This window comes from Rufibacter sediminis, from assembly GCF_014269285.1.
Lineage (GTDB): Bacteria > Bacteroidota > Bacteroidia > Cytophagales > Hymenobacteraceae > Nibribacter > Nibribacter sediminis.
This window is the reverse complement of the sequence record NZ_JACOAF010000023.1, coordinates 1-57671: the sequence shown is the minus strand read 5'-3', so window position 1 is coordinate 57671 and position 57671 is coordinate 1. Positions and strand designations below refer to the sequence as shown.

The 57671-nt window shown below is 53.0% G+C and carries 47 protein-coding genes and 1 pseudogene (1 of these 48 running past the window's edge); 25 read left to right on the top strand and 23 right to left on the bottom strand.

Annotated elements, in window-relative coordinates; translation table 11 throughout:
• The 5 genes from H7U12_RS10555 to H7U12_RS10535 form a co-directional block, all read left to right on the top strand.
• Positions 1-3013 carry the 3' portion of a glycoside hydrolase family 2 TIM barrel-domain containing protein gene (locus H7U12_RS10555; RefSeq protein ID WP_186637166.1) on the top strand. 173 nt of this gene lie to the left of the window's left edge, so 3013 of the gene's 3186 nt are visible here — the last part of the coding sequence; its start codon lies off the left edge, out of view; its stop codon occupies positions 3011-3013.
• Positions 3014-3184: 171 nt separating this feature from the next.
• The gene (locus tag H7U12_RS10550) at positions 3185-4570 is read left to right on the top strand and encodes an aminopeptidase P family protein (protein ID WP_186637217.1); all 1386 of its coding nucleotides are present in this window, start codon (positions 3185-3187) and stop codon (positions 4568-4570) included.
• A 634-nt stretch (positions 4571-5204) separates the two neighbouring features.
• Complete coding sequence (locus H7U12_RS10545) at positions 5205-7610, top strand: glycoside hydrolase family 127 protein (protein WP_186637154.1); 2406 nt, start codon at positions 5205-5207, stop codon at positions 7608-7610.
• 84 nt (positions 7611-7694) lie between these two features.
• Positions 7695-7946 (top strand): hypothetical protein, encoded by a 252-nt coding sequence (locus tag H7U12_RS10540; RefSeq protein ID WP_186637151.1) that lies wholly within the window; start codon positions 7695-7697, stop codon positions 7944-7946.
• A 34-nt stretch (positions 7947-7980) separates the two neighbouring features.
• Entirely contained in the window at positions 7981-8532 is a 552-nt protein-coding gene (locus tag H7U12_RS10535) for a hypothetical protein (protein ID WP_186637148.1), read from the top strand.
• A 175-nt stretch (positions 8533-8707) separates the two neighbouring features.
• On the opposite strand, the pseudogene tyrS reads toward H7U12_RS10535, so the two are convergent.
• A pseudogene (gene tyrS, locus H7U12_RS10530) lies at positions 8708-9931 on the bottom strand (tyrosine--tRNA ligase).
• 25 nt (positions 9932-9956) lie between these two features.
• On the opposite strand from tyrS, the gene H7U12_RS10525 reads away from it, so the two are divergent.
• Positions 9957-10214, top strand: coding sequence for a hypothetical protein (locus H7U12_RS10525; protein WP_206683911.1), 258 nt, complete (start codon positions 9957-9959; stop codon positions 10212-10214).
• A gap of 131 nt (positions 10215-10345) precedes the next feature.
• Here H7U12_RS10525 and H7U12_RS10520 read toward each other — a convergent pair whose 3' ends face one another.
• Positions 10346-10597, bottom strand: a complete 252-nt coding sequence (locus tag H7U12_RS10520; protein WP_186637143.1) for a CBU_0592 family membrane protein — start codon at positions 10595-10597, stop codon at positions 10346-10348.
• A 40-nt stretch (positions 10598-10637) separates the two neighbouring features.
• Here H7U12_RS10520 and H7U12_RS10515 point away from each other — a divergent pair, with 40 nt between their 5' ends.
• Positions 10638-11597, top strand: a complete 960-nt coding sequence (locus H7U12_RS10515; protein WP_194362530.1) for a LysR family transcriptional regulator — start codon at positions 10638-10640, stop codon at positions 11595-11597.
• Positions 11598-11921: 324 nt separating this feature from the next.
• Here H7U12_RS10515 and lepB read toward each other — a convergent pair whose 3' ends face one another.
• The 6 genes from lepB to H7U12_RS10490 all read right to left on the bottom strand — a co-directional run bounded on the left by lepB (position 11922) and on the right by H7U12_RS10490 (position 16461).
• Positions 11922-12641 carry a signal peptidase I gene (lepB, locus tag H7U12_RS10510; protein WP_317170762.1) on the bottom strand — a complete coding sequence of 240 codons (720 nt, stop codon included), beginning with the start codon at positions 12639-12641 and terminating at the stop codon, positions 11922-11924.
• Entirely contained in the window at positions 12642-13022 is a 381-nt protein-coding gene (locus tag H7U12_RS22875; protein ID WP_317170761.1) for a S26 family signal peptidase, read from the bottom strand. It lies immediately after the preceding gene.
• Positions 13023-13257: 235 nt separating this feature from the next.
• Positions 13258-13650, bottom strand: coding sequence for a YybH family protein (locus H7U12_RS10505; protein WP_186637140.1), 393 nt, complete (start codon positions 13648-13650; stop codon positions 13258-13260).
• A 977-nt stretch (positions 13651-14627) separates the two neighbouring features.
• Positions 14628-15485: an SDR family oxidoreductase gene (locus H7U12_RS10500; RefSeq protein ID WP_186637138.1), complete on the bottom strand. Its 858-nt coding sequence runs from the start codon at positions 15483-15485 to the stop codon at positions 14628-14630.
• A gap of 158 nt (positions 15486-15643) precedes the next feature.
• A complete protein-coding gene (locus H7U12_RS10495) occupies positions 15644-16075 on the bottom strand; it encodes a DUF5655 domain-containing protein (protein WP_186637137.1) in 432 nt (143 codons plus the stop codon).
• 149 nt (positions 16076-16224) lie between these two features.
• Complete coding sequence (locus tag H7U12_RS10490; protein ID WP_186637135.1) at positions 16225-16461, bottom strand: hypothetical protein; 237 nt, start codon at positions 16459-16461, stop codon at positions 16225-16227.
• A gap of 486 nt (positions 16462-16947) precedes the next feature.
• Here H7U12_RS10490 and H7U12_RS10485 point away from each other — a divergent pair, with 486 nt between their 5' ends.
• Positions 16948-18045, top strand: a complete 1098-nt coding sequence (locus tag H7U12_RS10485) for a type I restriction endonuclease (RefSeq protein WP_186637133.1) — start codon at positions 16948-16950, stop codon at positions 18043-18045.
• Between the two features lie 109 nt (positions 18046-18154).
• Here H7U12_RS10485 and H7U12_RS10480 read toward each other — a convergent pair whose 3' ends face one another.
• Positions 18155-18706: an REP-associated tyrosine transposase gene (locus H7U12_RS10480; protein ID WP_186637131.1), complete on the bottom strand. Its 552-nt coding sequence runs from the start codon at positions 18704-18706 to the stop codon at positions 18155-18157.
• Positions 18707-19147: 441 nt separating this feature from the next.
• Here H7U12_RS10480 and ccoS point away from each other — a divergent pair, with 441 nt between their 5' ends.
• From ccoS to H7U12_RS10440, 8 genes are all read left to right on the top strand, one after another.
• A complete protein-coding gene (gene ccoS, locus H7U12_RS10475; protein WP_186637129.1) occupies positions 19148-19354 on the top strand; it encodes a cbb3-type cytochrome oxidase assembly protein CcoS in 207 nt (68 codons plus the stop codon).
• Entirely contained in the window at positions 19344-21530 is a 2187-nt protein-coding gene (gene ccoN / locus H7U12_RS10470) for a cytochrome-c oxidase, cbb3-type subunit I (RefSeq protein WP_186637113.1), read from the top strand. Before ccoS ends, ccoN begins: the two co-directional genes overlap by 11 nt.
• 136 nt (positions 21531-21666) lie before the next feature.
• Positions 21667-21861, top strand: coding sequence for a hypothetical protein (locus H7U12_RS10465; protein WP_186637111.1), 195 nt, complete (start codon positions 21667-21669; stop codon positions 21859-21861).
• Positions 21858-23063: a c-type cytochrome gene (locus tag H7U12_RS10460; protein WP_186637109.1), complete on the top strand. Its 1206-nt coding sequence runs from the start codon at positions 21858-21860 to the stop codon at positions 23061-23063. Before H7U12_RS10465 ends, H7U12_RS10460 begins: the two co-directional genes overlap by 4 nt.
• A 1211-nt stretch (positions 23064-24274) precedes the next feature.
• Positions 24275-25675 (top strand): cytochrome c oxidase accessory protein CcoG, encoded by a 1401-nt coding sequence (gene ccoG / locus H7U12_RS10455; RefSeq protein WP_186637107.1) that lies wholly within the window; start codon positions 24275-24277, stop codon positions 25673-25675.
• A gap of 268 nt (positions 25676-25943) precedes the next feature.
• Positions 25944-26414, top strand: coding sequence for a FixH family protein (locus tag H7U12_RS10450; RefSeq protein ID WP_186637106.1), 471 nt, complete (start codon positions 25944-25946; stop codon positions 26412-26414).
• Between the two features lie 3 nt (positions 26415-26417).
• Positions 26418-27122: a sulfite exporter TauE/SafE family protein gene (locus H7U12_RS10445; protein ID WP_186637105.1), complete on the top strand. Its 705-nt coding sequence runs from the start codon at positions 26418-26420 to the stop codon at positions 27120-27122.
• 30 nt (positions 27123-27152) lie between these two features.
• Positions 27153-28034 carry a universal stress protein gene (locus H7U12_RS10440; RefSeq protein WP_186637104.1) on the top strand — a complete coding sequence of 294 codons (882 nt, stop codon included), beginning with the start codon at positions 27153-27155 and terminating at the stop codon, positions 28032-28034.
• Positions 28035-28324: 290 nt separating this feature from the next.
• Here H7U12_RS10440 and H7U12_RS10435 read toward each other — a convergent pair whose 3' ends face one another.
• The 3 genes from H7U12_RS10435 to H7U12_RS10425 form a co-directional block, all read right to left on the bottom strand.
• Complete coding sequence (locus H7U12_RS10435; protein ID WP_186637102.1) at positions 28325-28612, bottom strand: DUF1456 family protein; 288 nt, start codon at positions 28610-28612, stop codon at positions 28325-28327.
• A 260-nt stretch (positions 28613-28872) separates the two neighbouring features.
• Positions 28873-31386 carry a TonB-dependent receptor domain-containing protein gene (locus tag H7U12_RS10430; RefSeq protein WP_186637100.1) on the bottom strand — a complete coding sequence of 838 codons (2514 nt, stop codon included), beginning with the start codon at positions 31384-31386 and terminating at the stop codon, positions 28873-28875.
• 320 nt (positions 31387-31706) lie between these two features.
• Positions 31707-33557: an outer membrane protein assembly factor BamB family protein gene (locus tag H7U12_RS10425; RefSeq protein WP_186637098.1), complete on the bottom strand. Its 1851-nt coding sequence runs from the start codon at positions 33555-33557 to the stop codon at positions 31707-31709.
• Between the two features lie 245 nt (positions 33558-33802).
• Between H7U12_RS10425 and H7U12_RS10420 the strand changes: the two genes are divergently transcribed.
• Positions 33803-34093 (top strand): YciI family protein, encoded by a 291-nt coding sequence (locus H7U12_RS10420; protein ID WP_186637096.1) that lies wholly within the window; start codon positions 33803-33805, stop codon positions 34091-34093.
• Between the two features lie 572 nt (positions 34094-34665).
• Here the strand turns inward: H7U12_RS10420 and H7U12_RS10415 are convergent.
• From H7U12_RS10415 to H7U12_RS10370, 10 genes are all read right to left on the bottom strand, one after another.
• Positions 34666-35649 (bottom strand): ABC transporter ATP-binding protein, encoded by a 984-nt coding sequence (locus H7U12_RS10415; protein ID WP_186637093.1) that lies wholly within the window; start codon positions 35647-35649, stop codon positions 34666-34668.
• Between the two features lie 87 nt (positions 35650-35736).
• Positions 35737-36564, bottom strand: coding sequence for a hypothetical protein (locus H7U12_RS10410; RefSeq protein ID WP_186637091.1), 828 nt, complete (start codon positions 36562-36564; stop codon positions 35737-35739).
• A gap of 198 nt (positions 36565-36762) precedes the next feature.
• A complete protein-coding gene (locus H7U12_RS10405) occupies positions 36763-37506 on the bottom strand; it encodes an alpha/beta hydrolase (RefSeq protein ID WP_186637089.1) in 744 nt (247 codons plus the stop codon).
• Between the two features lie 227 nt (positions 37507-37733).
• Positions 37734-39044: a TlpA family protein disulfide reductase gene (locus H7U12_RS10400; RefSeq protein WP_186637087.1), complete on the bottom strand. Its 1311-nt coding sequence runs from the start codon at positions 39042-39044 to the stop codon at positions 37734-37736.
• Between the two features lie 109 nt (positions 39045-39153).
• Positions 39154-39714 carry an HD domain-containing protein gene (locus tag H7U12_RS10395; RefSeq protein WP_186637085.1) on the bottom strand — a complete coding sequence of 187 codons (561 nt, stop codon included), beginning with the start codon at positions 39712-39714 and terminating at the stop codon, positions 39154-39156.
• 290 nt (positions 39715-40004) lie between these two features.
• On the bottom strand, positions 40005-40205 hold the full coding sequence (locus H7U12_RS10390; RefSeq protein ID WP_241749297.1) for a hypothetical protein: 201 nt from the start codon (positions 40203-40205) through the stop codon (positions 40005-40007).
• Between the two features lie 697 nt (positions 40206-40902).
• Positions 40903-41322 carry a hypothetical protein gene (locus H7U12_RS10385; protein WP_186637081.1) on the bottom strand — a complete coding sequence of 140 codons (420 nt, stop codon included), beginning with the start codon at positions 41320-41322 and terminating at the stop codon, positions 40903-40905.
• A gap of 512 nt (positions 41323-41834) precedes the next feature.
• A complete protein-coding gene (locus H7U12_RS10380; RefSeq protein WP_186637079.1) occupies positions 41835-42854 on the bottom strand; it encodes a PorP/SprF family type IX secretion system membrane protein in 1020 nt (339 codons plus the stop codon).
• A gap of 6 nt (positions 42855-42860) precedes the next feature.
• On the bottom strand, positions 42861-48038 hold the full coding sequence (locus H7U12_RS10375) for a gliding motility-associated C-terminal domain-containing protein (protein WP_186637077.1): 5178 nt from the start codon (positions 48036-48038) through the stop codon (positions 42861-42863).
• A 661-nt stretch (positions 48039-48699) separates the two neighbouring features.
• Entirely contained in the window at positions 48700-49104 is a 405-nt protein-coding gene (locus H7U12_RS10370; RefSeq protein WP_186637075.1) for a hypothetical protein, read from the bottom strand.
• Between the two features lie 127 nt (positions 49105-49231).
• On the opposite strand from H7U12_RS10370, the gene H7U12_RS10365 reads away from it, so the two are divergent.
• From H7U12_RS10365 to H7U12_RS10340, 6 genes are all read left to right on the top strand, one after another.
• A complete protein-coding gene (locus H7U12_RS10365) occupies positions 49232-49864 on the top strand; it encodes a hypothetical protein (protein WP_186637073.1) in 633 nt (210 codons plus the stop codon).
• Positions 49865-50025: 161 nt separating this feature from the next.
• On the top strand, positions 50026-50292 hold the full coding sequence (locus H7U12_RS10360) for a hypothetical protein (protein ID WP_186637071.1): 267 nt from the start codon (positions 50026-50028) through the stop codon (positions 50290-50292).
• Positions 50293-50405: 113 nt separating this feature from the next.
• A complete protein-coding gene (locus H7U12_RS10355) occupies positions 50406-51395 on the top strand; it encodes a hypothetical protein (RefSeq protein ID WP_186637069.1) in 990 nt (329 codons plus the stop codon).
• Positions 51396-51900: 505 nt separating this feature from the next.
• On the top strand, positions 51901-52326 hold the full coding sequence (locus H7U12_RS10350) for a hypothetical protein (protein WP_186637067.1): 426 nt from the start codon (positions 51901-51903) through the stop codon (positions 52324-52326).
• A complete protein-coding gene (locus H7U12_RS10345) occupies positions 52323-52970 on the top strand; it encodes an SCO family protein (RefSeq protein ID WP_186637065.1) in 648 nt (215 codons plus the stop codon). The genes H7U12_RS10350 and H7U12_RS10345 overlap by 4 nt, the downstream gene beginning before the upstream one ends.
• A 3-nt stretch (positions 52971-52973) precedes the next feature.
• Entirely contained in the window at positions 52974-53375 is a 402-nt protein-coding gene (locus H7U12_RS10340; RefSeq protein WP_186637063.1) for a c-type cytochrome, read from the top strand.
• A 101-nt stretch (positions 53376-53476) separates the two neighbouring features.
• Here H7U12_RS10340 and H7U12_RS10335 read toward each other — a convergent pair whose 3' ends face one another.
• Positions 53477-53863 carry a hypothetical protein gene (locus H7U12_RS10335; protein ID WP_186637061.1) on the bottom strand — a complete coding sequence of 129 codons (387 nt, stop codon included), beginning with the start codon at positions 53861-53863 and terminating at the stop codon, positions 53477-53479.
• Between the two features lie 345 nt (positions 53864-54208).
• Here H7U12_RS10335 and H7U12_RS10330 point away from each other — a divergent pair, with 345 nt between their 5' ends.
• A complete protein-coding gene (locus tag H7U12_RS10330; RefSeq protein ID WP_186637059.1) occupies positions 54209-55312 on the top strand; it encodes a PA0069 family radical SAM protein in 1104 nt (367 codons plus the stop codon).
• 652 nt (positions 55313-55964) lie between these two features.
• Positions 55965-57059, top strand: coding sequence for an endonuclease/exonuclease/phosphatase family protein (locus tag H7U12_RS22810; RefSeq protein ID WP_186637056.1), 1095 nt, complete (start codon positions 55965-55967; stop codon positions 57057-57059).
• Positions 57060-57671 lie beyond the last annotated feature (612 nt).

The following is a 57671-nucleotide window of genomic DNA, read 5'->3' as shown; positions in this document are numbered from 1 at the left end:
AGAAGCGGCCTTGCAGAAAGCGGACTGGAAATCATCGGCCAATTACCTGAACCTGAACGGCGACTGGAAATTTAATTGGGTGGAGAACCCCGCCGATCTGCCCGCGCGTTTCGAGGCGACTGACTTTAACGATAGCCAATGGAAGACCTTTCCGGTGCCGGGCAACTGGGAAGTGAACGGCTACGGCTTTCCTATCTACTCCAGCGCCGGCTTTGAGTTTACCTACCTCATGCAACCCAATCCGCCGGTGGTGCCTATGCAGGAGAACCCCACCGCTGTGTACCGCCGCGAGATCACGGTGCCCCAGAACTGGAAAGGCAAGCAGGTGGTGCTGCACATCGGGGCGGCCAAATCCAATCTGGCGGTGTGGGTGAACGGCACCTACGTGGGCTACGGCGAAGACAGCAAACTTCCCTCTGATTTCGATGTCACATCTTACCTAAAACCCGGCAAGAACCTGATTGTCCTGAAACTCATGCGCTGGTGTGACGGCACCTACCTGGAAGACCAGGACATGTGGCGCGTCAGCGGCATCACCCGCGACTGTTACCTGTTGGCCCGTAACCCGGTGCACCTGTATGATGTGGAACTCGTGCCCAGTTTAGACGATGCTTACAAAAACGCTTCCCTCCGGGTGAAACTCAACCTGAACCAGAAACCCGTGCAACCCATCTCCGCCGATTTCCAATTGTTGGATGGCAAGAAGCTCATCAAGCAACAGCAAATCATCTTTACCTCAGACTCCGCCGTTTTCAATCTAGCGGTGAATGCTCCCAAACTATGGTCGGCTGAAACCCCGAACCTGTATCATGCCATCATCCGGCTGAAAGACGGGCAGGGGAATGTCACCGAGATCATCCCGCAGCGGGTAGGTTTTAGAGAGGTAGAAATCAAAGGCGGAAAGCTGCTGGTGAACGGGAAACCGGTGCTGGTGAAAGGCGTGAACCGCCACGAGACTGATCCTAAAACGGGGCAGACCATCTCCAAAGAAGCCATGCTGCGCGACATCAAACTCATGAAGCAGTTCAACATCAACGCGGTGCGCACCAGCCATTATCCCAACGATGAGTACTGGTACGAGCTCTGCGATGAATACGGTCTGTACGTGGTAGACGAAGCCAACATCGAGAGCCATGGCATGGGCTATGACATCACCAAAACCGTGGCCAATAAACCTTCTTGGGTAGATGCGCACCTGATGCGGGTGCAACGCATGATGGAACGCGACAAGAACCATCCGTCTATTATTGTCTGGAGTATGGGAAACGAGGCTGGAAACGGCTATAATTTCTACGAGTCGTACCTCTGGATGAAAGCCCGCGATACCTCTCGTCCGGTGCAGTACGAGCGTGCCGTGGCCGATTACAAGACCTTTACCTGGGAGTGGAACTCAGACGCCATTGTGCCCATGTACCCCACACCCGAAGGCATGGCCGCCTACGCCAAAGCCAACCCCGCGCCGGAGCGGCCCTTCATCATGTGTGAATACGCGCACGCGATGGGCAACTCTTTAGGCAATTTCACGGATTATTGGAAGCTCATCCGGGAAAACAAGCACGCGTTCCAGGGCGGCTTCATCTGGGATTTCGTGGATCAGGCGTTTCAGGAAGTGAATGCCGCCGGCGACACCATTTACACCTACGGCGGCGATTATGGCCCCAAAAACCGAAACATCCCCTCAGACAAGAACTTCCTCTGCAACGGCATCTTTTACGCCAACCGAGAACCCTATCCGCACGCCTGGGAAATGAAGAAAGTGTACCAGGACATCCATTCCACGTTGGTGAACCCCACCACCATTTCGGTGTACAACGAGAAGCTGTTCACCGGTCTGGAGAACGTAAAACTGGAGTGGGAACTGGTGGTGGATGGTGTCAAAAAGAAATCTGGGGTGATCTCCAATCTGAAGGTTGGTCCGCAGAAAACAGCCCAAGTAAAAGTGCCGGTGAAACTACCCGCCTCCGGCGAAGCCTTCCTGAACCTGACCTACAAACTCAAGAACGCCGAACCCCTGGTAGCGGCCGGTCATATTGTGGCCACGGAGCAGTTAGTATTGCGCAAGAAAGCTCCGCAGCAGCTGGCTTTGAAAGGAAAGGCAGCCCTGCACGTGCAAGAATCGGCGAACGCGCTGACCATTGCGCTGGCTTCCGGGGCCATCAGCTTTGACAAGCAGACGGGTTGGCTAAACCAGTACGTGGTAGAGGGCGTGCGGTATCTGGAAGAGGGTGCCGGGCTGAAAAGCAATTTCTGGCGTGCGCCCAACGACAACGATTACGGCGCGGGTTTGCAAACCAAACTGAAAGCCTGGAAAACTGCCCCCCAACAAGCCAAACTGCAAAAGTTGACGTCCTCGGTTCAAAACAATGTGGCGACGGTGGAGGCGGTGTACATGCTGCCGGATGTATCCGGAAAATTATCCATGCAGTACCGCGTGAACAGCGCCGGCGAGCTACTGGTGCGGCAACACCTGCAAGCCGACACCACCAAGAAAGTAGCCATGTTGCCCCGCTTCGGGATGCAGTGGATTCTGCCCGCCGGCTTCAACGCCGTGGAGTTCTACGGCCGAGGTCCGCACGAGAACTACCAGGACCGCAATTACAGTGCGCACCTGGGGGTGTACAAACAAACTGTCGCGGAGCAGTATTTTCCGTACGTGCGTCCGCAGGAGACCGGGAACAAGACCGACGTGCGCTGGTACAAAGTGACTAATAGCGCCGGTAACGGGTTGCTGGTGACGTCAGAGACCCCGCTCAGCATCAGTGCCCTGCATTACTTTGACCAGGACTTAGACGACGGAGACGAGAAACAGCAGCGGCACGCCCGCGAACTGAAACCCCGGCCCCAGACGCAACTCAGCATAGACGCCGCGCAAATGGGCGTAGGAGGGGTGGACAGCTGGCGCTCCTGGCCGCTGGAAAAGTACCGGATGCCCTATGCCTCCTATGACGTGCAGTTCCTGATCAAGCCCGTTAAGGGCGCAGCAGGCGCTCAGGCCCAGCTGAAAAGTAAGTAGTTTTGAGAACCGTTTTAGGGCCGTTTTCTATAAACTTGCCTTAAAACAGGTTCATCGGAAGGAGGTGCCTTGCCATCATCCAGAAGGAAATCAGTTGAATTCGGGTGCCCCGATGTTACAGACCAGAAGTGCTTGCCGGTAATGGGCGGGCATTTGATAGACGATAAGAATATGTTCACCAAAGAAACGTACGTGAGCCGGAGAAATCGGCTGAAAAAACAGGTAGGAAGTGGGTTGATTGTGCTGCTGGGCAACGAGCAGAGCAGTATGAACTACAAAGACAACTGGTACCATTTCCGGCAGGACAGCACCTTTCTGTATTTCTTCGGGATTGACCGCGCCGGGCTGGTGGCGGTGATCGATGTAGAAGCGAATGCCGAGGTTATTTTCGGGGAGGAACTGACGCCGGATGACATCGTCTGGATGGGGCCGCAGAAATCCATCCGGGAGCAGGCCAGCGAGATTGGGGTAGGTCTGACCAAACCGCTTGCAACCCTGGATTCCTATTTTCAGCACGCTTTAGCCAAAAAGCGCGAAATCCATTTCCTGCCGCCGTACCGGCCCGAGAACCTGTTGAAACTCAGTTCCTGGCTGCAAACGGCACCGGCCTCCATCAAGTCAATGGCCTCGGTGCCGTTGATCAAGGCGGTGGTGGCGCAGCGCTCCATCAAGACTCCGGAGGAAGTAGCGGAAATTGAGAAAGGCATCAACACCACCGTGGAGATGCAAATTGCAGCGGCTACGCTGGCCCGGGCGGGCATGACGGAGGCTGAACTAGCCGGACAATTGCAATCCATCGCCATCAAAGGCGGCGGCAACCTGGCGTTCCCCACCATTCTCACTGTCAACGGACAGATTCTGCACAACCATTACAGCCCTACCGTGTTACAGGAGGGACAACTGGTGCTGGTGGACTGCGGCGCGGCCTCAGCCACGCATTATTCCGGCGACCTGACCCGTACTTTCCCCGTCAGTTCCTCTTTCTCGGCGAAGCAGAAGGAGATGTATGCCGTGATGATGACAGCCTATGAACAAGCAGTCGCCATGCTGAAACCCGGCGTGAAGTACAAAGACGTGCATCTGCAAGCCTGTACCCAACTGGCGGAAGGCCTGAAACACCTCGGCCTCATGAAGGGAGACGCGCAGGAAGCCGTGGCGCAGGGAGCACACGCCTTGTTTTTCCCCTGCGGATTGGGCCACATGCTGGGCCTGGACACCCACGACATGGAAGACCTGGGCGAAGAATACGTGGGCTACGCCGAGGATCAGACCAAAAGCACCCAATTCGGGCTGAAATCCCTGCGGCTGGCCCGCGCCTTGGAGCCCGGCTTTGTTTTAACCGTGGAGCCCGGCCTGTATTTCAACCCTGATCTGATCGAACTATGGTCAGCGGAGAAGGTGCATGCAGACTTTATTAACTATGAGCAAGTAGCGGGCTACAAAGATTTTGGCGGCATCAGAATAGAAGAAGATTTCCTGATCACGCCGGAGGGAAGTAGAGTCCTGGGCAATCCGCTGCCCCGCAACATGGAGGAATTCCGGCAGTTTGCCCGCTGAGGCGGTTTCTAGGTTGTTTTCAGAAAGTAGGCCTAAAACGGTCAAACGGTGACTCCTCTCGATCAATGTGTAGGGGCAATCCCTTGTGGTTGCCCCGGCGTGAGAAGCACAGGTACGGCCTCCGCGCAGTAATCAAGCAAACTGTAGTTGAAACCTTTGTTATCCTCTTCTAAAAGGTAGGTCTGTTTCGTTCTATTTCACTGTTTTGGTTTTTTTGAGAAGGCATCGCCATTCCTGTCTATTTTGAGCCTCACGGCTCACTGAAGTTTCAAACTTCAGCTCATGTTAGGTCCAAGTTGGAAACTTGAACCAGCTATAGATTTAGAACTTAACGGTTCTACCTGATACGCTTCCGTTTTAGGGGCTAACCATTTCTCTTCTCACATTTTTAAGCTGCCGCCACTGGTTTTAGGCTGTTTTTCTGAAAGCATGCTTTTAACCGGAAACTGGAAGTTGGCGGGGCTTTCATGGTAATATGGTGGAAGCATCGGCTAATATCCGGTCAGGGCAAGTGCTTTCAGAAATCTAAATTTGGTATAACAAAGGGGCTGGTCAAGGCGCCTTTTTCTACGGCGGAGATTGGTTCTGGTCTTCCGGCAATCACCACTATCCAAATCCAAACAGTTTGAACGATATGTACCTAAACAGATGCAGGGCCCTAGTGGTAAGCGGGTTGGTTTTTCTGGCTCAGCCCTTGGTGGCGCAACATAAACACAATGACTATCCCATTCAGCCGGTGTCCTTCACGCATGTGCACGTGCAGGATGAGTTCTGGGCGCCTAAAATGCAGGTGAACGCCACGGTGACTATTCCGCATACGCTGGAGAAGAGCCGTGAGCAGGGTCGGATTGACAACTTCCTGCGGGCCGCCGGTAAAATGGAAGGCGACAAACTCAGCCAGTTCACCTTTGATGACACCGATATCTACAAGGTCATTGAAGGTGCCTCCTACGCCATGCAGGTGCAGAAGAACCCCAAGCTGGATGCCTACGTGGATTCCCTGATCACCATTATTGGCGACGCGCAGGAGCCGGATGGTTACCTCTTTACGTTCCGGACGGTGAAGGCCGCCAAGCCGCATGATTGGATCGGGAGCAAGCGCTGGGAGAAAGAGGAGGAACTCAGCCATGAGTTGTACAACTCGGGCCACTTGTTTGAGGCGGCGGTCGCGCATTATCAGGCCACCGGCAAGAAAACCCTGCTGAACATCGCCCTGAAGAATGCCGATCTGCTGGTGAAGGATTTCGGGTACGGCAAAGAGGAAAAGTACCCCGGCCACCAGGTGGTGGAAATTGGGTTGGCGAGGCTGTACCGCATCACGGGCAAGAAGGAGTACTTAGACCTAGCCAAGTTCTTCCTGGACGTGCGCGGACCAAAGGGCACCGAATACAACCAGGCGCACGCCCGGGTGGTGGACCAGCATGAAGCCGTGGGCCACGCCGTGCGCGCCACCTACATGTACACCGCCATGGCCGACATTGCCGCCCTCACCGGCGATAAAAGCTACCTGAAAGCCATTGATGACATCTGGAACGATGTGGTGACCAAGAAACTGTACATCACCGGCGGAATTGGGGCCACAGGCAACGGCGAGGCTTTCGGGAAGGCGTATGACCTGCCCAACATGTCGGCGTACGCCGAGACCTGCGCCTCCATCGCCAACGTGTACTGGAACAGCCGCATGTTTTTGCTGCACGGCGATGCCAAATACATAGACGTGCTGGAGAGAACGCTGTACAACGGCCTTTTATCCGGGATTTCCCTGCAGGGGAACCGGTTTTTTTACCCTAATCCGCTGGCCTCCATGGGGCAGCACCAGCGAGGCGAGTGGTTCAGTTGCGCCTGCTGCATCTCCAACATGACACGGTTCCTGCCCTCGGTGCCGGGGTATGTGTACGCGCAGAACAACAATGACCTGTACGTGAACCTGTTCATGAGCAGCGCCAGCGACATCAACCTGCCCGCCGGTCAGGTGAGCCTGAAGCAGACCACCAACTACCCCTGGAACGGCACCATTGACATTGAAGTAGACCCCCGGAAAAACAAGGATTTCACGCTCAAACTCAGAATACCCGGTTGGGCCCAGCAACAGCCGGTGCCCGGTGACTTGTACACCTTCGCCGATGCCACCAAGAAGCCCATCGTGTTAAAAGTGAACGGAAAACCCGTTCAGTACCGCCTGGACAAAGGCTACGCCGTTTTGCAGCGGAAATGGAAAACAGGCGATAAAATCACCCTGGACCTGCCCATGGAAACCGAGAAGGTGCTGGCCAACCAGAACGTGAAAGACGACCTCGGGAAGTTCACGTTCCAGCGCGGGCCGCTGGTGTACTGCCTGGAAGGCCCCGATAACAAAGACAACCTGGTGCACAACATTATGGTAGAAAAAGCCGCACCCGTAGAGGAAGCCTTTGAGGCCAGTCTGCTGAACGGCGTGCACGTGATCAAGACCAGCGGCGTAGGCACCAAGCGGCAAGCCAACTCCACGGCCTTGCTGCAAACAAAGCAACCGGTGAAGGCCATCCCGTACTTCGCCTGGGCCAACCGCGGCTCCGTGGACATGACCGTGTGGGTACCGTATGAAGCCTCGGCGGCCAAACCGCAACCCGCGCCAACTGTCGCTTCCACCAGCAAGATCTCGGCTTCCATCAAAAACACCAGAACGCTGGCGGCCCTGGTAGACCAATATGACCCCGTAGACTCCCGCGATTCCAATTACCCGTACCTGCATTGGTGGCCCAACAAAGGTACCAAAGAATTTGTGCAGCTAGATTTCAACCAGGAGCATACGGTGTCTGAGTCGCAGGTATACTGGTTTGATGACAGCCCTTGGGGCGGTTGCACCGTTCCGGCCAGCTATAAGATTTTCTACAAACAGGGCGAGAAATGGGTGCCGGTGAAAAACACCACCGCCTACGAGATCGCCAAGGACAAGTACAACCTGGTGAAATTTGAGCCTGTGAAAACCACCGCGCTGCGGATGGAGATCCAGTTGCCCCAGGAAACCGCCACCGGCATCCATGAGTGGTCGGTAAAATAGGTCTAATCAGTTTACGACACGTTTCTGTAAAACGGGCCTGAAACCCAAGTCCCATCCTACACCAAAACGAAAGATTGCCGCTTGATGAACGCTAGAATCAGTATTCTTCTTCTTTGGTTACTGCCGTTTTCGGTGTGTTTTGGACAACGGAAGGCGACCATCACCATTGACACCCAGAAACGGGAGAAGAAAGTATCACCCACGCTGCACGGCATTTTCTCTGAGGAGATCAGCCACGGCGGCGAGGGCGGCTTGTACGGCGAGCTGATTCAGAACCGGGGATTCGAGGACGCGCGCATCCCGAAGGGCACCACGCGCCCCGGAAAAGGACGATAAATTGAATGTGTCACCCCCCCCTAATTTCAAGGATATGTCAGAGATCACCGCCCAGGAAAAACAGAAGTTAGAAAGTCTTCTAAAAATGAAGCAAGGGTATCTGCTTAATTTCACCGATGCCGCTTTGCAAGCATTTGTTTTCAAGAGCGTGGGCCTAGACATCCGGAGTGAAAAGTACCACCGGGGCACAGGGTCCAAGGCCAACCGCATGCGCGAACTTTGGGCGCAGGAACCCAACCTGCTGGTAGCGAAGCTGCTTTTCGACCTGTGCCAGTATTACCAGGACTTCAAGCAGAAAAAGGGCGAACTGCTGTCTCCGGAAGAGCAGGCGTTGTACACCGCTTGCATTGCCATCAGCAAGCGGTTGGCCAACTCGGTGGAAGTGGTGGCTTTGCTCCTGAAAAAGAAAGGGCCGGGAATCCCCATTTTCGTGCCGGGCATGGAAGAAGGCGCTGCCTGGGAGAAAACACTTCCCAACCTCTTACCCGGCTACGCCACTGATAAGCCGCAGCCGGATGCAGAAAATGAAACCGTCTTTCTGGTCACCAGTGAAAACATCATGCCTTTTCTGATGAGCATGCGCTAACCCCGCAATCACAGAGAAAAAGGAGTTTTGGGTGCATTTTCCAGAAAGCAGGGCAAAAACGTATTGACCATTTTCTGGTGCCGATGTCTTTTTTGCCGAAAGAAATCGGTTTAGGGCCTGTTTTCACAAAACAGGCCCTAAACCGATTTTGGTTGTGCGCAGGTCCGGCGGTGCGTTACGCCGTTACTTCAAAGAACCCGCGCTTGCCAATGCGTACCTTCACCGAGTGGGTGCTGATCTCCACGGGATTCTGGGCGTCAGTAACTTTGGCGCCGTTTACGGTCACACTTCCCGCCTCTATGAGCCTTTTCAGGTTAGAGCGGCTTTCATCAGGTTTCAGTTCCTTACAGAGATCCAGCAGTTTCAGGGAGTTTGCGGGCGAAAGGTTCAACGAAGCCAGTGAGACCGAACGGAATTCCTTTTCCTCGAACCGTTTGTTCTGGAACTGGTTCTGGAAAAACTCCTGCGCCAGCTGCGCGTCCTGGGCCGAATGGTATTGCGCGACCACGTTCCAGGCGATCTTCTTCTTGAGTTCCATGGGGTTTTCGCCCTGCTGGAGGGCACCGAGGAGCGTCTGCTTTTCCGCTGCGGTGAAATCAGAGACCAGGTGCAGGTACTCGGGCAGGAGGGCATCCGGAATGGACATGACTTTGCCAAACATCTCGTTCGGATGATCGATCAGCCCGATAGTGTTGTGCTCTGACTTGCTCATTTTCGCGGAGCCGTCAATGCCTTTGAGCAGGGGCATGCACAACACGGCTTGCCCGGGCTGGCCCTGAGTTTCCTGCAGTTGGCGGCCCATGGAGCAGTTGAACAGCTGGTCGGTGCCGCCCATCTCAATATCCGCGGAGATCATCACGGAGTCGTGGCCCTGGAGCAGCGGGTACACCAATTCGTGCATCGAGATGGGCAGACCGTTGGCGAAGCGGTTGTTAAAATCGGTGCGCTGCATGATCTGGGCCAGCGTCACCTGCGAGAGTAGCTTGACCGTCTCGGTCATGTCCATGCGGCCCAGCCACTCAGAATTGTACCGAATCACGCATTTACTCACGTCCAGAATCCTGGACAGCTGGTTCACGTAGGTTTCGGCATTGCGCTGTACTTGTTCCGCGCTCAAGGGCGGACGGCTTTTGTTTTTGCCGGTAGGGTCACCAATGCGGGCGGTGAAATCCCCGATGATGATGACCAGCGTGTGCCCGAAGTTCTGGAACTACCGGAGTTTCTTCAACACCACGGCGTGGCCCAGGTGCAGGTCGGGCGCGGTAGGGTCAAAACCCAGTTTGATGACCAAAGGCCGGTTTTCGGTTTGGGCGAGCTGTAGCTTTTCTTCCAGGGCCTTTTCGGGGAGGAAGATCTCTACGTTTTCTTTCAGGACGCTCAGTTGTTCTGCGGTGTGCATGCTTGATAAAGGGATAAGTGAAAAGATGGATTTGCTTGAAAAAAGCAACAGGCAGGACCGGGCAGAAAACAAAAAAGCCCAGGTCCGTGAGAACCTGGGCTTCTATATGATGAGGTATTCTTACGTCAAATCAAAGATAGCAATCCCAGGCTACGGCTATTGGGTAATAGGTAGAATAGGCGGAATAAGGATAAAAGGATTGCTGATGAAGGGTCATCTGTTTTCTATTGAACAAGGCAAAGGAAAGAACTCTTGCTTTAAACTCCAAATGCTAATGTTATAGGCCCGTTTTCAGAAAACCAAGCCCAAAACGGATATGAGAGAGAAGCGTTCCGTGAACTTCCGTCTGTTTTAGGCCTGGTTTTCTGAAAAGAGGCCCAAAACAGGAACAACGTTTTTAACTGAAAGACGCGGTTAGGCCAGGAATACTTTGACCAGAGCTACGGCCGTGATTAAGAGCCAGATGGAGTTCAAGACCCAGCTGGCGTGAGCCTTTTTGTGCACCGCGTACAGAATCAGGAAAAAGCAGCCGATCACGTTCATCAGCAAATATTCCATAGATTGGCTGCTGATCACGTTGAGGCTGTTCAAACTGAACGCCGAAAGTGAAAAGAGGGCACCGGCCCACCCAATGGCTTCTCGTAGGTATTTCTGTAAGGCTAACATGGACGTGTAAATTTGTACAAAGAAACGGCGGCGGCAGGACTTGAAAAATGCTACTATTGGGTTAACTAATGCACAAACCAAATCACAGGCCGTGGACATTCAGCAGATACGATACTTTTTAGCCCTGGCAGAGGAACTGCACTTCTGGAACACCGCCGAGAAGATGTTCATCACGCAGTCGGCGTTGAGCCGGCAGATCAAGGCGCTGGAAGAAGAGCTGGGCGTGCAGTTGTTTGAGCGAAGCAAGCGCAGCGTGAAGCTCACCCAGGCCGGGGCTTTCCTGCGCGACCGCTGGCTGCCGCTCCTGGAGGAGATTAACCGCACGCACAGGCAGGCCCGCAAAATACACGAAGGCGCGTTTGGCTCCATCAGCATCGGGTACCCGGGCTCCGTGGCGTACAGCTTCCTGCCCGAAGTGGTCTCCCGGGTAGCCCAGACCTTGCCCGAGCTCAAGGTGGAACTGGTAGAACCCATGGACATCAGCTTTGAGGAACTGTTGCTCAATTTCCAGATAGACCTGGCCATCAGAAGAGATCCCGCCGAAAACCCCGCCCTGCAATCGCTTTGCCTGTACTCAGAGCCGTTCGCCTTGATTGTGCCGCAGGGCCATTGGTTAACCCAGGAGAATTTCACCGGGCTGCAGGACGTGCGCGAGGAGAAGTTCATCTTGTCTGGCCTGCACCACCGCACCTTGTATGTGAACAGCCTCCGGCAGATGTTCAAGGAAAATGACTTCACGCCCAACGTCTACATTGAGTCTGATTTCGGAGCGATGATCCTGGGGTTGGTCGCGCGCGGACTGGGGATCACCGTGATGCCCAGTTCCTACGCCTTCGGGGCGCCGCCCAACGTCCGGTTCATCCACCTGCCGCAGAAAGTGAACCTCTACGTGACCTGGCGCAAAGACGATACCAGCGCCGTGCTGAAGAACGTGCTGGAATTGGTGCAGCAGGTAGCCCAGGAATACAAAACCGGCGCTGGCAGCAGTTTGCTGTTTTAGCGGGTGCTCATGGGGTGAGACGCGCTCCATGATGAACACGCATTCCGTCCTGTGTGATGATTATTTTCGCTGATTTTTGTAGGGGCAATCCCTTGTGGTTGCCCTACCTGTGTGTTCACCGCAAAAGGGCAACCACAAGGGATTGCCCCTACAAGCTGGGTAAGGTACGGAAGTAACTTCCGCGGCATCAATAATAAGCCGTTTTAAGGCCTTTTTCCTGAAAACCGGCCAGAAACGCTTCAGGCATCTGCGTTGAAACAGAAACTCCACCAGTATACACCGGTGGAGTTTCTGTTGAAAGAGGAAAAGCTTGTTAGGGGTGTCTTACTTGATGCTGCTGAACAACCGGTTCCACCGGATTCTATCTGTAAAAGTGGCGCTGGAGTCGGTGGACAGCCAGACCAGGACGGCTTTCCCGACCACGTATTCCTCGGGTACAAAACCCCAGAACCGGGAGTCATGGGAGTTGTGCCGGTTATCGCCCATCATGAAGTAGTAGTTCTGTTGGAAGGTGTAACTGGTCATTTCCTGGCCGTTCTGGAAGAGCTTGCCGTCTTTCACCTCCACGTTAGGGTTGTGTTCATATTCCCGGATGATCTTTTCGTACAGCGGCAGCGTTTGGGGTGTGAGGGTCACGGTGGCTCCGGCTTTGGGAATGTACAGCGGCCCGAAGTTGTCCTGGTTCCAGGCGTACGTGACGGGAGCCTGCGGGAAAACCCGGGGATCGGCCTCGCCGGGCTGGGCTTCTAAAGAGGTGACTTCCCTGATGAAATCAAAGGTGCGGAGCTTGGCGGCCGTTTCGGGCAAGGTGTGCAGAAAATAGCCGCCCTGGACGGGGTACACATCGGTGATGCCGTGTTTCTGAAAAAACTTCGCCTGCACGTCGCCATCGGTCTGGAGGTAATAACTGTACTGGAGTTTGGCCGGGATTGGGGCTGGAACGCCGTTGAGGTACACTTGCTTGCGCCTGATCTCCAACGTGTCACCGGCTACCCCAATGCAGCGTTTGATCAGGTAGGTTTTCAGGTCCACGGGGCGCTCCACTTACTCGGGGTGATTAAAAACCACCGGGTCATTGTGCTGCACCTCTGAGAAGCCCGGCAACCGATAAGCGGGCAGCTGCACGATGTCTGAAAAGGAGGGGAGATGGGTACCCCAGATGGTTTGGTGGGTAAGCGGTACCTGCACCGGCGTCATGGGCGTGCGCGACCCATAATGCAGCTTGCTCACCAAAAGATAGTCGCCGGTGAGCAGTGACTTTTCCATGGACGAGCTGGGGATGGCGAAGGCCTCAAAGGTGAGCCACCGGATGAACGTGGCGCAGACCACGGCAAACATCATGGCATCGCCCCATTCCCGCAGAGCGGATTTTTTGGGCTTGGGAGCGGGAGCTTTCTCTTTTTTAGTCCGGAAGGGAAATCGCATGGTGTCAGGAAGTTAAGCCCAGAGAAGGAATATAGAATAAAACTATATTTGGTGGGATTTATTGTGGCCTAACCGCTAAATACTTCCGGTGGCAACACCCGCGCTCTTCCGGGGAACAGGCTGGCCCGGCGTTGTTTGTTTTAAGCTTCTTTTCATGAAAACGGCCCTGAAACAGAAGCCCCAGGGAGGGCGCTGTTGCAGGGCCGTTAGATTTATTTTTTGGGAAGTGCTTTGGTTAGGATTGCTGCTGGTTGCTGTTCCAGATGTCTTTCTGCATTTTCCAGTGGTCGCTTTCTTTCTTCCAGACGGCCATGTACTTGCCCTGGTCCAGCGACCGGCCATTTTCGGCTTTGAGGGTGTACGTGCCCATTTCTATGGCGGTCAGGTCCAGTTGTTCCACTTCTACCGTGTGCAAATCCATTTCTTTCACGCCCATCTCCAGGGCATTCTGCCAGTACTGCCCAATCGCTTCGCGGCCCTTGACGGTTTCGCTGCCGGCTGGCAGCAGCAGAGCGGTTTTGGTGTACAGATTGGCGACGCTCCCAACATCACCTTGGTTAAAGGAAGAAACGAACGAGGCATTTAGGCTTTTGATTTCATCGGTGATGTCAGTGCTGAGTGCTTCCATAGGGTGGAGAGGTGGAAAATGGTGGTGGTAAGTGATACAAGTCAGTTGTCAGGAGCCTGGCAGACCGTACTTGATTAGTTGGTCTACACGTACTCCCCGCCGGAGGTCCAAGGCAATGCAAACGCACTGCCGCACAGGCAGCATGCTGTAAAAGGTAGTACGGGTATTTTGCAATCGGGTAGGCAGATTTGGCGGCGGATGGGGTTGAATACACGAGTACCTGAACAGTTCGTGCGGTCTATTCAGGAGCGTCCGGTGAAACGGGGCTGTTTTCAGGAAAACGGCCCCAAAGGAGAATCCTTCTCCAGCAGTTCCGTTACGTTCTCCAACACGCAATGCTCTTCGGGATTTGTATTTCTGAAGTTGAATACCTGCGGATTTGTCATCCGCCAGCCTTACCGCTTATGGTGGCAGAAAGCGGGGGTTACAAAATTCTCTCATCCTTTCATCGGGATGACAAATATCGGAGCTTGGAACGTAACAGTCTTGTTATACAGGTAGGGCCGTTACGTTCTAGTTCAATGGTTTGATTCCTTCGAGAAGGCATTGCCCATTGCTGCCTATTTTGAGCCTCACGGCTCACTGGAGTTGCAAACTTCAGCTCATTTTAGGTCCAAGTTGGAAACTTGAACCAGTTATATCAACCAGCTATATCATCCAACCATATCAATTAGCTATATCAACCAACTATGACAACTAGCTATATGAATCAGCTATAGTTTTAGAGTTTACCGGTCTTTAGAGCTTAACGGCCTGCCTGCTCTAAAGGTGGAGATCAAATAAAGGGGGAGATTAAATCAAAGAACCCGACTGGGGAGGACAGTCGGGTTCCTGGGTGATGCATTGGTTGGTTTCGGTTAAACCGGAGATGGTTTTAGCGCACATCTGCGCCTGTCATCGCTTCAGTAGATGAGTTTCCATCCACCTGTTTCGTGGGCTCTTTCCTTGTCAGCCACTTAGTTTCCAGTCACCTCGTTTTACGACATTCCCTGGAGGGCAGCTGTCACCGCTGCGGATACCGGGGTGGTGGGGTGCCCGATGAGCGTGGAGAGCTGGCGGCTGTCATCAAACAGATCATCCTGCGAGGCTGACACGTCCCAGCCGGCGATGGACTGGGCCAGGCCTTCGGGCAGGCCGAAACCGGTGAGGGCGGCGGCGTACTCGGCTCCGGGCAGGTTCTTGTAGGGGATGTCTTTGCCGGTCTGGCGGGAGATCTCGGCGGCTAAGTCCTGGAGGGTGTAGGCGTCGTCTCCGGCTAGTTCGTAGACTTTGCCTTCATGGCCTTCGCTCGTGAGAACTGCAACGGCGGCATCGGCATAATCGGCGCGAGCCGCCGAGGAGATTTTGCCTTCGCCGGCGCTCCCGATGAACGCGCCTCCGGCCAGGGCTCCGCCAAAGGAACCGGTGTAATTTTCGTGGTACCAGCCGTTGCGCAACAGGGTGTAGGGGATGCCCGAGTTCTCCAGGGCGGCTTCGGTGGCGAGGTGTTCTTCGGCTAAGGTGAGCGAGGAGGTGTCGGCGTGGAGCAGGCTGGTGTAGACAATCCATTTAACGCCGGCGTTCTGGGCGGCATCAATCACATTCTGGTGCTGCTTGGCGCGTTTGCCCACCTCGCTGCCGGAGATCAGGAGTAAGGTGTCTATGCCTTGCAGGGCCGGGCTCAGGGTTTCGGGTTTGTCGTAATCGGCTTCGCGGGCTTCCACGCCCAGGTCGGCGGCTTTCTGCGGGGATCGCACCAGCGCCACCAGTTGAGCAGGCGTTCCTTTTTGTTTCAGTTTCTCTACCACCAGGCGGCCCAGTTGTCCGGTTGCTCCGGTAATGGCTATTGTTTTCATAGTCTTCAGGTTTATAGTCTAATTTTCTATGCTATACGCAGGCTTTGGCAAAACTCACACGGTGGCCCGCTATGGAAGGGGATACTGCCGTTTCTGGCAGCGGGAAAGGGGCTACTTTAGGCCTGTTTTGCTGAAAATGGCCCTAACACGTTTCCTCTTCATTTGCTTTTTCTTCCTTTCTCGGCATCCGCCTCATAGGCCAGCCGCATGTAGTGTAGCACTTCCTCATTAATGTCTTCGGGTTCATACAGCCTTAGCCAGTGGTTGGTTTGCTTTTCGCCTATCTGTCCAATTTTATGGAAGCACAGCGTATCAGCGTACACTTTGTTGAGCGGAATGTAAATGTCTATGAAGTTTCTACCCAGTTTGTAAATCATACAGAAGCGGGTGTTCTTGGCCAGGGAGAGCATAGACTTGGATGGGTGCATCCTGAAATCTCCAATGGTACGGTACTGTTCCAGAAAATGATGGTACAAGGATAGGGTCTTCTCTGATTTGCCGCGCAGGAAATCTGCCTCGGTTTTGTCTAAACAGGAGTGGGCCTGATTGTTTCTCAGGAACTGTTGGGTGCAGGTGGGGCAGGTCCACATAGGCAGTCAGTGTTTTGAGCTTAGTTTCTGGAAAATAGGCCAAAATCAACTATTCCCCAAAGTAGAAGGGTTGGTTATTTTTTTGAAGGGTTTTGCCGGTTATTATTGTTGAAGCTGTTGGAATTGCTGCGTGGTGCGTTTGTTCCAGATTATTTGAGCCATTGCTGATTGGCTTTGATCATCTCTTCATGCGACATCCAAGCCGAGAAATCAGAAATTTCTTTCTCACTGTCCAAGACTTGTTGTTTCTGTTCCTCAGAAAGGCTGCTCCAGATGTGCCCCGGCTGCTGCTGTCGGCTGGAAAGAATCATAAAAATGTTCTGCAGAAGCGCTACGTCTTCCGTGGTCTCAATCAATTTATGCAGATCTCCTTTCAATGCGCCCATCTCTGTATTCTTCCAAAATATACGCAAAATCACAAAAAGGGAATGTTTGCTTGGTAAGTAGCAGTTTCGTTTTGGGGCTGATTTTAAAGAAATAGCCTTAAAACAGCTTCAACTCCGCAGCTGCGTTACAAGCAGAAATTGGCCTTAGATCCAGCTATTGTAGAGCAGCGTGTACACCAGCCCGTACTCAAGACTTGGGAAAAGTTGGCTGCGGGTTTGGTGTGAATGTCGGAAAACCCGCGGCAATTCGATCTGGTGCTATGGCGCGGAAGTTACTTCCGTGACTTAAGAAAACGCTTTAAACCAGTTTGACAAAAGTAGCGCTTAATAAGAAAAGTTTTTTGAAAATAATCAAGAAAGGTACGGACGTAAATCCGCGCCCTAGCAAGTTGCAAAAGGAAAAAATGTAAAAATATTAGGTATTTGCAATGTAAAATATCTATCTTTTCTAATGAAAGAAATTATACCTTAAAAAAATATTGAATCATGGATTTTCAAGATGTAATCAAAGCTTTGGGCGAGAAAGTGTCTCGTCTGCAGGAGTCTATTCAGACGGAAGAAGCTACAAAGATGGCCTTTGTAATGCCTTTTATTTCGGCGTTAGGATATGATGTATTCAATCCTATGGAAGTTGTGCCTGAATATGTGGCAGATTTAGGAATTAAGAAAGGAGAGAAGGTGGATTATTGTATTTTCAAAGATGGTGCCCCTTCCATCATCATTGAATGTAAGCACTGGAAAGAGAAATTAGATGTCCATAATTCTCAACTCCACCGCTACTTTCATGTAACTGCTGCCAGATTTGGTGTCCTCACAAATGGAATTACCTATAGGTTCTATACAGACCTGGTTGAAGCGAACAAAATGGATGATAAACCTTTCTGGGAATTCAATATTACCGAGGTAAACGAGCATACTTTATTTGAGCTTAAAAAGTATCATAAGTCCCATTTTAGCCTGGAAAATATTCTGAGTTCAGCAACCGAACTCAAGTATGCCAAAGAAATCAAAAGAATCATGTTGGAGGAAATGGCGAGTCCTTCAGATGCATTCGTGAAGCACTTTACCAAACAAATTGTATCAGGAGCAATCACGGCAAAAGTTTTAGAGCAGTTTACCGGATTGGTTAAGAAATCCATTAATGGTTTGGTAACCGAAATGATTAGCGACCGGTTGAAATCTGCTCTGGCGTCAGAAGAGGATAGAGGCTTTGTACATGCAAGAGTTGAGGAAGATACTACTGTTCAACCGGTGAATAGTGAACCCATCAACAAGGTCGTGACTACTGAAATGGAAAAGGAAGCCTTTTACATAGTTCGCTCCATTTTGAGAGGGAAAGTAGACGCAAACAGAGTATTCCATAGAGACACCCAAAGCTATTTTGGTATTCTTCTGGATGATAATAACCGCCGTCCTATCTGCCGATTAAATTTAGAAGGAGCAAAAAAGACGATTGTTCTGTTCGATGAAGCTAAAAAGGAATCCAGACACGAAATCCAGAGCCTTGATGACATTTATGCTCATGCAGATCAATTGATAAATACCGCCTTGAGTTATGATATGAAAGCAGTATCTGCTAATTAAGAAGTCTGTTATCCGGTTCAGAAAGCAAGACGAGCTATTAAAGAGCTCGTCTTGCTTTTTTACTTATAATCATTTTCTATGGCGCGGATTTACTTCCGTGACTTACCAGCTACTCCATGTGAGTAATATTCAATAAACCTTTTCCGCCCGCATAATCAATTGCGCTGCTATAGACATAGCTTTCGGGTTCTCTGACGAAACCTGCTTCTATCGGGTTGTTGTGGATGTAATCCAGGCAGCGTTGTTGTAGCTCATTGCCGGTGAGTTCTACTGGGTGGTATTGATTTTGCCAGAACTGGAATTTTTGGTGTTTACTGCTTCCTTCCGCAGTAGTTCTAAATAAAGCGAGAAGCCACTCTTTTCTACTTTCCTGTATGTTTTCTTGAATAGCTCTTACTAAGGCTACTGACGTGTACTTTTTGAAATCCCGTACAACGGCAGCTAAGGGGAAACGTTCGTCAGTCCTCAGCGCAAGATGCAAATGATTAGACATGATGCACCATCCGAAAATCTGAAGCCCTTTCTTTTCTTGGCAATACTGTAGGCTCTCTACCAGTAGGTCTTTGTATTCGCGTCTGGTAAATACATCTGCCCAACCTACCACCGCAAAGGTGATAAAATGGATGTTCTCCTGGTTCCTGGCTTTGTATTTCTCACTCATGGGCAGATCGTGCGCACAGCGGTGTTGTAGTGGTATTTACGATAAAAAGGCTCGTAAGGCACGGAAGTAACTTCCGCGCCATTGTAGAAAAGGGGAAGTTTTGGAAAAGCCGGCCTAAAACTAAAATAGGCTTAAAGCTCAGCTAATTAAAAGAGCTTAAACTTGGGTAATTAGAACAGATACAAAGCTTAATAACCTTATGCAATTCTAGAAAGGTAAGCTTTCTATTTAAGTACGATGGCGCGGATTTACTTCCGTGCCTTTGGCGCAATCCGCCAACACCCCTCTGACATCAATCACCCCCTAAACTGACGCACGTCATCTTTTCAGCGCAACCTTTACCTGACCTTTGTATCAACTGAAAGGGCTAGGTAAGCGCCGAACGAGTCAAACTCACTTCTCTGCCGCCGCCTGTTTCAGGAGAGATACACCGGCAGCGCCATGAACATCATCTTCCTTTTAATCAGCATCAGTCTACTGGTGGCCATCCTGTTCCTGGGGGCTTTCCTGTGGGCGGTGCGGTCCGGCCAGTACGAAGACGACTACACGCCTTCCGTGCGCATTCTCTTCGACAACGAATTAACCAAAAAACAGACTATTACTTCTATTTCTACTAAACCTATGGAGGACACCGCACATGTTAGCTGAGGTTCTAAAAGCTCCGGGCGAGGCGCTTAAAAACAGCGTCCGGACCGTTGAAACATTCTATTATGACAACAAGATTGTCCGCGATTTCGCCTATGCCACCCTGTTCTGGGGCGTAGCCGGAATGCTCATCGGGGTGATCATCGCGTTTCAGTTGGCGCGCCCCGAGCTCAACATGGGCACCGAGTACACCACCTTCGGGCGGGTTCGGCCCCTGCACACCAACGCCGTGATCTTCGCCTTCGTGGGCAACGGTATCTTCATGGGTGTGTACTACTCACTGCAACGCCTCTGCAAAACCAGAATGTACTCAGATGTCTTAAGTAAAATCCACTTCTGGGGCTGGCAGCTGGTGATTGTATCGGCGGTGATTACGCTTCCGTTGGGCATCACTACTTCTAAAGAGTACGCCGAGCTGGAGTGGCCCATTGACATCGCCATTACTTTAATCTGGGTGATTTTCGGCTGGAACATGTTCGGGACCATCATCAAACGCCGCGAGCGCCACATGTATGTGGGCATCTGGTTCTACATCGCCACGTTCCTGACAGTGGCGGTTTTGCACCTGGTGAACTCGTATGAGATTCCGGTGACCCTATTCAAAAGCTACTCTGGCTACGCCGGGGTGCAGGATGCGCTGGTGCAGTGGTGGTATGGCCACAACGCGGTCGCATTCTTCTTAACCACGCCGTACCTGGGCATGATGTACTACTTCCTGCCCAAGGCCGCGAACCGCCCCGTGTACTCTTACCGATTGTCTATCATCCACTTCTGGTCCCTGATCTTTATCTACATCTGGGCCGGTCCTCACCACTTGCTCTATACCGCGCTGCCAGACTGGGCGCAGTCCTTGGGTGTTGTGTTCTCTGTCATGCTGATTGCGCCTAGCTGGGGCGGGATGATTAACGGTCTCTTGACCCTGCGCGGTGCCTGGGACAAAGTGCGCGAAGAGCCCGTATTAAAGTTCATGGTAGTAGCGATTACTGCCTACGGGATGGCCACCTTTGAAGGTCCGCTGTTGTCGCTGAAAAACGTGAACGCCATTGCCCACTACACCGACTGGATCGTGGCTCACGTTCACGTAGGCGCCCTGGGCTGGAACGGTTTCCTGACCTTCGGTATCCTGTACTGGTTGCTGCCCCGCATCTTCAGAACCCAACTGTACTCTAAAAAACTTGCCAACTGGCACTTCTGGTTAGGCACGCTAGGTATCCTGTTCTACGCGGTTCCTATGTACTGGGCCGGTTTCACCCAAGGCCTCATGTGGAAACAGTTCAACAACGAAGGCATGCTCCAGTACTCTAACTTCTTGGAGACCGTGCTGCAGATTGTGCCTATGTACTACCTGCGTGGTATTGGCGGCGTGCTCTACTTAGGTGGCGTGTTCCTGATGATCTACAACGTAGTGAAAACCGTGAAAAGCGGTACGCTCTTAGCCAACGAAGAAGCCCAGGCCGCTCCCTTGATGCCTGCCGTGGTGATCAAAGGCGAAACGCAGCACACCGGTGGGCACTGGCACCGCTTGATTGAGCGCAGACCTGTGCAAATGGCCGTGTTCGCAACCGTCGCTATCCTGATTGGTGGTCTGGTGGAGATGATCCCAACGTTCCTGGTAGAATCTAACGTGCCTACCATTGACAGCGTGAAACCATACACCTCCCTTGAGTTGCAGGGCCGTGATGTCTACATCAAAGAAGGCTGCGTGAACTGTCACTCCCAGATGGTGCGGCCGTTCCGCTCCGAGACCGAGCGCTACGGCGAGTACTCAAAAGCCGGCGAGTTCGTGTATGACCGTCCGTTCCTGTGGGGCTCTAAACGTACCGGACCAGACTTGCACCGGGTAGGAGGGAAGTACCCGCACAGCTGGCACTACCACCACATGCTGGACCCAACCTCTATGTCTCCGGGTTCTATCATGCCGGCTTACCCTTGGTTGCTGGAGAAAGACCTGGACGTAAGCGACACCAAAGCCAAAATTGAGACTTTGATTGGCTTAGGAACTCCCTACGAGCCCGGCTACGCCGATAGAGCCAACGAAGACCTGATGCGTCAGGCCCGCGAGATCACCGCCGAGCTCAAGAAAGAGAACATTGACGTGAAGCCCGAGAAAGAGATTGTGGCCCTCATTGCCTATCTCCAACGCCTGGGCACCGACATCAAAGTGAAGGAAGAGAAATAGTTGTCAGTTGATGGTTGTCAGTTGTTAGCCAATAGTTCAGATACTGGCTCTTGATGCTAGTCATGAAACCAGAGGTGTTTTCACAACTTAGAAACTAATAACTGACAACTGCCAACTAATAACCAAAAGAATAGCCATGTATAAAAGTGTTTTACAATCCATAGACGGCATCGAGATCTATCCCATCATCTCCTTCGTCATTTTCTTCGTCTTTTTCCTGGGCCTGATTGCCTACGTGGTCGTGGTGAAAAAGGAATACATCCAAAGCATGAAAGAAATGCCGCTGCAGAACGAGAACGGATTAGCCCACCCACTAGACTTACGGTCATGAAACGATTGATACCCTACCTGGCATCCGCGCTGTTGTTGGCCGGAGCCGCCCAGCCTGCCGCTGCGCAGGACGCCGTGAAAGGCAAAGCCGTCTTTGACGGGAACTGTGCCGCCTGCCATGCCGTGCAGGAACAAGTGGTGGGCCCGGCCCTCAAAGACGTGCACAAACGCCGTGATGAGAAATGGATCTCCAACTTCATCAAGAACTCCACCAAGGTGATCGCCTCCGGCGATAAACAAGCCGTGGAAGTGTTTGAGAAGTTCGGGAAAGTGCAGATGACCAGCTTTGAAGGCACCCTCTCAGACGGTGATATCAAAGACGTGATTGCCTACGTGAAAGAGGAGAGCGACAAACCGGCCGAGGCTACAACCCCGGAGGTCGCGCCCACTGACGCAGGCAATACCGATGGTGCCGCTCCGGCCGCCAGCTTCAGTTGGAGAGCCCTGCCCGCTACCACGCAAATTCTGGTGGCGCTCATCGGCTTTCTGGTGGTATTGGTGTTTGCCGTATTGCTGATGACGTTCTTCCAGGCCTTGCCGCTATTAGGCCAGCTGTATGACAAGCCCGCCCTGCGCAATTCCCCCATGGCGCGATTCATTGCCCTGCTGCGCGGAGATACGTCTACCATCACCGGTAAACACAAAGACATTCTCATGGAAGACCACACCTATGACGGTATCTTTGAGTTTGACAACGACCTGCCCCCTTGGTGGAAGTACACCTTCTACGTGACCATTGTGTTCGGGATTGGGTACCTGCTGAACTACCACGTGTTCCAGAGCGGAGACCTGCAGATTGCCGAGTATGAAGCCGAAGTGCAGCAAGCCTCCCTGCTGAGCCCCGCTGGTAGCAGCGAAGGCAACGTGAACGAGGTCACCAACTTCAAACCGCTCACCGAAGCGCCTAAACTGGAAGCCGGAAAAGCCGCCTTCGTCCAGAACTGCGCTGCCTGTCACGGTGCCGAAGGCCAGGGCGTAGTAGGTCCTAACCTCACCGACGAATTCTGGCTCCACGGCGGCGACGTGAACGATGTCTACAAGACCATCAAATACGGCGTCACCAGCAAAGGCATGGTGGCCTGGCAGAAAAAGCTGAGCGATGACCAGATTTTGGAAGTGTCCAGCTACATCCTGAGTATCCAGGGCAGCAAGCCGGCCAATGCCAAAGCCCCACAAGGCGAGAAATACGTTCCAAAGAAATAGCATATCTACCCTTTATTAGCGTTGATTGCTTTGAAGCCTCTACCTCTCTGGTAGAGGCTTTTTGGTTTTGTTTTGGGAATGCAGTTTGCTTTTGCTGGCGTGGCGCTGCTGGTCTATGAGTTTATGAGCTGAGTTGTTCCATGGCTGGGCTCCGTGCGCTCACGGCCGCGAGGCCTCGCCTTCCCGCCTCGCGCTGTGTTTTAGCCTTGGCCAGTAGGCCTGCCGCATGCGCGGCACCAGGTCTAAAACAAGGCGCTCAACGGAAAGGCTGGAAATGGTGCTGGTAGTAAACGCCTTCTCGGAAGGACGGACTGAAGAATTAGGAAGGTCTATTAAAGCAATGTTACTTATGGTTCAAGTAAAGCAACATTAACAATGCAATTTTCCATGCTTCAAGTTTTAAACTTGGAGCTTCCCATGGAGCAAGTTTGCAACTTGCGTCACTACGTATGGAAACTTTGCAGGACATCACGGAAGTTGCAAACTTCCGTTAAAGGGCCACAAGTTGCAAACTTGCTCCATGGTAGGAGCTTGGGATGACTTGTATTGAAATATGCAGGGCACGTACTTCTGGCTAAATTCGATTCACGGCTCATCTCATGATAGGTTTAGGTCACACCCTCAAGTTTAGATTTTGGCAAAAGAGTGTCTGTACCTCATGCCTCCACTACTTTCTCACCAGAGCAACTGACCACTGCTTGAAGAACCCAATACCAGTCTTTCGGGTGAGCGCCTAAGCAGGTTCCGGTGCCGCAGGCATTGCGACCGCAGGGAGCAAAGGAAGCTGGTACAGCGCGAACCCGGAAGACGGGGCCTCGCGGCCGTGAGCGCTCGGAGGGAAACTATGGAACAACTCAGCTCATAAGCTCACGCCAATAGCGGCCTTCCGCTAGAACAAGCAAACTGCATGCACCCACACGCCAACAGCGGCCCTCCGCCAGCACAAGCGAACTGCATTCCCAAAACAAAACACATCCTCTCCAGACAGGTAGTCACTCTCTCGTTTTTCCCTCTTTTCCCCAAAACACCCCTAAAACGGAGCCCTTCCCGGCAAAAAGTGACAAAGATCATTTTCCCTGATGACCCACCAGATGGTAGAAGGCAGGGGGTACCGGTAATTTTACATCGTGCTTCAGAGGTGATCGCATCTCAGGGAAGCAGACTGAAAGTTAACCCCCTCTCGCTGCCGGGCGCACAACCGGTAAGAGACCATGAGTATACTAGCAACAGAACCCGAAACCTTCAGAGACACCATCTCTACGGTTGACAAAGACGGAAAAAGGGTGTGGCTGTACCCGAAAAAGCCCAGCGGGAAACTGTACCAGTACCGCAAATACGTAAGCTACGCGCTCCTGACCCTGCTGTTCTCAGGACCCTTCCTGAAGGTGAACGGGTTGCCCTTGCTCATGTTCAACATTCCGGCCCGCAAGTTCATCCTCTTCGGGATGATTTTCTGGCCCCAGGATTTCTTTATCCTACTGGTGGGCTTTATGGCCTTCATCATGTTCATCATTGTGTTCACGGTTGTGTACGGCCGCGTGTTCTGCGGCTGGGTGTGCCCGCAGACCATCTTCCTGGAGATGGTGTTCCGCCGCATTGAGTACTGGATTGAAGGCGATGCGCCCAAGCAGAAAGCCCTGGACAAAGCCCCCTGGACCACCGAGAAAATCTGGAAGAAAACCGCCAAACACACCTTGTTCGTGGGGGTGTCCTTTCTGATTGCCCACACCTTTCTGGCCTACATCATTGGCGTAGAAGAACTGCAGAAGATTGTCACCGACGGACCTTCTGCCCACGCCGGCGGGCTGTTCTCGCTGATCCTGTTCACGGGCGTGTTCTATGGTGTGTTTGCGCGGTTCAGAGAGCAGGTGTGTACCATTGTGTGCCCTTACGGCCGACTGCAGGGCGTAATGCTGGACAAGCAGTCGCTTACGGTAGCCTATGATTACGAGCGGGGCGAACCCCGCGGCAAGCTCCGCAAAAACCAGGTCCGTACCGAGGGCGACTGCATTGACTGCCACCAGTGCGTGCAGGTGTGCCCCACGGGAATTGACATCCGGAACGGCGCGCAGCAGATGGAGTGCATCAACTGTACCGCCTGCATTGACATCTGTAACTCCATCATGGACCTGGTGAACAAGCCGCAGGGCCTCATCCGGATGGCGACCGAAGAAAGCATCGCGGAGAAGAAGCCCTGGAAGTTCACCACCCGCATGAAGTCCTACACCGCCGTGCTGGTCATCCTGATGGGCGCTTTCGCCACGCTCTTGATCACCCGCAGCAACATAGAGGCCACCATCCTGCGCACGCCGGGCATGCTCTACCAGCAAACCGAGAAAGGCACCGTGACCAACCTCTACAACATCACGCTCATCAACAAAACCGACGAGGAGCTGCCCATCACCCTGAAACTGCTGTCTTCTGAAGGTTCCATCAAAGTAGTACGCAACGAGTTGGTGCTGCCCAGACAAGGCCTGGTGGAAGGCGTGTTTTTCGCCGAGATTCCGAAAAACGGCCTCAAAACGGCCAGCTCCAAAATTGAGATCGGGGTGTACAGCGGCGACAAACTCATCGCCACCGAGAAAACCAAGTTCCTGGGGCCGGGGCAATAATTATTGATCTGGCAGTGATCTGGCGCGAGACTTCAGTCTCGTGCCAAAGGATGAAGCGAGTCTCCAGACTCGCCGATGAAGAAGAGCGGCCTACCCAATGTCACTGCATAAGGCAGTGAAGGTAGTCTGGAGACTACCCAGCATCGCAAGGCACGAGTCCGGAGACTCGCGCCAGACGTGCTCAGGTCATAAGGAAAAGAGCAGAAGAAGTAAGAATATGCATTATCGGGGCTTGCCCCAAAACATTTAACTATTAACGATTACCGTCATGACTATCCGTGCCAACAGCCTTTCCAAACCGCACTCTGTGTTACCTTATATCATCATCCTGGCTTTTATCTTTTTCGCGTGCTACATCGGGTTTATGGTGTATGGTGCCATGCAGAGCGAGGTGAACCTAGTCAGCAAAGATTACTATGCCGAGGAGCTGGCCTATGGGCAGCGCATGAAGCAGGTGGAGCAGGCGCAGCAACTGGAAACCCCTATTTCTATTATCTCGGCCCCGGCTGCGGGCCAGCTGGTGATCAAGTTCCCCAATGATCTGGCCAAAGCGAAAGGCACCGTGCATCTTTTCCGCCCCTCTGATGTGAACCTGGATGTGGTGGTGCCCTTGGCACTGAGCGAAGACGGCTTGCAGTACATCTCCACCGCTATCCTGAAAAAAGGCTTGTGGCGGGTGCAGTTGAGCGGCGAGATGAACGGCAAACAATATTACCAGGTACAGGACATTACGCTCTAAACCATGTGGTGGGCAGGCTTGGTGATCGGTTTTATCAGTAGTTTCCATTGCGTGGGGATGTGCGGCCCCATTGCCATGGCGCTGCCTGTTGGCAGGGGATCCGGCGTTTCGTTTGTGGGAGGCCGGCTCCTGTACAACCTGGGCCGCATAGCTACTTACACTACACTGGGGTTGGTGGCCGGGCTGTTGGGCCGCACCCTACAGCTGGCGGGCTGGCAGCAGACCATCTCCATCGCCTCGGGCGTACTCATGCTTCTTTTGGTGCTCCTTCCCAAAATCAATACCGGAAACGCCGGCCGCTGGCTGGGCACCGACCGCTGGTGGAATGCCTTGCGCAAAGCCATTGGCAAACGCTTCCAGAACCCATCGGCGGGCGCATTGTTCTCGGTGGGCCTGTTAAACGGTCTTTTGCCCTGCGGCATGGTCTACTTCGCGATGGCGGGGGCGGTGAGTGCGCCGGGGGTGGGCGGTGCCATGCTGTACATGCTCATGTTTGGCCTGGGCACGCTGCCGCTCATGTGGCTGGTGTCATTGTCTGGCAAACTCATCCAACCCCGGTGGCGGGCCCTCATGCGGCATGCCGTGCCGTATGTGGCCGGTTGCCTGGCGGTGCTGTTCATCTTGCGGGGCCTGAACCTGGGCGTGCCCTACCTCAGCCCTAAATTAGTTTCCACGGAGCAGGAGGCACCCGTGTGCCATGTTCCTTAACCTGATATTTTCTCCTTAACTCACTTACCCATGAAGCCAAACCCCAGAATCCTGCTGCCTTTTAACTTCACCGATGCCTGCGTGGCGGCCCTTCGGTACGCAAGTCAGTTCGCTTCCCACCTGAGCGCCGATCTGGTGCTTCTGCATTGTGCCGGAGAAACCCAACTGACGCCCACCTTCCAGAGCCACCTCATGTCGCGCCTCCGGTCGTTCACGGACCGTTACATGAATTCGGCCGGAAAATCCATCACCCGTTTCTGCGTGGTGCGCGGCGGTTCGCTACGCGAGAACCTGCCGTCGGTGGTGGAGAACCACAACGTCAATCTATTAATTGCCTGCCCCGAGGCACTGTTGGAAGGAAACGACCAGAAGGAAGTGCTGTCGCTCACTGATTTCGCCTCCTGCCCGATGTTGCTGGTGCCCCGCGAAGCGGTTTTCCAGCCCCTGAAGGAAATCGTGTTCAGCGTAGACGTCACCGATACCGATGCGCCGGTGTTGGAGCGCGTTCAAAAAATCGCGCGGAAATTCGCGGCGCACCTCACCTTGCTGCACCTGCACGGGAACCTGGGCGCCCTGGAACTCTGCCAGATCCAGAAAGCCGCCTCCGCGCTGCAGGGACAGCTCACTTACCCCAACGCCACCATCCTGTGCCAGGAAGAGGAAGACCTGCTGGAAGGCCTCAATGATTTCTCGGAACTCTACACCCCCGACCTGTTCGTCATCGCCACCCGCGACACGCACCTGCTCAACGAATACTTCTCCGGTCGTTACCGCAAAACCAGCGCCTACCACCTGCACACGCCGCTGTTAAATCTGTACCAGGCCCGCAAAACCCCTTGCTCCGGCGGCTGCACGCATTGCAACGGGCACAAGCAGGAACAGAGAGAAACCGGTGAGGCCGTGATCCTATAAATGCGGTTTAGATGTAGCGTTTTAAGTAGGTTTTAGAAAAACAAAGCTCAAAAGAGAAGCCTCAGCTATTGTGTTGGGGCTTCTCTTTTGAGCCTTAATCGATAAGGGTTAAGGTTTCTCCGAAGTTGCTAAAGAGTCTCTAACGTATCTATTAGCAAGGCTCACTTCCGTTGTTCCTGTATCGAAATGCACGCAGACGTTCCACCTTGTACCCGGCCTAAAGCAAAAGCCGTTTCGGGCCTGTTTTCTGAAAAACAGGCCCGAAACGGCTTTCTAAGTAATATAATTTTCTATTTCTTCCGTGGCGGGTACGACATGGGCTTCCGGGCTGGGGCGGCGGAAGTGGCGGTTTTTTTTTCCTCGGGAGTGCCGCGCAGGTGAATGACCAGACCGTTCAGGAAGTTGCGCAGTAACTGATCGCCGCAGGGTTTGTAGTTGGGGTGGTCCTCCTTTCGGAAAATGGCCCCCAGTTCGCTCTTGGTGACGTTGAAGTCCACCAGCTTCAGGATATCGATGATGTCATCGTCCCGGAGCTGAAGCGCCACGCGCAGTTTCTTCATGATATCGTTGTTGGTCATGCCTTGTCTTTTTAATGGTCCGCGAAAGTACGTATACGAAATAGAAAAGCAAGCAGTAGGCGGGAAGTTGAGATTTACAGGAACTACGCCCAAGCCCAGCAAACCTAGGGGGCGAACTTTTGAGGTGTTTTCAGGAAAACAGGCCTAAAACGCCCGCCAACTTTATTTTACGTTACCCTGGTTCAAGTTTTCAACTTGGACCTACAAGCTTCGGAAGTTTGAAACTTCCGTGAGGCGAAAGCCTCAAAATCGCTCGCTGATTACCCATTCTTCTTCCCGCCTTCGCCGGTTAATTTCTCCAGGGCCTTGTCGCGTTTAAACTCCATTTTCCCGAAACGGAAGTTAAAGCTCACGCGCACGATGCGGTTGTAGTTGTTATTGCGGTTGTAATTATTGGAATTGGTGTTGTTGACGGTGGTTCTGATGGAATTGTTGCTGAACAGGAAGTTCTCCACGTTCAGGCTCACGCCGCCCTTGCGTTTCCAGAACTCTTTGCGCAAACCCAGGCTGTAGGAGTAGTTGTAGGTGCTGCGGCTCTGCAGAGAAAGCCTAGGCGAGTTGAAGGAACCGGCAGTCTGCACACTTACATCGTTTGAGAACTTGTATGAGGCGTTCCCGCTCAGGTTGTACATGAAACCCGCGCGCGTAATCATGGTCCGGCCTATGAAACTGGTGAGGTCATTATAGAACAGGTTGAGGTTGAGGCCCACCTGGCCTTTCTGCTTGAACCGGGTAGTGGCCGACAGGCTGGTGCCATACGTGGCGTTTTGGCCCAGGTTAGCGAAGGTGGTGTTCAGGGTGTCATTGTTTTCCCGGATGGGGAACTGGTACTGGTTGATGTCATTGTTGGTCTGCCGCCAATACATGGAGGCGTTGAAGCTGGTGGTTTTCAGGAGCCAGCTGTACTGAACCTCGGTGTTGTGGGTGATTTCGGCGTCCAGGTTGGGGTTGCCGTAGCGGATGTTGAGTTGGTTGCTTTCGTTGCGATACGGGTTTAGCTGGTTCATGCCCGGCCGCTGAATTCGCGTGGAATAACTCAGGCGCAGCCGCTGGTCATTGCTGAACCGCTTCATGAGCATGACGTTGGGCATGAAGTTCTGGAACGGTTTCTCCAGACTGGTTTCCACGTTGTTGGTAGTAAAGTCACCGGAAACGGCCGTGTATTCATAGCGTCCGCCTACGCGTAGCGTGTAGGTTTTCTGCCAGCGGTAGGTATACGACAGGTAGCCCGAATACACATCCTGATGATACGTGAACAGGTTGGAGCGGGCCGGGTCTACCAGCAGCGGGGCCTCGGTAGACCGGGAGTACCGAAAATCATAGTCGCTGCCCGAGTTCCGCAGCACCGCCCGCACGCCAGCCTCCAGATTGCCCAGTTCCTCCATGGGGTGCGAATAATCTGCCTGAAACGTGAACTCGCGGTTGGTGCCGTGGTTGTCGCTCTGCTCCAGGCGGGTAATTGCGGCGGTTTTGTTTTCTTCGGTCAGTTGGTAATCGCTGTCGCTCCCGTTGCGGTTGAATATAGCGATGAGGTCCAGTTCCTGGCCCTTTTTCTGAAAACGCCGGGTAAAGTGCAGGTTGGTCTCGAAACCCTGGTTGCGGTTGCGGTTGTTTATGTCCCGGAAGCGGTAATTGGCCGTCTGCTCCTCGCCCGAGGGCGTGAACTGGGCCGTGGAAAGGTTACGGTCACTCAGGTTGCGCGAACGGTTCAGGCGCACGCTGGCACTGAGGTTGTTGTTCTCGTTAAAGTCATAGTTGCCGCCCAACTGCGTGAACATGGAACGGCCGTTGTTCTCAAAGGTGCTGCTCTGCTGGATGAGCTTGGTAGGCGTCTGGATGAAATTCTCCTCCCGGAAATACACCTGGTCTGATTCAGAATCACCTATGCGGTCGTTGAAGTTGCCGCCTACGCTGGCCCGCAGCCCCAACTTCTTCTTGCGCAAATTCAGGTTGGTGTTCAGGTTATTGGAGCGGTTTCCGGCCGTGGCCGTGACCTGGCCCGTCATGCCTTCTATGTTGCTTTGCTTGGTGATGATGTTGATCACGCCCGCCGTTCCCTCGGCTTCATATTTCGCCGAAGGGCTCGTGATCACCTCCACTGATTTAATCATGTCCGCCGGGATTTGCTGCAGGGCCTCGGCCAGGTTGTCGGCGAGCATGGTGGAGGGTTTGCCGTTAATAAGAATCTTGATTTTGGTGCTGCCGCGCATCTCCACGTTGCCGTCCATGTCTACCGCCAAAGAAGGCACTTTCTTGAGCACATCGGCGGCCGTGCCGCCAATGTTGGTGATGTCGTTCTCGGCGTTGTAGACCATGCCGTCATCGGTTTGCTGAATCAGGTCTTTCTCGCCGGTCACCACCACTTCCTCCAGCGCTTTGCTGTCAGAGTCCAGCGGAATCTGACCCAACTGCAGCGGTGCCGTTCCCGCCAGAACGGTGATGGAATGCAACTTGGTTTTGTACCCGATGAAACTGATGGCCAAATCATACGCTCCCGGCGCGACTGCAGGGAACGTGAACTTCCCATTGGCGTCACACGGCACGCCCGTGATGAGTTTTCCGCTTTTGTCCTGCAAGGCCACGGTGGCAAAATCTACCGGTGCCTTGGAGGCCGCATCTACCACCGTGCCGGAGACAGAAATGCCGCTGGTTTGCCAAAATAGGCCAGAAACGGGAGCCGCCGCCCTTGCCGGAACACCTGGCAGGAAAGTAGTAGCTGAGAGCAAGAAGACTCCTGTTAAACGGGAGAGGGAAAATTGTTTAATTCCAGCCATATAGAAAACGGGCAACGAGCGATACAAGCCGAAGTGAAAAGTCCGCAGCCGGAGATGGCGCATCTTCCCTCTCTTGTTCTCCTCTGGCCCGCGGAGTTTCTTTGACAAGTAGCTGAGCAGATGGTTTAAGGGCTGTCTGAATAAAGTTGCAGAGAGAACTGTTGGCAGAGACACTCGTAGGAGCTGCGCACACTACGAGGTCTTTTGGGCGGGTGCGGCAGAAAAAGAAAAGCCCCGCCAGAAGCTGGCGGGGCAAGTTCTTTCAATCATCGTTTTGGGCCTGATTTTGGGGAAAACAGGCTAAAAACGGTCGGTGCTGGTTAGTACGTCAGCATTTCAACTTTCCCGTCCATGGTGGCGGCCACCAACCGGCGTTTCGGCAGCACGTTCACGGTGTTCACCATGGAGTTGTCAATCTTGTGGGCCCAGTTCACTTTCTGGGTCTGCGGATCTATGCTGTACACCACGCCGCTCTTGGTCCCGAAGAACACCGCGCCGTCTTTTTCAATAAGCATGGACGGCACGTGCTCGTACCCGAAGCCCGCGTTCAGTCGCCAAGCCAGCTTAGGGGCGGTTTTGTTTGTTTCAAAGGCTACTACTTCATCCTGCATGGTTTTGCCGTACACCAGCTTTTTATCGGCTGACAGGCCAATGGATTCGCGCACGGTGGCGTCTTTGCTGCGCCAGAGCGCCTGACCGGTTTTGCTGTCCAGGGCGGTGATGAAGCGGTCTGGGGCCACAATGTACACCACGCCGTCATGCGCCACCGGAATGACCATGGCGGGCGAGAACATGCGGTTGCCCGAGCCATTGTTCCATTTCCAGGCCAGGGTTCCGTCTTTCTGGTTCAGGGCGTACAGGTGGCGGTCCCAGGCTCCGAAGATGACTTTTCCTTCATACAACAGCGGGGTGCTCACCATGGCGCCGCCCAGGCCGGCAAATTCCCAGACCTGTTTTCCGGAGGAAGCTTTCAGGGCTCTGAACTTCCCGTCGCTGCCGCCAATGTACACCACGCCTTTCTCTACCAGCGGCGAGCCCAGCACCGAGGCATCTGTTTTGGTTTTCCAGGCCAGTTTTCCGGTTTTGGCTTTCAGGGCGTAAATGTGCCCGTCGCCGGAACCGAAGATGATGTTGTCTTTGTATACTGCGGGCGAAGAAAACACGCCGCCGCCCGTCTGGAATTCCCAGGCTTTGGTGCCGTCTTTTTCTTTGAGGGCTTCCACCTTGCCCACGCTGTTCCCGAAGATCACCAGCCCGTGGCTGTTCACCGGGGTGGAAATCACATTGGCGTCTGAGTGGTAGCTCCAGGCTTTTTTAGTGGTGGCGTATTGGTCATTAATAGCGAAGGAAGGCCGCGGATAGGTTTTGCCGTCGTTGTAGGAGCGGGTGCCCAGCGCGATTCTGCGCCAAACGGGTTTGCTGCCCACGCCCGGGTTGCGCTCCGTGAACAGCGCCGAGTCTTGCCGCATCTCCACCAGGTTGTAGCCGCCCACGGCCTCTTTGGCGCGCAGGTTAGAACGGCCCATGGTAGCTTGCAGGCCTTCCGAGTCAACCACTTTGTTCTGGTGGCCATGTCCGCAGATAGAGAACTGCGTGTTGTATTTCTTCAGGCGGTCAATGGCGTCGTACCAATTGTCCAGGCCGTTGTCCAGCGGGTAATGGTTCACAAACACGATGGGCTGATTCTTGGGTGTTTTCGCCAAAACGCTGTCTAACCAAACGGTGGCATCGCGCGGAATGTGGCCGTCTGACATGCGCACGTACGGGCCTGAGGCGCAGCCGATGAACTTCAAGCCTTTGTGTTCAAACACGAATTTGTCTGACCCAAACTCCCGGATGAAACTCACGCCGCCCGACTCTGACCAGCCCGTGTCATGGTTGCCCGGGATAATGTAGTAAGGGACTTTCAGCTTGCTGATGATTTCCTTGGCTTTCTTCAGCTCGGCATCGGTGCCCATCTCGGTGATGTCGCCGGTGAGCAGCACGAAGTCAATGCCCTGCTGGCTGTTAATGTCGGCGATGGTGCGCTCCAGGTCTTCTTCGGCTCCGCCGTTGGCCGAGCCAATGTGCGTGTCGGTGACAAACGCGAACTTAAAGGACTGGGCCACTGAGGCGTGCCAGGCTCCCAGCCACAGACAAAGCAGCAGGAGGAGGGAGGGTGATCTTTTCATAAACGGGGAGATTAGTAGCAGGGGCTAAATATCTGCAAATGGGAATAGATAAGCCAACCTTCCAGGGGATATTTTTAAAAAAAATTAAAAAGTAAGTTGATAAGGCGTTTCAGGGGCAGTTTTGCCAAAAGAGGCTTAAAACCGGAAGCGGGTTAAGAAGGAGTTTTCCGGGCGCTTTCAGGAGGGTTTGCAACAAGCTGACGCTATTTTCTGTACCTTCAAACCAGAACTAACGCCTATTTACCGTGCCACAATACCTGATCACCGCCTTAGATTACACCGATGACCAAGCCCTGGACCGCCGCATGGCTACCCGTCCGGCGCACCTGGAAATGGTCAAAAAGCTGAAAGCCTCCGGAAACTTCATCCTGGGAGGTGCCATGCTGAGCCCCGAGGAGAAAATGAAGGGTTCTACCATGGTCATGGAATTCGAGAACGAAGCCGCGATCCAGCAATGGCTGGACCAGGAGCCGTACCTGCTGCAGAAAGTGTGGGAGAAAGTAGACATCACCCTCTTCAAAGTAGCCACTGTTTAGGTTCTTCCTATTGCCTTACCAGCTCCAATAGGAGCGTAAAAGCGCTTTGAGCCTGTTTTTCTGAAAACAGGCCCAAAGCGCTTTGTGGTTTATATGTCTTGTGAAGGTTAGCGGATAACATGTCCGCATTCCGTCCCCCTTTGAAGGGGGTAGGGGGATGATCACTCGTGCAGTTAAGGACATCTTTGAAAATCCAGCTCTTCGGGATTTGCAATCCCGAAGAGCTGGATTTCTGCGGATTTGTAATCCGCGGCGGTTGGGGCTCAAAGGTGCAGAGACGGGGATTGCAAATCCCCTAATGACCTACTTCCGGATTGCAAATCCGGAAGAGTCTTCCCTTTTAAGTAGAACTTGCCCTGCCTTTGAAGGGGGGAGGGGAATGATTACCCGTGCAGATAAGGACATTCCCGAGATTTTACTCGTGCAGATAATAGTTGTCCCGAGAATCATTTCTCTTTCACTTTCAGCGATTGCTTCTGCTTCTTCTAATGCATTTGTCATCCCCCTACCCTTCAAAGGGGGACGGAATGCGTGTTAGAAGGGAATATATAGTTGAATCAGCGAAAATACGCCTACAGGTACCAGATGCGCTCCGGAGCCAGCGAAACAAAGACTGTATCTCCCTTGGCGAAGTCACCGGCCCCGGTTCTGACGAGAACCTCACCGGTGGGCAGCGCTACCTCCAGTTCATAGTGGCTGCCAAAGTACGTCACCTTTTGCACCTGCCCGGCCACGGCATTTTCCCCCTCGGTGGTAATTTCAAAGGCCTCCGGGCGCACCAGAACCTGTTTGCCGGTTGACTTGGTCTGAGCGAGCTGCGGGAACACCTCGGCCTGGGCGGCCGAAAGTAGCGTGTATTTCCCGAACAGCCCAGCCACGTATTCATTTGCGGGTTTCAGGTACACCTGCTGGGGAGTGCCTTGCTGCAGCAGACGGCCCTCGTGCATGACCAGAATCTCATCGGCCCAGGAAAGGCTGTCCAGCGGGTCATGCGAGATGAGCAGACACGTAATTCCCAGCTGCTCGCTGATGTCCTGAATGATGGTTTTCAGGAGGCTTTTGTGCCCGGTGTCCAGGTTGGAGAATGGCTCGTCCAGCAGCAGCAGGGTGGGGGAGGTGAGGAGCAGACGGGCGAGGGCAATCCGCTGGCGCTCGCCGCCGGAAAGCTGATCGGTGCGGCGGGTCAGCAGATGCGTGATGTGGCAGACGGCGTAAAGCGCATCGGCCTCTTCCTGTGGCAGTGTGTTGGCGTAGCGCAATACCTGTTCCACCCGCAAAAACTCCGGTAATTCGTATTGCTGCGACAGATACGCGATGCCAGGGTGCCCGGCCACCAGCTTTTCGGCTGGGCCTTTCACCCGATCTCCTTCAAAGGTAACGGTGCCGGCATCGGGCTGGATCAGGCCGGCGATGATCTTCAAAAGGGTGCTCTTCCCGGAGCCGGTTTCTCCGGACAAGGCAATTTTCTGGAACTCGCGCTGGTAAAAGCTGATGTCCTGTAGAACAGGTTCTTTTTCTCCCTGCTTGTGAATTCCGGCTACTTGTAAAAACGTCATGTGCTGTGAACGGAGTTTCCTGCGTGTCAACTTCTCCGGCCGGGTCAGAAAGAATGTTCTCTCTATCCAATTGCCGGAAAGCTGCTTTTATTTCCTTACCCCGAGGGTTAGCGTGCCTTTGATGGGTTGGCGGTTTGCCAGGTTCCACAAGGGAAGTGCCTCTATGGTATTTTTGATTTTGTCTTTATGACTCTCTTTTACTGATGCCGGTAAGGTAATGTTGGTGAGGTTGGTAAACCCGAAGGCGTCAATTTCAAAGTCCACCCGGATAGGGGTTTCCTTAATTGCTTTTCTGTAGCCGGTAAAATCAAGGCACAGCGCCAGGTATTGCTCAAAAGAATCTTTGAGGATGAAGTTCAACGGCTCGCTTCCGGTGGTTTTGAAATCAGTTAAGTACTGGTTGGCGTACCCTTTGGTGATGGCGCCGGAGGTGGCCGTGTAGATGCTCATGTTATGATGCGGAAGCAGTTGTTCCAGCTCGGGCAGCAGAAAAGTAGACTCCTGAATAGCGGTGGGGAGTTCTTGAACCAGGTTGCCCGCAATGGCCTCCAGGGCGCTCTGTCTTTCTACAAAAAGCTTTTTGTTGTCATGCAGTATCGCAAAGATATAGTCGCCTTTCCTGATGGTGAGCGTAATGGATGGGTAGTCACCGGGATATTGGTAGATAAACGCATCGGCTAAAAGAAGTTCTTCCTGAGGGGCGGCCGTTTGTGAGGAGATCGTTTCTTTGGTGAAAACCTGGTAGCCTTTCTGAAGGAAGCCCTCCGCTAAGATCTTTTCGATGGCCTTTTGGTTGCTGATGGAGGTAACGGTACTTTCTCCCTTGATCGGGTTGATCTTCAGGAGTACGTTTTTTTCCTGTGCGTATAGGTTAAAGGTGATCAATAAAAGCAATAGAATTCTTAACGCGTGCATAGATTTTGAGAAGTGCCCTGGCCGGGTCTGCCAGAGTGCGGATTATTGTATAACTTTTCTCAAAGATACGGCTGCTTCGCGTTAGTTTTCCTTTCCTGTAAGTGAACTCCGTTAAATTTAACCGCCCATTTCAAAGCACCGTTGAGCCGAGAACAGGAAGGGTCTTTTTCTTTGTCTCTTGTTCTATGCAGTTGGTTTCTATAATCTGTCCAGAAACGCAAAAATTCTATTGTAGATCTCTACCCGTTCAGTTGCGTTGGGGAAGTGGTTGCTGTCAGGGGAAAAGATCACTTCATTTTTGCTCGGATTGCTGTTGAGCAGTTGCACAAACGTTTCAAAGGTGCTGGGTGGAATTTGGTCGTCCTTTCCGCCGTACCATAAAAAGTAGGGCGGGTCCTCTTGGTCAAAATACGTGATAGGTTCATACTTGGAGACCACCTCTTTGAGAGTATATCCTTCCCAGAAAGGGAACAATGCCTTGCCAATCTCGCGCATGGTTTGCGTTTCATGCTGCATGAACGCTTTTTCAACTGCGTCTAACCCAGCTACAAGTCCAGAGAAGTTGATGATGCCGGAGATTTTAATTCCGCTATTTAACTTGACGGGATACTCCGGATTGTTCGCCGAAAGTCCTATCAGACTTGCCATGTGGGCACCTGCTGAAAACCCGGCCAAAATGGTCTTGCTAAGATTAAGCGGATACGCTGCGCTATTGGCTGCCAGGAAATTGAGGGCATTGATTAAATCTTCTGTTGCCACAGGTATTCCCCGCTTCAGCCGGTAATTCATATTCACCACATTCAGTCCTTTGTCTAGGTAAGGCTGAATGTATTTTTCCTCCAGCGATTTATCGCTCAGGTAAAAAGCACCTCCGTGTAAAAAGACGATAGTGAAATTCTTATTCTCCTGCGTACTTGCCTCTTCACAGAGGTAAATGTCCATGTTTTGCTCCTGGTCTGAGCCGTAGTCTAGGTCTTTGATGGCTTTGTACATCACTGCTATATGTTCATGAGACTTGTCAGAAATGGTTGATGGTTTGCCAGCGCAGAAGTTGTGATCGGTTCTAAGTTATGTGTTGAGAAAGTAGTTTTATTTATAACGGTTAGTACATAAGGTGAGCAAGGCGTAGCCGAAGCTTGGCTTATGTACAGTGTTAGCTGTTGCATTTTTTATTTAATCAATTCGGCCAACACTTGCTCAAGTTCTTCTCCTTTTAAGTTCTTGTGTATTACCTTGCCTTCCGGTGAAATCAGTACAGTAGAGGGAAAGGTGGTTACGCCATATAGCTTTGTAATCTCATCTGAAAGGACTTGTTTCCAGCTAATGTCATACTTCCCTATGATTTTGGTTAGATGTTCAGGCTTTGAATTTGATACAATGCCCACTATTTCAAACTTGGCAGGATTGTACTTGGCTACCAAAGCCTTTAAACTTGGAAACTCCTTTATGCAAGGTGCGCAGGCAGTGAACCAGAAGTCAAGAAGCAGGTATTTGCCCCTAAATTGGTCTACAGATACTTCACTCCCATTCACAAAATCCCTCCCTCGGAAAGGTGGGGGCGTGAAGCCTACTTGTGCCGCACGCATGATTTCATTCCTATTCACCCTGCTAACTTTGGCCACCTTCTTCATGTAATCGATGCCTAGGTACTGGTACTCAACATCTCCTACTTTGAAGAAGCTGCTCGGCACAAGTTCATCGGCAAGTCTCACACTTTTCGCCTCTCCTCCCTCAATGTTATCTGCTACAGCCATGGTAGTTACATCGGCCTCCGCTGGGTTGTAGTGCATGAAGTTAGCCGGGCTGAACTGTAGCTCGTAGCCTTTGTTGTTAACTTTTATGTTAGCCGTGTAAAGGGAAGGGAAGCCTGCATATGTTGATTTCTTGTCCTCTGAGAGCACAAAGGCGACGGGGTAATTCACCTCCATCACTTTCCCTTTCACTACTTGCTGTGATTTCACATGCACCCCATTGTCCGCAATTTTCCTATAAAGTTTAACATCAAATGGGGCACCGTAAGTAAGCAGGGGGCGGGACTTTTCGTCTGAAAAGTCCAAGTCCGTATTAGTGTCGGCCATCCAAACAAGTTTCCCATTCTCGTCCTCGCCCTTTATGATGTACACAGCCACCCTTAAGGGCTCCTTTGAAAACTCCTTTTCATTGGGCTCAAAGCCGAAACTCTGCTTCAACTGCTCGAAGTATTCCCCTGATATCTTGTTCTGAAGGTAACTCTGGTAGAAATGCTGCTTACCGCTGAGTGTAATGTGATGGTGTGTCACGTTTTTAAGGTTCTTAGGAATGCCCCTCACTTGCTCCTTGAAAGGACTGTCTTCTGCCTGTGGACTGTAAGAGCTAAAGCCGACATGAAATACTCCAAAGCTCTTTTTCAGGGTAAGTGGCAGCTCAATTACCTCTTGTGCAACTGTGGTGAGGGAGAAGCCGAGCAGAAGAGCTGTGACAGGAATCAGTTTAAGTATCATTGGCTTTTAATTAATATTAAATTCTAATTTTAGATGTAACAGCTAACGGTTAGTATATACGACAACATACGCTTATCTGCACTATAGATCAAGCGCCGTTCTGGCGATATCAAGCCTCTGAGGAGATGGGGGTGAGTTGGAGTTCTTCGGCGTGGGGTTGGAGGGATTGGATGATGAAGTCGATGTGGGCGGCTAGGTCTACCTGGAGCAGTTCGGCGCCCAGACGGACTTCGCCACGGTCTACCGAGGCGGCAAAGCTGGCTTGTTTCAGTTTCTTCAGGACAGATTTGGCTTCCAAGCCGGAGAGGCGCTGCGGGCGCACCTGGGCGCAGGCGACCACAAAACCAGTGATTTCATCGCAACCCAGTAAGGCTTTGTCCAGCAGGCTGTCGTGGGGCACGCCCCAGTGACTGTAGTGGGCCGAGATGGCGTGCGCCATTTCCGCTTCGCCCCGTTCGCGCAGGAGTTCCACTACCACCTGCGGGTGGCGGTCAGGGTAGGCTTCGTAATCAGCGTCATGCAGGAGGCCGGTGTTGCCCCAGAGTTCCGGGTCCTGGTTGAGTTTTTGGGCGTAGGCGCGCAGCACCAATTCAACGGTGCGGGCGTGGCGTAAGAGGCTCTCGCCTTTGGTGAAGTGGTGTAGAATCTGGGAGGCTTCTTCTCTGGTCATGCACGTGCGGTTTAGACCAGTAAGATAGCCCGCAGCAGGCAGATGGACAAACAAAGCGACAGGGTGTTTTGCGGGCCTTTTTCTTATATCGGCTTGAAAACAGGAAGCGGCTTTTCAACATAGAAAGTAAACCATAGCCAGAGAAGTAGCCTTGGCAATGTACCGCAGTTGTAGCAGGTATCAGGTGCCCTTGCATGGTGGGCGGGAGCACGGCCTTGCCTCTGGTGACAGGGGGTAAGCTCTTAGGGTAATGGAGAGCGCGTACCGCGTTACTTCACCTGCCTCGTTGATTAATGGTGGTGATGGTGATGGTGATCATCGTCCTCGGGGTTGTGACGCAGGTTCTGGATGGAGCCGAAGACAAAAAGCACGCTCCAGCAAACGTACAGGTAATTGAATGACGCGATTTCCTTGCCCCACAGGTGCAGCAGCAAATGCGCCAACCCCGACATCAGGATTCCGGTAACGGCAATGAACTGAAAGGAATTCATTGCTTTGGGATTATATATTTTATACCATTCCATAGGCTAATCATTGTCCTGCTTTCCTCCCTCAGGGGAAAGCCCGAAGTGTATTGATAAGGTGTATACGTGTAAAAGCCTCCGCAACGCCAATGCGTTAACACAAGCCTACCGGCCCAGTAAGGTAAAACACGCAAAAGGAGTATTCATCTGTAGCCGCGCGTGGTACTTTCCGGGGGCTTGTCCGCCGCGTACCAGCTAAAGCCTTCGCTCAGGTTGCACAAGGTCATCCTCGTGGCAAAGGTAAGGATTGCCCCGTAGATTATTGGTGAACCGATGAGGCTCTGGCGTTTTTAGGCAGTTTTCAGAAAAGGAGGTCCAAAGCTGCTCTTAAACAGAGATGATGTTTCTCAAAATAAACTAGACCTGCTGATCAGGCATACACATTCAGGAAAAGCCGCAATGATCTGCTTTTCCGGATGTGTATTTTTTAAGCAGCGATAATAGCTATTGAGAAAGGAGGGAAGTTGCGATTCTTGAGGTGATAATCAGGTGGGTTCCGCGTTTTCCTTATGCGTGCGGGTAGAAGAGCTTTGAGGCCGATTTTAAGAAAATGCCCGTAAAGCAGTTTGCCTGAATTTATTTATTTAACATAAAATTCAACATTAATGACATATATTTCGCTTCTCAATCTTGGCTGAAGTACCAGTAAACAAAAAGAGAGCCTCTAATCTGAGGCTCTCTTTTTGTTCTGTTTTCTCTTGGAATCAGGGGAGACCTGCTGGACCAGCGTCAGGAAATTGGCCTCGGGTTTCATCTTGAACTCGGCGTAAGCTTCCAGTTGGCGGGTGGTCAGAATTCGGAAGAGCTTGGTTTCAAAATCCTCCTCAATGTCGCGCAAGGATGCGTTTAGAGCAGGGGCATCGTCTTTCAGTTTTCTGGTGATTTCAGCGGCTTTCGTCAGGCGTTCCTGGTTCAGGTTCCGGATCTGGAGAAACTCGGCTTCATTCAGGCCCAGCTCCGTCACCATCATGCGGCTGATAGAAGCGGAGGTATTTTCCACGGCCTCGTTTTTAGGGGCAACTTGCCCCAATCCCTTCAGGGAAAAGGCCAGAACCAAACAAATGGAAACAGTAAAGATTTTCATGACTTTAGAGTTTTGAGGTAGTGAATGTCTGTTGTGTTTCTTGTAAATATCTTAACCAGATTGTCTCTAAATGTTACGCTTAAATACACGCGTTGTTCTATGATGTGCTTGTAAATAATTGATTTATTTTGGTTTAGGATGGGTTTGTTAGGCGAAGAGTACTAGTGAAAACTTTGGGGCTAGAAGAAGGAGGTTGCGGAGATGTGCAAAATTGCATATCCTCAAATATTACTTTGGCTCTCAGGCAGTGTTGCGTCTATCAAGAACTCTCAACACAACGTAGAGAAGGTCAGAAAAGGAGAAAAGAACTTTGATGGAGTAAGTCCGCAGTCTGCGGCAAGACAGATGCCCTAAAATGGAGATCCTCCTTCAAAGAAGGAACGTTCTGGTGAATGGTCAATAGAATCTGCTCACCCAAGTGCTGACCCCTATAAAAGCCCGATGCCCGTTTTACGCTCCTTTTCAGAAAAGAAGCATAAAACGGGCATCGGTACGCGGGTGGAAAGCTTAGGCTACCAGAGCCACTCAGGGCAAAGCATCCGGGCTTTGTTCCGAAGTTTAAACCCGACAATCAGTTCGTGGCTACCGGCGCTGGCGCTGTTCAGGCCAGAGGTGGTCAGGTCATAGGAGTAGCCCACGTCCAGCACGTGGTTCACGTTCATGCCCGCCAGCGCGGCAATCGCATCGCCGTGGCGGTAAGACATGCCCGCCCAAACCCGGTTGGCGTACATGGCCTTGAAGTTCACATCCACTGACAAAGGGCTGGGGCTGGCAAATTTCAACATCACGGATGGGTCAATGCTGAAGTCATACCGGATCCGGATACGGTAGCCGCCCGTCATGAAGAAGTGGGGCTGTAGTTTCTGCTGAGGTCCCAAGCTTCCTTCTTTGTTCGCCACCACGGTGGTGAGCAGCTGCGCGGCAGAAGCGCCCACGTAGAAATTGTCAGAGTAAATCCAGGTGCCCAGGCCCAGGTCGAAGTTGGTTTTGCCCATCATACCCGGCCGGATGGTAGGGTCGTTCTCGTTCAACAGATGCAGCTCGTTCGTGTTCAGGCGGGTCTGAATCATGCCCCCGGCCAAACCCACCGACATGTTCACCCGGCGGGTGATGGGGTGGTGGTAGGCGTAGGTCAGGTTCAGGTTGGTGGTGCTCAGCGGACCCGTTTTGTCTACCTGCGCCATGGCGCCAAACCCGTGGTGCGGCCGCGACTTGTGGTACTTGGTGGAGCGTGGGTTCTTAGACGGCAGCTTGGGGATAAACCCCCGGCCGGCACCCGGACCCACCGGCGCGTTCCGGTCACTCATCCCGAAAGACGTGTGCCCGCTGACGTAGTACGTAACCGGAGCGCCTTCCACGCCCACCCACTGGCGGCGGGTACCCATGCGCACATCGGTGTAGCTCTCAATGCCCGAGACGGCGGGGTTCAGCAGGAAGTTGTTGAACAGGTACTGGCTATACTGGGCTTTCTGCTGCGCCATGGCCGGAGAAAGTACACCAAGAAATAAAAGAATAGTGGCAAGCTTTTTCATATGCGCTTACTTGATAATGGTGACGTTTCCGATAATGGCACTCTCTTTTCCGCCCAGGCGGATGATGTAATAATAGGTGGCGGCCGGCAGGGCCTGACCTTTCATGTTGCCTTCCCAGGCTTTCTCGTAGCCTCTTGATTCAAAGACCTTGTTGCCCCAGCGGTTGTAGACTTCCACCTGGCAATCTGGGTAGCTCTTGAGGTTAGGAACATCCCAGACATCATTGATGCCGTCTCCGTTCGGGGTGAAGCCATTAGGTATTTCAATGGGTTGCAGCACGGTGATGGTTACCTGATCAGAAGAAGTACAGCCGTCCTGGGTAGTGACCGTCACGGTGTAGGTGGTGGTCTGGGTCGGTTTTGCCACTGGATTTGGAATCTGGCTGTTATTCAGGCCCGTTGCGGGAGACCAGCGGTAGGTTAAACCGCCAGATGCTTCCAGGGTGGCGAAGTTGCCTAGCACGATGTTCTGGTCTGGTCCGGCCTTGGCCGTTGGAGCCGGGATGTTCACTTTCACCGGAATCCGAACGCTGGCGCAGTTCTGAAGCACGGACCGTACGTAGAACGTGGTGGTTTCTTTCAGGGCCGGGGTGGTGAACGTCAGGCCGGAGCCTAACAGGCGGCCGCCTTCCTGCTGGTCAAACCATTCCACTACGGTGCCGCTGGTGGCTGGCACGGCCGTTAAGGTAGCCGTAGTGCCCGCGCAGATAGAAGCTTCCAGAACCGCAGGAGGCTGCGGCGCGGTAATGGTGACCTGCACCACGTTGCTGATATTGTCTGAGCAGCTGCCGGATACCACTTTTCTCCGGAACCAGGTGGTCCGTTGTAAAGCGCCCGGCGTGTAGTTCTGCTCGGTGCTGGTACCAAAGGCCGTCCCGAAACCGGTGGTTGGGCCGCTGGTGCTGCTTTCCCATACGTAGGCATAGTTTCCGTTTCCGCCGGCCGGCAAGGTGCCCGTCAAACGCGCTGGGGCCGTGTTGAGGCAGATCGTCTGGTCGGTGGAGATGGTGTTTCTGGTTACGGCTGTGAAAACGGTCACTTTCACCACGTTAGAAACTAAGGTGATGGAGCCGGAGCTTACCTTTCTTCTGAACCAGGTGGTCTGGGTAAGCGCGGGCGAGGTGTAGTCTTTGGTGGTGGTGTTGCCGCTGGCCGTCACAAACCCTGAGGTTGGGCCGCTGGTGCTGCTTTCCCAAACAAAGCTGAAGGTGCCGTCGCCGCCAATCGGGTCAGTGCCAGACAAGGTCATGGGAGCCGTGCCCTGGCAGATGTTCTGGTCCTCAAAGATGGTATTCTGGGAGATCTCGGAGTTCACGGACACTTTCACCACGTTGCTGGTCACCTGGCAACCGCCAGATTCCACTACCCGTCTGAACCAGGTGGTTTGGCTCAACGCATCAGAAGCATAGGTTCTGCTGGTAGCGTCGGTGATCGCCTTGAACGTCACGCCATCCTGGCTGCTTTCCCACTGGTACCGGTAGGTCTTGGTGCCACCCGTAGGAGTAGTTCCGGTGAACGCGGCCGGTTTGGTATGGATGAAGATCACCTGGTTGTCCTGGATGAAGTTGTTGATGATGGACTCACTCACGGTCACCTTGATAGGAGCGCTTACCTGTGGCACACAGGTGCCGGATTTCACTACGCGGCGGAACCAGGTGGTCTGGTACATGATGCCGGGGGTGTAGTTCTCCGTTTGGCTCGCCTCCCGGATGGTGTAGTAAGAGATGCCGTCGGTGCTGCTTTCCCACTGGTAGGTGTAAGTACCGGTACCGCCGGTTGGCTGCGTTCCCACCAGGGAGGTAGTTCCAGTGCCCGCGCACACTTCCTGCGCCCCGGAGAGCACGTTATTGGCGATAGGGTCCTGCACGTTCACCAGCACCGCAGTTCTTGGTCCAGCGCAGCCGCCGCGTACGGCCTGCACATAGTAAGTAGTGCTCTGGGTCAGGTTGGCAGTCGTGTAAGAAGGTCCTCTGAACAGGGCAGTTCCGCCGGTAGCGGCAGCAAACCACTCGTAGGTGATGTCCGTGCCCGGGTTCTTGATGCTGATGACCGCTTTCTCTGAGTGACAAACCGTGGCCGCAAAAGCCTCTGGAGCCGCCGGAAGCGGAGACACCGTTACTTTTACTTCTACTCGGGAAGGAGCAAGGCAACCCGTGGTGGTCAATGCCTGGACATAATACGTGGTGTTGGCCTGTAGAACCGGCGTGGTGAAGGTAGTGCCTTCGGCCAGCAGATTACCGCCGGTGGCCGCATCGTACCATTGAATTTTCTGGTTTGCGGCTGCTGGGGTAGCGGTCAGTGTGGCGGTGGCGTTCTGGCAGGTGGCTACCTCCCGGATAATCGGCAGAGAAGGCAAGGGCAATACCGTCACTTTCACAGCGGCGCTCACCAGTTGGCAGCTGCCCGAGGACGTGATTCTCCGGAACCAGGTCGTGCTGTGCAGGATGCCCGGCGCATAGATTTGAGTATTGGCTACGCCATCTGCGGAAGTGAATCCGGCGGTGGCGCTGGTCACGCTTTTCTCCCATTTGTAGGTGTAGGTTCCATTGCCGCCCGAGGCGACAGGAGCCTCCAGAATAGGAGCGGAGGTGTTGTCGCAGATGGTCAGGTCAGCGGGCATGGTTACCTGCGTCAGCAGTGGGGTTACTTCCACTTTGATGAGGTTGGAGATGTCCTCGCAAGGGCCCATGGTCACTTTCCGGCGGAACCAGGTTGGCTCCGTCAATGCCGATGGCGTGTAGTTCTGGCTGGCGTAAGTTCCGGTGGCGGTAGTGAAGGTCACACCGTCCGTACTTTTTTGCCAGAGGTACACCGGATTTTCGTTTCCGCCTGCCGGTTTGGAGCCGGTCAGAGGAGTAGGCACGCCACCGGAGCAAACCTCCTGGTTTCCGGCGATGGCATTATTGGTGATGATTGGTAATACCGTCACCTTAACTTCCGTGCGGGTCTCAGAACAGTTCCCGATGGCTCTGCTCTGCACAAAGTAAGTCGTGTTCGCGGTAAGGGCAGGAGTGGTGTACTGGTCACCGGTAAAGAAAGGCGTGCCGCCGGTAGCGGTGGTGTACCACTCATACGGACCTCCGGGAGCAGTGGCCGTTAAAGTGGCGGTGCTGCCCAAACAGATAGTGGCGTTGGCTACCGTAGGAGGGAACGAGAACGTGTTGATGGTCACCAATACCGCTGGAGAGGCCTGGGTGCAACCGTCAATGGTCACTTTCCGGCGGAACCAGGTGTTAACCGTCAGGGCACCAGAGATATAGGATTGACCGTTGTTAGTACCGGTTGCGGCTGTGAAGCCAGTGGTGGCGGTGGTAGTGCTCATTTCCCACAGATAGGTAGGAGTACCGCCGTTTCCGCCCGCCGGAACAGAGCCCGTTAAATTAGTAGTTAAGCCGTAGCAAACTACTTCCGGGGCCACTGCAAAGGTATTGTTGGTGATGGCCGGTACTACCGTGATCTGGATGGGTTCAGAGATGTTGGTGCAACTGCCCGAGGTAACAACACGTCTGAACCAGGTGGTCTGGGTGAGGGTGCCCGGGTTGTAAGTGGGCAAAGTGCTGGAGCCAGCCGCTTTCCCGAAGGTGGTCGTCTCGGTTCTGCTTTCCCACACATAGGTGTAAGTGCCGGATCCGCCTTTAGGAGTAGTGCCGGTCAGGGTAGCCGCCGCTTCGCCCAGGCAAAGGGTTTGCAGGGCGCTGATGACGTTGTCAGTAACCACCGGTTGCACAGTCACTTTCACCGCTTTTCTGACGCTGGAGAAACAACCTTGCGGAGAAACCGCGGCGGCGTAATAGGTGGTAGTGGCCGTTAAAGCCGGCGTGGTAAAGGTGTTACCGGTGGCTAAGGTGTCGCCGCCGGTGGCGGTGGCATACCAGTAGATTCTTCCGGCCGAAGAGCTGGCGCTGACGGTGGCTCTGCTGCCAAAGCAGGCGAGCACATCCGTAGCGGTAGGTGCTGCCGGCAAAGGAGCTACCGTGACTCTCACCGGAGTTCGGGTGGGGTTCGCGCAACCTCCTGCGTTCAACGCCGCCTCTACATAATAGGTGGTGGTGGTTTTCAGGGCCGGAGTGGTAAAGGTAGCGCCGGTGGCTAAAGGTGTGGTGGCCGTGGCAGAGGCATACCATTTAAAAATGGGGGCGTCTCCCTGGGCTTGCAGCGTGGCGGTGGTGTTGTAGCAAATGGTTTGGTCTACCGCAGTGGGGGCAGCAGGCACATCCATCACCACTACATTTTTGATGATAGAGTCACCTAAACAGGTGGAGCTTGTACCCTGCGGAGTCACCGCCAGGGTAATTTTATAAGTACCTTTTTCTCTGAAGAGAATGGACGGGCTCACGGATGAGGCATTGGTGGAATTGGTGTATTCCCAACCGGTGCTGGGCGAAATTGACCAAAGTCGAAGGTAACCGCTGGTATTGCCAATGTTGTTTCCGTTGAATCCGCCACTGGTCTGGTCGTTCAGTTTCACCACTTGGCCGGGGCAGAAAGGACTTTCTGGGGCCATGCTGAACGCCGGAATGGGCTTGGTGGAAATAATGATCCCGCTGACCTCGGCCTGCTTGGGAATACAGCCATAGGCCACGGCGTACATGGCAAAGCCTTTGGTTTTGCCCTGCGATGATTTGGTGAACGCGTGCGTGATGGTAGGCGGCAGGGTGGCCTGCGTGTAGCGGAGCGTGTCGGTGCCGTCATCGAACCAGATGGCATAGGTGGTGTTAGGGGCATTGTTCTGGGTACCGGTGATGCCGAAGGTAAAGGCGGCCGGGGCACATTCAGAGGTGTTGTTGGGGCTCTGGATACCAATACCCGGCGTGCTGCCGTTGAACACCGAGTACGTAGTACTGGTAGCGCAGCCGCTCTGGCTGGTCACGGTGAATTTCAGGTTGAAGCTGCCCTGCGTTTTGTAGGTGTGCCTGGCCGTGGTGAAATTTGCCGGGTACGTGTTAGAAGTACCGTCTCCCCATTCAATGGTGTAATCTTTGTTGGTGGAGAGGGTGGTAGAGCTGTTAGACACCACCAGGTTGTACTCCGTAGACCCACCCACTGAGGAACATCTTGTGAAGTTCTCCTCGTTGGCATCCGCTAGGGTAGCATTGGGTTTGTCCAGGCAGTTCTGCCCGAAAGAGGCATAGCTCAGCAGGAGCAGAAAGCCCAGTAATTGATAAAACTTTTTGGAAGGCGACATAGTGCCGGGATAAAAAGAGGGGTTACAGAAAGAGTGAAAAAGAGCAACCCAGGCTCAGGCAAGATCTGCCGGAGAATAGGCGCACTCTCCTAAGTAGTTAGACCGCAAAAGGGGCGGTTTGGCCAATAACTACCAAGCCAGAATTCTCTGGAAAACCACTTTTTGTTTCCTGAAAAGATTTCGCTGGTGCAATAGGAGAAGTCAGTTGGGAAGGGGAGTATAGTGAATTCATATATAGTAAATTTAAATTGTATTAATGGGTTATTGTCTCTAAAGGGAATGTATGCTTGGTATAAAGTGTGCTTATGAAAAATGATGTTGTGTATTGCTTTATATTGCCGCCAACAAACGTCTTGTAACCTTTAGTTCAAATTTACGTCAAAGATATAATTTTTTAGTTAGTAGTTGATAATATGAATTTTTAAAGAAATTGATATAAAGTAATTCAGAGAAGCCTTAAATTTGCTAAATTGTGCCACGTTAGCGGCCAAAGATGTTGGCGGCGCAGGGGGAGAGCAGCATGTGATAAATCCCAAAAAGTAGGGAATCGGCCATGGGTTCCGGAGCATTCACCGGATAAAATGGGAGATTCAACCGGCAAAACGGTTGGTTTACCGAAAATTGGTGGCAGATCACGAAATAGCTAGTACCTTTGACACAGTTAAAACAACAAAGACAGTTTGTTGCTCACAACATAGAAGATATAAAGGGGCGGCGGAACACTTCTGCTTGCAGGAGCGTCAAAGTTCTGGTGCTTATTGGGGGATATGCTACAGATACCCAAGACATTTGTCCCGCCTGCCCCTTCTTTTTCAGCCTCTTCTTCCGCAAGGAAGGAGAGGCTTTTTTTATGCATTCCATTTAACCTCCGGCTTCCTGTCCCCTTTTCTGAAAAATCGCCCTCCGCTAAGTCAAGCGCGAAGGAGCTTGGTTTCTCCCCGTCGTTTCCATGAGCGAACTTGAAGGCGGGCTGTTTTAGCGCTCTTTTCCAGAAAATCGAACTGAAACGTGTTCTCGTCTCCCGGGTCATCTTTTCATTAACGTCGGTTGAATTTCTTCTGAACAAAGGCTTGGAGCTTTATATAATAGGATGAAGGTGAACAAACCTGCTCAGAATCCTTGCGCGGGAAAAGGCCAGGCTGCCAGGGAACGGATGCTTTTTGTATCTTTGGATTGTTAAATCAGGAAAACCCATGAAGCAGCATATCACCGAGAACGAGAAAGAAGTCATCAAGCTGATCACCTTCTTTAAAAAGAGAGGAGAGCGTTTGGCTGCCGAAGGAACGTTGACCCAAGAGCACGAAGAATTGAATGCTGCCTGTGAACGTCTCACCCAGAAAATCTATAGCCACGCCGATTTCCGGCAGCAGGTCATGGACAAACACGAAACCCTCAAGGGAATCATTGAAGACCATGCCCAGTGCCCCACCTGCTCCAAAGCTGACCTGCTCAAAAAGACGGGCGTGGCCACGAACGAAGCGGGCTGGAAATCGAACCGGTACAAATGCCGGCGCTGCAACATTGAGTTCACTTGGAACCGCCCCAACAATCCCTGGGACATGATTCCGTTCCTGGAGGTCTGCGTGCAGGAACTGGACGCCAACATCGCCACGTTGGAGGCCGAGGACGGGTTGCGCCAGCGGGCGCAGGAGGCGCGTGACCACATGGCCGTGAGCCTGGAACAGCTGCGCGCCGCCATCCACTCCGCCGATACCGAGAAGCAGCAGATGGAGGAGCAGGACAAAGAAATGTCGCGCATGCTGCATGAGTTCAAAAAGTACCTCATGATTGAGAAAATCAAGATGGAGCCCTTCAGCGAGAACTAAGCAACAAGCCGCTGGTGCCTAGTGAAGCCGTTTGGGGGCTGTTTTTAGAAAACAGCCCCTAAACGGCTTCTTCATGATTTGATAATAAACATTTCTGGCCGGGTACGTACAAATAACATACTGTTAGCTGCAGTGGCTGCCAGCATTTACCACCCGAACCTATGCCTATCGAGAACGACAACATCACCAATTCTGACGAAAGCAAACGCTTGCCAGATGACAACCCCACGCCCATGAAAGGGGCCAAGACCGAGGATGACGCCATTGCCAAGCCTGATCTGGGCGGCTCACGCCTGCAAGCCATGGAAGCTGATTTCCTGGACCCTGAACCGGAAGGCAGATTCTCAGAGGGCAACGTGGCCGCCGAGGACGAGGAAGACACCACCCGCCTGGACGGCAGCAACGCCAACAACCTGCGCACCAAATAGAGAATCGCCGGAGGCGATCTTGTTTTGGAACCCTTTTCTGAAAGCGGCCCCAAAACAAGATCGCCTTTCTTGCCGTTTACAGGAACTGTTTGTTACACCAAAAGTCTAACACCATGAACAGAAACCACAGATCAGATGACCACGGTCATCACCGTTCAGATAATCGGCGTCCCGATGAAGACCAATACCGCGGAGCCTACCGCCAGGACACGGATCGCGGGCGCGAGTACCAGAACCTGGATCGGCAGAACTTCAATGACCGCGACATCAGCCGCGACTACCGCAGCAACCAATACCAGGGCTCCAACGAAGACCGCCGCCGCGAGCGCGACCACGAGTTGCCCCGTGACTACGGCCGGGACCAAAACCGCCGCGGAGAGCGCTTCGATAACCTGGGCGCCCACGAAGACAACAACGGCCTGGAGCATTCTACCCGCAACTACGGCAACATGGGCAGCTACGGCGGGGCCCAGGGCTTTGGCTCCTCCAGGGGCGGATCGCACCAGCAAAACTCCGGGGACGGCTCCCGGTGGAGCAGCGGCCACGGCCGGGAAGAGCAAAAGCCGGTCAACCGCCAGTTCTACGGCGCCTACCGTGACCACAACAGCTTTGCGCCGGGTGAGCGGGAGCAGTACGACGGCACCAGCCGCTACGGCACCCAGGGCGCAGACAACACCAGAGGCTGGGAGCCCTCAGATAGAGCCGGTTCCCGAGGTGGAGTCCGCGACATTGGGACGAATGACATTTCCCGTCGGGGCGATGACAGCCGCTACGAGATCTACGACGATTCCCAGTCGCACTACAACCGTGGCGAGTACGAGGGCGGCCGGCAGTTGGGTAATCTGAACAGTGGCTATGACCGCAGAACCCGCGCCGAGGGCGGTTCCAGCTTTGACTACAACCACGGCCCGCGCGAGCACCACAACCAGCAGGGCGAAGGTGCCCGAAGCGAGAACTACGGCAACATGGCAGGTTCGCTAAGCTGGGGCAATGACCGCGACTACCGCTCAGAAGAAGGGCAGAACCGCCGCTATGATCCCATGAGCGGCCACGTGCGCGGCCAGGGAACCCAACCACCCTCCCGCGAGGATTTCAGCTGGTAACCAGCTTTGCACTATATGAGCAAAAGAGCGGCTGCCCCCAAGGCAACCGCTCTTTTGTTTAAAATAAGCTCGTCTCTGAATGTCGGTTTTAAGCCTGTTTTCCTAAAAGGAAGTATAAAACGCCCGACTGTTATATATGCTTGCACATGATGTACTGCGGTAGATTTCCGGCAAGGCTGAATTTTTCTTCCCGCAAAATAAACGTGCAGTTGCGGGGTTTTGTCTTTGGAAGAAAATCAGATCTGGGCCGCGGTGGGTTTGAAAGTGATGGGTGAGGTTTGGCGGGGGAGCTGGTGAAACGGCCTTCTTTTCGCCAGGTAAAGCTAAACTCCTGCCTTTCTGAACGGTTGTAGAGGCAGGGTCCGTTTAGGGCTTGTTTTCGGAAAAGGGGCCCAAAACGGACCTGATCTGTACCGCGTCATCGCCGAATGCTTGATAAAGTGGGGTAAAGCCGTGCGTTCTATGGGCTTACCGTTTACCTTTGCAGCATCAAATGAACTCCGATATGAAAATTTCATGGCTTCCCGTTTTTCTGCTGGCGATCTGGAGTGTTTCCTGTTCCCCCTCGCCCGAGAAGAAAGTGGAGGTGTTGCAGCAGGAGGTTCTGACGCTCCATGACTCGGCCATGGCCAAAATGGGGGAGCTTTACACCCGCCGCAAAGAACTTACCTATTTGAAAGACTCGGTGGTGGTGCAGGACACGGCGGCCCGCCGAAGCCTGACCACCGGAATCTCTGATCTGATGCAGTCTGATGAGCACATGATGCAGTGGATGCGCCAGTACCGCAACCCCGATGGCAAAGCGCCAGAGGAGGCTCTCCAGTATCTGCAGCAGGAAAAAGTCAAAATTCAGGAAGTGCGGCATTCCATCACCCAGAGCCTGCGCGCCGCCGATTCCCTGAACTCCCTTTACCGAAATCCTTCTAAATGAAAAATACCTTTGTAGCCCTCGGGCTGGGTCTGGCGCTGGCTACGGCCTGCACCTCTAAACCGGAAAACAAAACGTTGCCCATTCTGGGGCCGCGGGAGCCTAAAGTGACCATGGTAGACGGAAAGCCCGCTGTTGACACCGTGTACCACTCCATCCCAGATTTCGCGTTCCTGGACCAGGACAGCCAGATGGTGACCCAACAAACCGTGGCAGACAAAATCTACGTCGCCGATTTCTTTTTCACCTCGTGCCCGTCTATCTGCCCCAAGATGAAGAGCCAGATGCTGCGGGTGTACGAGAAATACAAAGACAACCCCAAGGTGGCCCTGCTCTCGCACTCCATTGATCCTACTCATGACACCGTGGCCGTGCTCCGCGACTATGCCGAGCGATTAGGGGTGAAAAGTACCACCTGGCATTTCCTGACCGGCAACCGTGATACCATCCTGGATATGGCCCAGAAGCATTACTTCACCAGCGCCATGGTAGACAACGCCGTGCCCGGCGGATTTGAGCACAGCGGCGCTTTCCTGCTCGTAGACGGGCAACGGCGGATCAGGGGACACTATGACGGCACCAATGCCCAGGAGGTAGACAAGCTGCTGCAAGACATGGACGTGCTCCTGTCTGAAAAGAAAAAGTAAGCTATGTCTTTTCCTATAAAGAGGCTGCTGTTCTTGCTGGGGGTAGGGGTGGCGTTTTCGGGGTGTTTTACGGAAAGGGGCCAGGAAGGGGAGTTGCTCTACGGGCGGCACTGCGCCAGCTGCCACCTGGAAAACGGCGAGGGATTACGGGGCGTGATCCCGCCGCTGGTGAACTCAGACTACTCAGAGAAAAACCGCGACATTCTGGCCTGCCTCCTGCGCCAGGGAATCAAAGGGACCATCACGGTGAACGGGCGGGAGTACAACCAGGCCATGCCCGGTAATCCTAACCTCTCAGAGGCAGATCTCACTAACATCATCAATTACCTGCACAAAGAGTTCAAGTCGCCCAGCCGGCGGGTCTCCTTCGGTGAGATCAGGGAGCAGGTGAAGAAGTGCCCCTGAGGAAGAAAACACGATTGATGCGAAATAGAAAAGAGCAACCCGCCTTCTGGCGGGTTGCTCTTTTCGTTGATGAAAGGGAAAGGCAGAAACTGTCCGGGAACTTAGCGTCCGGTAGTAGTACCAGTCGTTCCTCCGGTGGTACCGGTAGTACCTGTGGTGCCGGTGGTACCAGTTGTTCCGGTAGTAGTACCGGTTGTTCCTGTTGTACCAGTAGTTCCTGTGGTGCCAGTAGTGCCCATGGTGGTTCCGGTGCTACCAGTAGTACCGGTAGTTCCTGCGGTGCTACCGGTAGAGCCAGTCGTTCCCGCTGTTGTGCCGGTGGTACCCATGGTGGTTCCGGTGGTAGTACCCATTGTGTCGCTTCCCATGTCAGTAGTGGTGCTGGTACCATCATCCATGGTGCCGCTGTCAACGGTGGTGTTGTCAGTGGTGGTGCCGTTGGCCTGGTCTTCTTTGTTGCCTCCACTGCAAGAGGAGAATGCCATCATGGCGACGAGAGCGCAAGCTGCACCCCAATTTGATACGTTAATTTTCATAGCTAAGTGAAAGGTTAAGGTTGAATAGAATTCACATGTCTCTTCGTACGAGATTGCAATTTATTTAGTCTGAGGAAGATGAAAATAATCTAATAAAGTTTAGAAAAATACGTATTTACCGAAGGTGCCCCTCCGGGAAAAATCAACCAGGCGGCATCTGTTCACCTCCAGTTTTCAGAACTTCTACTGTATGCATACCTGGGGTTTCTCCTCCGTTCTCTAACCAAGTATTAAAACTGAGAGGCTAAAAATAATAGCATTATTTGCAATGTTGCTGAAAAGCTAATATTTTTAGCTATGGAAAAAGACAGTACATCCGGCAGAAAAGGAGGCCGGCCGTATCAGGGGCAAGACCTGACCAAGGGGCGGGGAGCCCAGTACAACCCCACCAATCCCTTCCTGAAAAACGACTACGTGGTGGAGCACCTAGAGGGTGTGGACGAACCTTGGCAGATGAAAGCCACCACCCAGTTCTTCACGGAGTTTCCCAAAACCATCGTGAACGAAGTAGACTCGGCGGACCTCGGGTTGGTTTATTCCATGAACCCCTATCAGGGGTGTGAGCACGGGTGTATCTACTGCTACGCCCGCAATACGCATGCGTACTGGGGGCTGGGGGCCGGGGTGGATTTTGAGCAGAAGATCATCATCAAAGAGAATGCGCCGCAGGTGTTGCGGGCGCAGCTGGAGCACCCCAGGTGGGTGGTGCGGCCCATCATGCTGGCCGGCAACACTGACTGCTACCAACCCATCGAAGCCAAAAAGAAAATCACCCGGCAACTGCTAGAGGTGCTGCTGCAGTACCGGCACCCAGTGAGTATGATCACCAAAAATGCCCTTATTCTCCGGGACCTTGATCTGCTGAAGGAGCTGCATCAACACAACTTGGTACACGTGAGTATTTCCATCACTACCCTGGACGAAGCCCTGCGGCAGAAGCTGGAGCCCCGCACTTCTACGGGTGCCAAGCGCCTGCAGGTGGTGAAGGCTTTGACCGAGGCGGGCATTCCGGTGAACGTGATGGTGGCGCCCATCATTCCCGGGCTGAACGACCACGAGGTGCCCGCTATTCTGGAGGCTTCAGCGGCGGCGGGTGCTCTGTCGGCGGCCTACACCATCGTGCGTCTGAACGGTGCCATCGGCGAGACCTTCGAGGACTGGATTCACAAAGCCTACCCAGACCGCGCCCCCAAGGTGCTGGATCAGATCAAAGCCTGCCACGGCGGCTCCCTCAACGATAGTCAGTTCGGCCGCCGGATGACGGGGGAGGGGAGGTGGGCCGAGACCATTAAATCGCTATTCAAGGTTTCCATGCACAAGTACTTCAAGGGAAGAAGTATGCCGCCCTATGATCTCACCGCCTTTACGCCCCGCTCTGGAAAGCAACTCACCATGTTCTAAATAACCCTTGGCAGAAATCTCACTTCCCTGAGCTTTTTCTGGGGAAAAATGGTCCTCTTGTTTTAAGCCTTAAATGAAGGAAAGAGGCTTAAAACACTGGGGGTAAGGGAAGAGTATGATGCGGTGTGACAGGCTGTCATGTGCTGTTGAATGGTCCAAGGTTAAGGAAGCTGGATGTACGAAACCCAAGAGCTATCAAAGAACCTTCCGGCAAGCCTATTACAAGCCTATTAATGGATAATAGAGTAGGCGCTGATTTGTCTAGGAATAGAGGGTAGCAGGTTCAATTAGAAGCAAAAGAAAGAAAACGGTAGTTCCACAGGAGAAGTAAGCTGGTAAGTAGGAGGTTATAAGCAGATCGCAACCATTGGCTTAAAAGCTTGCATTTGCAGTTTTAGTTGAAGTGACTGGCGAGTTCTTTGGTAGGAATTTAACTCAGCCCAGAGGAAAGAAAAGTACTGCTTGTACGTTACTGGAAGTACGGGAGTTACCGAAATCCTTTTTTGAGGGGTGCGGTAATTTGTCTCTTTCTGAATATAACTTTTTCTAAAAAGGGAGGGTCTTTGTATCTTTAGGCATGGGGAATACCCTTACTCAAGCAAGTACAGTGGCAGGGAAGAAAATCAAGCGAAGCTTCTTGTTTAAACTCATTGTGTTTTTAAACATAGGTGCGGCTGTTCTGTTGGTGCTTTCCCACTTCGCCTCCTACATCAGCCCCAGCACTCTCTGGGTCGCGAGCTTGGTGGCGCTGGCTTACCCGGGTCTCCTGTTGGTGAACCTGCTCTTCATTCTGTATTGGCTCCTGATCAAAAGCAGGGCCTTATTCATTTCTGTCTTCGCCATCCTGTTGGGCTTTGATAACCTGCGCAACCAGATCCAGCTGAACCTGTTCCAGACCGAAGTTCCGGCCAATGCCCAGAAACTGCGGGTGCTCAGTTTCAACGCCCGGTTATTCGACCTGTACGAGTGGACGGGGAACCCCAAAACCCGAAACAAGATCTTCAAGATGGTGCAGGATGAAACCCCTGACATTCTCTGCTTCCAGGAGTTCTACACCTCCTCTAAACCGGGCCGCAATAACCTGGACACCCTGCTCCGTCTGCAGAAGGCCGGGAACCACCACGTGGCCTATACCGAGACCCTGCGCGGGAGCGATCACTGGGGCATTGCCACCTTCAGTACGTACCCCGTGGTGAACCGAGGCAACATCCTCTTCCATGAGACCACCAACAACCTCTGCATCTTCTCTGACCTCAAGATTGGGGAAGACACGGTGCGGGTGTACAACGTGCATTTCCAGTCGAACCGGTTCAAGCGGGAAGACTACGAGTTCCTGGGCAACCCCAATGCCAAGCCCTCCAATGACGAGAAGATAACCGCTTCCCGCAACATCATCCGACGGCTGCAGGTAGGCGCCGTGAAGCGGGCGCAACAAGTAAAAGTAGTGGCCGAGCATATCGAAAATTCCCCGTACCCGGTCATCGTCTGCGGTGACTTCAATGATCCCCCGGCTTCGTTCACGTATAATAAAATTAGCAAAGGGCTGAAAGATGCGTTTGCCGAAAGCGGCTGGGGATTGGGCAATACCTTCAACGGGCTGTTCTCCATTCTGCGCATCGATTACCTGCTCCATGACCCGCGCATGGTTGGTACCGGCTACAAAACCATTCGGCAGAACCTCTCCGATCACTATGCCATTGTAAGTGATCTGTGGCTGAAAAAGGCGGGCCATGCTAATGGGGAATAGTATATTCCTGGGATAGATTCCCTGAGGTTGTTTCTGAGGATTTCAGGCTGTTCCCTGGTGAATGCAATCTTACGTCAGGCTGCTTTTCTCGTTTTTTCTAACGTTGGAGCGCCAGGTCTCTTCGCTTTGGATAAGCTTTTCTTTATTGTTAGTAAGCTCCCAACCCGGACCGCCAAGCCTCCGCCGTTGTTGGTGTCTCGCCAACGGTCAAGTCGACTTATTTTAAGGAGAGATTCTTCTTTGAAGAAAGATTTCCCTTACAAAGGCAGGGGAGTTAGGGCTATTAAGTTTTAAAACTATAGCTGGTTCAAGTTTTCAACTTGGACCTACAACGAGCTGAAGTTTGTAACTTCAGTGAGCCGTGAGGCTCAAAATGCACAGTATTGGCAATGTCTCCCGCCGTTGTTGGCGTTCTCACCAACGACTTCTACTGCCTTTGTTAAGCAGAGATTCCCCCTTTGAAGGGGGCGAAGGGGGATGTTTACACCCGCTGATCACTTGCCCGCCTTTACTCTTTACCTCTGTCCTGCCAAGCCTTGAGGCTGGAGTCGCGGTCTGCCCGCGTTTGTCACTTTTCTCCTGGATGAGAAAAGTAACCAAAAGAATCATGAA

Bases quoted from the DNA above. Each gene is read 5' to 3' on its own strand.
- H7U12_RS10390 (WP_241749297.1), bottom strand. From the start codon at position 40,205: ATGAATTCCTTTCAGTTCATTGCCGTTACCGGAATCCTGATGTCGGGG.
- ccoG (WP_186637107.1), top strand. From the start codon at position 24,275: ATGAGTATACTAGCAACAGAACCCGAAACCTTCAGAGACACCATCTCT.
- H7U12_RS10415 (WP_186637093.1), bottom strand. From the start codon at position 35,649: ATGACGTTTTTACAAGTAGCCGGAATTCACAAGCAGGGAGAAAAAGAA.
- H7U12_RS10425 (WP_186637098.1), bottom strand. From the start codon at position 33,557: ATGAAAAGATCACCCTCCCTCCTCCTGCTGCTTTGTCTGTGGCTGGGA.
- ccoN (WP_186637113.1), top strand. From the start codon at position 19,344: ATGTTAGCTGAGGTTCTAAAAGCTCCGGGCGAGGCGCTTAAAAACAGC.
- H7U12_RS10440 (WP_186637104.1), top strand. From the start codon at position 27,153: ATGAAGCCAAACCCCAGAATCCTGCTGCCTTTTAACTTCACCGATGCC.
- H7U12_RS10535 (WP_186637148.1), top strand. From the start codon at position 7,981: ATGTCAGAGATCACCGCCCAGGAAAAACAGAAGTTAGAAAGTCTTCTA.
- H7U12_RS10545 (WP_186637154.1), top strand. From the start codon at position 5,205: ATGTACCTAAACAGATGCAGGGCCCTAGTGGTAAGCGGGTTGGTTTTT.
- H7U12_RS10490 (WP_186637135.1), bottom strand. From the start codon at position 16,461: ATGGGCGCATTGAAAGGAGATCTGCATAAATTGATTGAGACCACGGAA.
- H7U12_RS10330 (WP_186637059.1), top strand. From the start codon at position 54,209: ATGGAAAAAGACAGTACATCCGGCAGAAAAGGAGGCCGGCCGTATCAG.
- H7U12_RS10385 (WP_186637081.1), bottom strand. From the start codon at position 41,322: ATGAAAATCTTTACTGTTTCCATTTGTTTGGTTCTGGCCTTTTCCCTG.
- H7U12_RS10340 (WP_186637063.1), top strand. From the start codon at position 52,974: ATGTCTTTTCCTATAAAGAGGCTGCTGTTCTTGCTGGGGGTAGGGGTG.
- H7U12_RS10460 (WP_186637109.1), top strand. From the start codon at position 21,858: ATGAAACGATTGATACCCTACCTGGCATCCGCGCTGTTGTTGGCCGGA.
- H7U12_RS10465 (WP_186637111.1), top strand. From the start codon at position 21,667: ATGTATAAAAGTGTTTTACAATCCATAGACGGCATCGAGATCTATCCC.
- H7U12_RS10495 (WP_186637137.1), bottom strand. From the start codon at position 16,075: ATGTGGACCTGCCCCACCTGCACCCAACAGTTCCTGAGAAACAATCAG.
- H7U12_RS10400 (WP_186637087.1), bottom strand. From the start codon at position 39,044: ATGATACTTAAACTGATTCCTGTCACAGCTCTTCTGCTCGGCTTCTCC.
- H7U12_RS10550 (WP_186637217.1), top strand. From the start codon at position 3,185: ATGTTCACCAAAGAAACGTACGTGAGCCGGAGAAATCGGCTGAAAAAA.
- H7U12_RS10480 (WP_186637131.1), bottom strand. From the start codon at position 18,706: ATGAGTGAGAAATACAAAGCCAGGAACCAGGAGAACATCCATTTTATC.
- H7U12_RS10365 (WP_186637073.1), top strand. From the start codon at position 49,232: ATGAAGCAGCATATCACCGAGAACGAGAAAGAAGTCATCAAGCTGATC.
- H7U12_RS10395 (WP_186637085.1), bottom strand. From the start codon at position 39,714: ATGACCAGAGAAGAAGCCTCCCAGATTCTACACCACTTCACCAAAGGC.
- H7U12_RS10375 (WP_186637077.1), bottom strand. From the start codon at position 48,038: ATGTCGCCTTCCAAAAAGTTTTATCAATTACTGGGCTTTCTGCTCCTG.
- H7U12_RS10505 (WP_186637140.1), bottom strand. From the start codon at position 13,650: ATGGAAGCACTCAGCACTGACATCACCGATGAAATCAAAAGCCTAAAT.
- H7U12_RS10360 (WP_186637071.1), top strand. From the start codon at position 50,026: ATGCCTATCGAGAACGACAACATCACCAATTCTGACGAAAGCAAACGC.
- H7U12_RS10435 (WP_186637102.1), bottom strand. From the start codon at position 28,612: ATGACCAACAACGATATCATGAAGAAACTGCGCGTGGCGCTTCAGCTC.
- H7U12_RS10380 (WP_186637079.1), bottom strand. From the start codon at position 42,854: ATGAAAAAGCTTGCCACTATTCTTTTATTTCTTGGTGTACTTTCTCCG.
- H7U12_RS10445 (WP_186637105.1), top strand. From the start codon at position 26,418: ATGTGGTGGGCAGGCTTGGTGATCGGTTTTATCAGTAGTTTCCATTGC.
- H7U12_RS10540 (WP_186637151.1), top strand. From the start codon at position 7,695: ATGAACGCTAGAATCAGTATTCTTCTTCTTTGGTTACTGCCGTTTTCG.
- H7U12_RS10410 (WP_186637091.1), bottom strand. From the start codon at position 36,564: ATGCACGCGTTAAGAATTCTATTGCTTTTATTGATCACCTTTAACCTA.
- H7U12_RS10430 (WP_186637100.1), bottom strand. From the start codon at position 31,386: ATGGCTGGAATTAAACAATTTTCCCTCTCCCGTTTAACAGGAGTCTTC.
- H7U12_RS10500 (WP_186637138.1), bottom strand. From the start codon at position 15,485: ATGAAAACAATAGCCATTACCGGAGCAACCGGACAACTGGGCCGCCTG.
- H7U12_RS10350 (WP_186637067.1), top strand. From the start codon at position 51,901: ATGAAAATTTCATGGCTTCCCGTTTTTCTGCTGGCGATCTGGAGTGTT.
- H7U12_RS10335 (WP_186637061.1), bottom strand. From the start codon at position 53,863: ATGATGGCATTCTCCTCTTGCAGTGGAGGCAACAAAGAAGACCAGGCC.
- H7U12_RS10485 (WP_186637133.1), top strand. From the start codon at position 16,948: ATGGATTTTCAAGATGTAATCAAAGCTTTGGGCGAGAAAGTGTCTCGT.
- H7U12_RS10345 (WP_186637065.1), top strand. From the start codon at position 52,323: ATGAAAAATACCTTTGTAGCCCTCGGGCTGGGTCTGGCGCTGGCTACG.
- ccoS (WP_186637129.1), top strand. From the start codon at position 19,148: ATGAACATCATCTTCCTTTTAATCAGCATCAGTCTACTGGTGGCCATC.
- H7U12_RS10355 (WP_186637069.1), top strand. From the start codon at position 50,406: ATGAACAGAAACCACAGATCAGATGACCACGGTCATCACCGTTCAGAT.
- H7U12_RS10525 (WP_206683911.1), top strand. From the start codon at position 9,957: ATGGATTTGCTTGAAAAAAGCAACAGGCAGGACCGGGCAGAAAACAAA.
- H7U12_RS10405 (WP_186637089.1), bottom strand. From the start codon at position 37,506: ATGGACATTTACCTCTGTGAAGAGGCAAGTACGCAGGAGAATAAGAAT.
- H7U12_RS10450 (WP_186637106.1), top strand. From the start codon at position 25,944: ATGACTATCCGTGCCAACAGCCTTTCCAAACCGCACTCTGTGTTACCT.
- H7U12_RS22875 (WP_317170761.1), bottom strand. From the start codon at position 13,022: ATGCGATTTCCCTTCCGGACTAAAAAAGAGAAAGCTCCCGCTCCCAAG.
- H7U12_RS10520 (WP_186637143.1), bottom strand. From the start codon at position 10,597: ATGTTAGCCTTACAGAAATACCTACGAGAAGCCATTGGGTGGGCCGGT.